The 57,671-nt window shown below is 34.8% G+C and carries 50 protein-coding genes (1 of these 50 running past the window's edge); 13 read left to right on the forward strand and 37 right to left on the reverse strand.

The features are described from left to right. Positions 1-1,670, reverse strand: a 1,670-nt coding sequence (locus B0A65_RS01945; RefSeq protein WP_207556399.1) for a PA14 domain-containing protein, incomplete at its 3' end; no start/stop codon positions are given. 285 nt (positions 1,671-1,955) lie between these two features. Here B0A65_RS01945 and B0A65_RS01950 point away from each other — a divergent pair. Together B0A65_RS01950 and B0A65_RS01955 are read left to right on the forward strand one after the other, a co-directional pair. Continuing rightward, positions 1,956-2,426 (forward strand): regulatory protein RecX, encoded by a 471-nt coding sequence (locus B0A65_RS01950; protein WP_074660285.1) that lies wholly within the window; start codon positions 1,956-1,958, stop codon positions 2,424-2,426. Positions 2,427-2,893: 467 nt separating this feature from the next. After that, positions 2,894-8,053 carry a T9SS sorting signal type C domain-containing protein gene (locus B0A65_RS01955; RefSeq protein ID WP_123890262.1) on the forward strand — a complete coding sequence of 1,720 codons (5,160 nt, stop codon included), beginning with the start codon at positions 2,894-2,896 and terminating at the stop codon, positions 8,051-8,053. A gap of 93 nt (positions 8,054-8,146) precedes the next feature. Here B0A65_RS01955 and B0A65_RS01960 read toward each other — a convergent pair whose 3' ends face one another. The 16 genes from B0A65_RS01960 to B0A65_RS02035 all read right to left on the reverse strand — a co-directional run bounded on the left by B0A65_RS01960 (position 8,147) and on the right by B0A65_RS02035 (position 27,502). Next, on the reverse strand, positions 8,147-9,316 hold the full coding sequence (locus B0A65_RS01960; RefSeq protein WP_074660283.1) for a beta-ketoacyl synthase N-terminal-like domain-containing protein: 1,170 nt from the start codon (positions 9,314-9,316) through the stop codon (positions 8,147-8,149). 228 nt (positions 9,317-9,544) lie between these two features. Beyond that, entirely contained in the window at positions 9,545-10,816 is a 1,272-nt protein-coding gene (gene bioA, locus B0A65_RS01965; protein ID WP_074660282.1) for an adenosylmethionine--8-amino-7-oxononanoate transaminase, read from the reverse strand. 235 nt (positions 10,817-11,051) lie between these two features. Then, on the reverse strand, positions 11,052-11,669 hold the full coding sequence (gene bioD / locus B0A65_RS01970; RefSeq protein WP_074660281.1) for a dethiobiotin synthase: 618 nt from the start codon (positions 11,667-11,669) through the stop codon (positions 11,052-11,054). 156 nt (positions 11,670-11,825) lie between these two features. After that, positions 11,826-12,443 carry a hypothetical protein gene (locus B0A65_RS01975; RefSeq protein ID WP_074660280.1) on the reverse strand — a complete coding sequence of 206 codons (618 nt, stop codon included), beginning with the start codon at positions 12,441-12,443 and terminating at the stop codon, positions 11,826-11,828. Continuing rightward, the gene (locus B0A65_RS01980) at positions 12,433-12,936 is read right to left on the reverse strand and encodes an RNA polymerase sigma factor (protein WP_074660279.1); all 504 of its coding nucleotides are present in this window, start codon (positions 12,934-12,936) and stop codon (positions 12,433-12,435) included. The genes B0A65_RS01975 and B0A65_RS01980 overlap by 11 nt, the downstream gene beginning before the upstream one ends. A gap of 7 nt (positions 12,937-12,943) precedes the next feature. Then, positions 12,944-13,804 (reverse strand): TraB/GumN family protein, encoded by an 861-nt coding sequence (locus B0A65_RS01985; RefSeq protein WP_074660278.1) that lies wholly within the window; start codon positions 13,802-13,804, stop codon positions 12,944-12,946. Between the two features lie 81 nt (positions 13,805-13,885). Continuing rightward, entirely contained in the window at positions 13,886-14,080 is a 195-nt protein-coding gene (locus B0A65_RS23095) for a hypothetical protein (protein ID WP_123890264.1), read from the reverse strand. A gap of 199 nt (positions 14,081-14,279) precedes the next feature. After that, on the reverse strand, positions 14,280-15,440 hold the full coding sequence (locus B0A65_RS01995) for an aminotransferase class I/II-fold pyridoxal phosphate-dependent enzyme (protein WP_074660276.1): 1,161 nt from the start codon (positions 15,438-15,440) through the stop codon (positions 14,280-14,282). Positions 15,441-15,517: 77 nt separating this feature from the next. Beyond that, on the reverse strand, positions 15,518-16,156 hold the full coding sequence (locus B0A65_RS02000; protein ID WP_074660275.1) for an NAD(P)-dependent oxidoreductase: 639 nt from the start codon (positions 16,154-16,156) through the stop codon (positions 15,518-15,520). Between the two features lie 192 nt (positions 16,157-16,348). Then, positions 16,349-16,630, reverse strand: coding sequence for a F0F1 ATP synthase subunit epsilon (locus B0A65_RS02005; RefSeq protein WP_074660274.1), 282 nt, complete (start codon positions 16,628-16,630; stop codon positions 16,349-16,351). Positions 16,631-16,701: 71 nt separating this feature from the next. After that, positions 16,702-18,213, reverse strand: a complete 1,512-nt coding sequence (gene atpD / locus B0A65_RS02010) for a F0F1 ATP synthase subunit beta (protein ID WP_047777068.1) — start codon at positions 18,211-18,213, stop codon at positions 16,702-16,704. A gap of 234 nt (positions 18,214-18,447) precedes the next feature. After that, positions 18,448-20,016: an SGNH/GDSL hydrolase family protein gene (locus B0A65_RS02015; protein WP_074660273.1), complete on the reverse strand. Its 1,569-nt coding sequence runs from the start codon at positions 20,014-20,016 to the stop codon at positions 18,448-18,450. Between the two features lie 83 nt (positions 20,017-20,099). After that, positions 20,100-22,931 carry a TonB-dependent receptor domain-containing protein gene (locus B0A65_RS02020; RefSeq protein ID WP_074660272.1) on the reverse strand — a complete coding sequence of 944 codons (2,832 nt, stop codon included), beginning with the start codon at positions 22,929-22,931 and terminating at the stop codon, positions 20,100-20,102. Between the two features lie 302 nt (positions 22,932-23,233). Next, positions 23,234-25,081 carry a glutamine--fructose-6-phosphate transaminase (isomerizing) gene (gene glmS, locus B0A65_RS02025; protein WP_074660271.1) on the reverse strand — a complete coding sequence of 616 codons (1,848 nt, stop codon included), beginning with the start codon at positions 25,079-25,081 and terminating at the stop codon, positions 23,234-23,236. A 9-nt stretch (positions 25,082-25,090) separates the two neighbouring features. Beyond that, the gene (locus tag B0A65_RS02030) at positions 25,091-26,674 is read right to left on the reverse strand and encodes a DUF4270 domain-containing protein (RefSeq protein WP_074660270.1); all 1,584 of its coding nucleotides are present in this window, start codon (positions 26,672-26,674) and stop codon (positions 25,091-25,093) included. Between the two features lie 21 nt (positions 26,675-26,695). Beyond that, complete coding sequence (locus B0A65_RS02035; protein WP_074660269.1) at positions 26,696-27,502, reverse strand: glycogen/starch synthase; 807 nt, start codon at positions 27,500-27,502, stop codon at positions 26,696-26,698. 78 nt (positions 27,503-27,580) lie between these two features. Here B0A65_RS02035 and panC point away from each other — a divergent pair, with 78 nt between their 5' ends. The 5 genes from panC (at position 27,581) to B0A65_RS02060 (ending at position 33,527) form a co-directional block, all read left to right on the forward strand. After that, positions 27,581-28,459, forward strand: a complete 879-nt coding sequence (gene panC, locus B0A65_RS02040) for a pantoate--beta-alanine ligase (RefSeq protein WP_074660268.1) — start codon at positions 27,581-27,583, stop codon at positions 28,457-28,459. 14 nt (positions 28,460-28,473) lie between these two features. Then, positions 28,474-28,824: an aspartate 1-decarboxylase gene (gene panD / locus B0A65_RS02045; RefSeq protein WP_026984155.1), complete on the forward strand. Its 351-nt coding sequence runs from the start codon at positions 28,474-28,476 to the stop codon at positions 28,822-28,824. Between the two features lie 203 nt (positions 28,825-29,027). Then, positions 29,028-30,182, forward strand: a complete 1,155-nt coding sequence (locus tag B0A65_RS02050) for an alpha/beta hydrolase (RefSeq protein ID WP_074660267.1) — start codon at positions 29,028-29,030, stop codon at positions 30,180-30,182. Continuing rightward, the gene (gene radA / locus B0A65_RS02055; protein ID WP_026984157.1) at positions 30,182-31,543 is read left to right on the forward strand and encodes a DNA repair protein RadA; all 1,362 of its coding nucleotides are present in this window, start codon (positions 30,182-30,184) and stop codon (positions 31,541-31,543) included. The genes B0A65_RS02050 and radA overlap by 1 nt, the downstream gene beginning before the upstream one ends. Before the next feature lie 19 nt (positions 31,544-31,562). Then, positions 31,563-33,527, forward strand: a complete 1,965-nt coding sequence (locus tag B0A65_RS02060) for a transglycosylase domain-containing protein (RefSeq protein WP_074660266.1) — start codon at positions 31,563-31,565, stop codon at positions 33,525-33,527. 126 nt (positions 33,528-33,653) lie between these two features. Here B0A65_RS02060 and B0A65_RS02065 read toward each other — a convergent pair whose 3' ends face one another. The 3 genes from B0A65_RS02065 to B0A65_RS02075 form a co-directional block, all read right to left on the reverse strand. Continuing rightward, positions 33,654-34,691, reverse strand: coding sequence for an aldo/keto reductase (locus B0A65_RS02065; RefSeq protein WP_074660265.1), 1,038 nt, complete (start codon positions 34,689-34,691; stop codon positions 33,654-33,656). Between the two features lie 287 nt (positions 34,692-34,978). Then, the gene (locus tag B0A65_RS02070; protein WP_072969886.1) at positions 34,979-35,923 is read right to left on the reverse strand and encodes an OmpA/MotB family protein; all 945 of its coding nucleotides are present in this window, start codon (positions 35,921-35,923) and stop codon (positions 34,979-34,981) included. A 114-nt stretch (positions 35,924-36,037) separates the two neighbouring features. Beyond that, a complete protein-coding gene (locus tag B0A65_RS02075) occupies positions 36,038-36,799 on the reverse strand; it encodes an exodeoxyribonuclease III (RefSeq protein ID WP_074660264.1) in 762 nt (253 codons plus the stop codon). Between the two features lie 120 nt (positions 36,800-36,919). On the opposite strand from B0A65_RS02075, the gene B0A65_RS02080 reads away from it, so the two are divergent. After that, positions 36,920-38,722, forward strand: a complete 1,803-nt coding sequence (locus tag B0A65_RS02080) for a GNAT family N-acyltransferase (protein ID WP_074660263.1) — start codon at positions 36,920-36,922, stop codon at positions 38,720-38,722. 75 nt (positions 38,723-38,797) lie between these two features. Here B0A65_RS02080 and B0A65_RS02085 read toward each other — a convergent pair whose 3' ends face one another. The 5 genes from B0A65_RS02085 to B0A65_RS02105 form a co-directional block, all read right to left on the reverse strand. Further along, the gene (locus B0A65_RS02085) at positions 38,798-39,208 is read right to left on the reverse strand and encodes a DUF805 domain-containing protein (protein WP_074660262.1); all 411 of its coding nucleotides are present in this window, start codon (positions 39,206-39,208) and stop codon (positions 38,798-38,800) included. Positions 39,209-39,251: 43 nt separating this feature from the next. After that, positions 39,252-39,515, reverse strand: a complete 264-nt coding sequence (locus B0A65_RS02090; RefSeq protein WP_074660261.1) for a TM2 domain-containing protein — start codon at positions 39,513-39,515, stop codon at positions 39,252-39,254. An 83-nt stretch (positions 39,516-39,598) separates the two neighbouring features. Continuing rightward, complete coding sequence (locus tag B0A65_RS02095; protein ID WP_074660260.1) at positions 39,599-39,880, reverse strand: TM2 domain-containing protein; 282 nt, start codon at positions 39,878-39,880, stop codon at positions 39,599-39,601. 34 nt (positions 39,881-39,914) lie between these two features. Further along, positions 39,915-40,340 (reverse strand): DUF805 domain-containing protein, encoded by a 426-nt coding sequence (locus B0A65_RS02100; protein ID WP_074660259.1) that lies wholly within the window; start codon positions 40,338-40,340, stop codon positions 39,915-39,917. A 218-nt stretch (positions 40,341-40,558) separates the two neighbouring features. Further along, positions 40,559-41,503, reverse strand: coding sequence for a 2-hydroxyacid dehydrogenase (locus B0A65_RS02105; RefSeq protein WP_074660258.1), 945 nt, complete (start codon positions 41,501-41,503; stop codon positions 40,559-40,561). A 182-nt stretch (positions 41,504-41,685) separates the two neighbouring features. Between B0A65_RS02105 and nhaA the strand changes: the two genes are divergently transcribed. Genes nhaA through B0A65_RS02120 form a run of 3 tightly spaced genes read left to right on the forward strand, consistent with a single transcriptional unit; the run spans position 41,686 to position 43,614 of the window. After that, complete coding sequence (gene nhaA / locus B0A65_RS02110; protein ID WP_074660257.1) at positions 41,686-42,822, forward strand: Na+/H+ antiporter NhaA; 1,137 nt, start codon at positions 41,686-41,688, stop codon at positions 42,820-42,822. A gap of 55 nt (positions 42,823-42,877) precedes the next feature. Beyond that, positions 42,878-43,177 (forward strand): antibiotic biosynthesis monooxygenase, encoded by a 300-nt coding sequence (locus B0A65_RS02115; protein ID WP_207556400.1) that lies wholly within the window; start codon positions 42,878-42,880, stop codon positions 43,175-43,177. A gap of 35 nt (positions 43,178-43,212) precedes the next feature. Beyond that, positions 43,213-43,614 carry a cytochrome c gene (locus tag B0A65_RS02120; protein ID WP_074660255.1) on the forward strand — a complete coding sequence of 134 codons (402 nt, stop codon included), beginning with the start codon at positions 43,213-43,215 and terminating at the stop codon, positions 43,612-43,614. Positions 43,615-43,748: 134 nt separating this feature from the next. Here the strand turns inward: B0A65_RS02120 and proC are convergent, their stop codons facing one another. From proC to serS, 7 genes are all read right to left on the reverse strand, one after another. Continuing rightward, a complete protein-coding gene (gene proC / locus B0A65_RS02125; RefSeq protein ID WP_074660254.1) occupies positions 43,749-44,525 on the reverse strand; it encodes a pyrroline-5-carboxylate reductase in 777 nt (258 codons plus the stop codon). A 100-nt stretch (positions 44,526-44,625) separates the two neighbouring features. Then, the gene (gene mgtE, locus B0A65_RS02130; protein ID WP_074660253.1) at positions 44,626-45,975 is read right to left on the reverse strand and encodes a magnesium transporter; all 1,350 of its coding nucleotides are present in this window, start codon (positions 45,973-45,975) and stop codon (positions 44,626-44,628) included. Continuing rightward, positions 45,959-46,744: a 16S rRNA (adenine(1518)-N(6)/adenine(1519)-N(6))-dimethyltransferase RsmA gene (gene rsmA / locus B0A65_RS02135; protein WP_026984171.1), complete on the reverse strand. Its 786-nt coding sequence runs from the start codon at positions 46,742-46,744 to the stop codon at positions 45,959-45,961. The genes mgtE and rsmA overlap by 17 nt, the downstream gene beginning before the upstream one ends. Positions 46,745-46,841: 97 nt before the next feature. Next, a complete protein-coding gene (locus B0A65_RS02140) occupies positions 46,842-47,153 on the reverse strand; it encodes a DUF4286 family protein (protein WP_074660252.1) in 312 nt (103 codons plus the stop codon). 76 nt (positions 47,154-47,229) lie between these two features. Then, a complete protein-coding gene (locus B0A65_RS02145) occupies positions 47,230-49,011 on the reverse strand; it encodes a tetratricopeptide repeat protein (protein ID WP_074660251.1) in 1,782 nt (593 codons plus the stop codon). Between the two features lie 92 nt (positions 49,012-49,103). After that, positions 49,104-49,928: a prolipoprotein diacylglyceryl transferase gene (lgt, locus tag B0A65_RS02150; protein WP_074660250.1), complete on the reverse strand. Its 825-nt coding sequence runs from the start codon at positions 49,926-49,928 to the stop codon at positions 49,104-49,106. Positions 49,929-50,020: 92 nt separating this feature from the next. Further along, on the reverse strand, positions 50,021-51,292 hold the full coding sequence (serS, locus tag B0A65_RS02155) for a serine--tRNA ligase (RefSeq protein ID WP_074660249.1): 1,272 nt from the start codon (positions 51,290-51,292) through the stop codon (positions 50,021-50,023). 275 nt (positions 51,293-51,567) lie between these two features. Here serS and B0A65_RS02160 point away from each other — a divergent pair, with 275 nt between their 5' ends. Together B0A65_RS02160 and B0A65_RS02165 are read left to right on the forward strand one after the other, a co-directional pair. Further along, positions 51,568-52,848 carry an MFS transporter gene (locus tag B0A65_RS02160; RefSeq protein WP_074660248.1) on the forward strand — a complete coding sequence of 427 codons (1,281 nt, stop codon included), beginning with the start codon at positions 51,568-51,570 and terminating at the stop codon, positions 52,846-52,848. A gap of 2 nt (positions 52,849-52,850) precedes the next feature. Continuing rightward, positions 52,851-53,405, forward strand: a complete 555-nt coding sequence (locus B0A65_RS02165; RefSeq protein ID WP_074660247.1) for an isochorismatase family cysteine hydrolase — start codon at positions 52,851-52,853, stop codon at positions 53,403-53,405. A gap of 105 nt (positions 53,406-53,510) precedes the next feature. Here the strand turns inward: B0A65_RS02165 and B0A65_RS02170 are convergent, their stop codons facing one another. From B0A65_RS02170 to B0A65_RS02190, 5 genes are all read right to left on the reverse strand, one after another. Beyond that, entirely contained in the window at positions 53,511-53,930 is a 420-nt protein-coding gene (locus B0A65_RS02170; RefSeq protein ID WP_074660246.1) for a lipocalin family protein, read from the reverse strand. 208 nt (positions 53,931-54,138) lie between these two features. Continuing rightward, positions 54,139-55,683, reverse strand: coding sequence for a patatin-like phospholipase family protein (locus tag B0A65_RS02175; protein ID WP_074660245.1), 1,545 nt, complete (start codon positions 55,681-55,683; stop codon positions 54,139-54,141). 122 nt (positions 55,684-55,805) lie between these two features. Beyond that, a complete protein-coding gene (locus B0A65_RS02180) occupies positions 55,806-56,165 on the reverse strand; it encodes a PKD domain-containing protein (RefSeq protein WP_074660244.1) in 360 nt (119 codons plus the stop codon). A gap of 96 nt (positions 56,166-56,261) precedes the next feature. Then, positions 56,262-56,828, reverse strand: a complete 567-nt coding sequence (locus B0A65_RS02185) for a hypothetical protein (protein WP_074660243.1) — start codon at positions 56,826-56,828, stop codon at positions 56,262-56,264. A 366-nt stretch (positions 56,829-57,194) separates the two neighbouring features. Further along, a protein-coding gene (locus B0A65_RS02190; protein WP_074660242.1) for a DMP19 family protein crosses the window boundary here: on the reverse strand, positions 57,195-57,671 show its 3' portion. Its footprint extends 66 nt past the window's final position; only the last 477 of its 543 coding nucleotides appear in the window; its start codon lies off the right edge, out of view — the gene reads right to left on this strand; it ends in the stop codon at positions 57,195-57,197.

Consider the following 57,671-nt stretch of genomic DNA (forward strand, 5'->3'; position numbering starts at 1 on the left):
ATAGTTCCTGTATTCCCTGTTAATGTGATGTTAGCTGGAGAGTTGTTAGCACAAATAACTTGATTCCCAGAAATTGTACCTAAGACCGTAACTGGACTAACACTTAAATTTGTTGAAATTCCTGTAAAAGTTGCCGAACACGTTGGTGTGGTACTCGTGGTAGTAATACTAGTAATCAACAATACTTGATTATTGTTTGCAACTGTCAAGTTTGGCGTTGTAAAGGTTGCTACTCCTGAAGCATCTGCAACCACTCCGGTTTTAGCAGGCTGTGCCGTTCCAGCTATCGAATAATTAATAGTAAAAGTTTTTCCAGGCAAAAGACCTGTTAAACGGATCGTGGCTGCTGAACCTGTACAAGCTGAGCTAGGTTGTGAAACACCAGTAAGAGTTGGTGTTGAAACATTCACAACAACTGACGCACTGGTAACCGAACAAGATCCAGCAACTGCCTTTACTATTCTTCGGTAATACGTAGTAGTCGTTGGGCTTACATTATAATCTTCAGTTGTAACTCCTGTATTTGTCCATGTTGAATTATCTGGAGAAGATTCCCACTGAAATGTTAAGTATGTATTTGCAGCACCGTTTATCAAATAGTCTGAACCATTTAATGCTATAGAAGTACCGCGACAGATAGTGCTTGTTGCCGGCGTGATTGTATTTGTTGATATATCAAATGGTTTTATCCCGAAAATGACTGTATTATTGGTTTGATTCTCATAATAATCTAATACCAACTCATCATTTGGATTCAAATTAACTAATACATTAGGATAATTAGTTATAGCCTGTTCTTTCCATCTGTCTATAACCAATGCTCCATTAAGATACAATCTAACTCCATCATCGCCTGAAATTGTAACTAAATAACAACCACTCTTTGATGTTATCATTCGATATCTAACCGCAAAAAGTTCTGTATTAATTTTTGTTCGTACAGAGCCATTTGAATAAACATTAAAGCAATTAGCAGTACCTCCAAAACTTTCATTTAAAGCCTCAAAGTTGAAATCATAATAACCTACGTATTGAGCACTTGCAAAAGGATCTGTATTTGCTATAGAAGGAGGAGAAGGTGTACCACCTGGAGGAGCTCCACCAGTCCAATTATAAACATGGCCTCTCCATGTATCGTTTCCTGCGGTTGTTTGATTATCGTAATTATTACCTATTCCCGTTTGCTGAAGTCTTAAAGTAATAGCAGAAGTACTTCCTGAATTACAATTAGTACCACGTAATACTAAAACCTTAATTTTTCCTGAAAATGTTGCGACATAATCAACTGTCGCTCCGCTATCACTATAGTCACGAGTTATGTAATTATTATTAGCATCATCAAACAAACCTAAATATTCAATATTGTTTCCCCCACTCCATGAGTTTGGAATTGAAAATTCATAGGTAAAGCCGGATATTACATTTACTGTAACATAGCTTTGTGATTGAGTGGCTACTGAAATATCTGTTGAACTATCAACACAAAAAGTGATATCATTTCCAGTTTTTGTGGCTGATGGAAATGCATTACACTGTGCGTAATTTACTGCAGTAATAAAACAAAAAGCAATTACAAACATCCATTTTCTGCTGTTTTTTGATAAATTTTCTGAAAACATAAAATCTTCAATAAATAAAGAACGAACGAAACAAAGTAATTTTTTAATCATATAAGGCGTGGTATTAAATTTGTTTTTGGCGTTAAAAGAAACAAAACCGCATTGCATTTCTTGGGCAATACTTTAATTTTGGCTTTTAAAACTTGAAATCGGCAGCTAAAACTCTGTTTTTCAAAGAGTCTTAACTTGTGAAATTATCGTACAAAAATATTATAATTACGCACATACACAATATTTTAGCCAGCTATTTTTTAAGAAATGATAAAAAATTATCATAAATTTTAACATCAAAATGACTATTTTTAGCAATAACCGTTAAAAAGAAGGAAAAAACACATGAATTCAATTTACACAATAAAGGAAGCCTTACTGAAATTAGAACACTTTTGTGCGTATCAGGAACGTTGTCATGGCGAAGTGGTTTCTAAATTATACAGCCTGAAAATGACTGCTGACGAAATCGATACTATTGTAGTTCAGCTAATTGAGCATAATTTTTTAAATGAAACCCGTTTTGCCTGTAGCTTTGCAAGAGGAAAACACCGAATGAAATCGTGGGGCAAAATCAGGATTACAAACGAACTTAAAGCCAGACAAATTTCTTCGACTAATATTACACTAGCACTTAAAGAAATTTCAATAGAAGAGTACGAATCTACTTTCGAAAATCTGGCGGAAAGATGCTGGGACAGTATTCCCGAAAAGAATATATTGAAAAAACGAAAAAAGTTCTGCGACTATCTCCTTCGTCGTGGTTATGAAAGTCATTTTGTTTATGATAAAGCAAAAGAACTGGAACAAAAATAACTTCTATTTTTCTCACATAATACTTCTTCTTAATTCCCTGAAAAACAACCAATTTATCAGAAAATACTTTCCTATACAAATGTCGTTTTGTTGCGAATTATGGATAATGTTAGACGTTTTTTAGTTTAAAATTACAAAAACATAACAGTTTTATCTATTATGTTGCGACTTTTCTTATAATTAATTTTACTGATTTATAAGAATTTCCACAAATAGAGCATTTTCAATATGCATTTCAACGATTAATCTAAACACTTCATCGATTAATTGGCTATTACAAAACCTTGCTTATATCAAACTCGTAGATGTCTATATCTTTGTCAGGTTAAATGCTATGCCAGCATAACATCCTGATTGAAACCACTTAACATGACTACTTGGTTTCTTTTTGATGTAGCTTTTTCAATTCATCCATGGCATGTAAACATTAAACAAAACAAGATAAAAAAACCGTTTTTAAAAATTAAATGCCACGATTTAATATGATTCGAAAATTACTTTTACCTTTTTTATTTTTATTATTGCCTTTTTTTGGATTTGCCCAAGCTTTAACCGGTCGTGATTACACCGTTGGTGGTTCAGGCTCTGATTTTCCCACTTTAGCGGATGCAATAAGCCGCATCAACAGAGACGGAATAAGTGGCGCAGTAACTTTACTTTTAAATGAAAATCAACCACTAGCATCACAAATTGTTATTGATCAAATTGTAGGCTCTAGTGCAACCAACACTCTTACTATTAAACCGAATGTAGGCAAAACCATTACAATTTCTGGAGGTCAAGTTTGGACAAATACTTCGCTAATTAAACTAAACGGAGCTGATTATGTCATTATTGATGGTAGTAATACAATCAATGGCACAACTAAAAACCTGACAATAAAAAGTACTGTTGCTGCCGACAATAACAGCGAAAGCGTAATTTGGATTGGTAGTGCTTCAAACTCTAATGGAGCAACTTATAATACTATTAAAAACACTATCATTCTTGGAAGCCTTAATACTCCAAGTAATGAGAACAGCACTTGCTTAAATGGTATTCTTTCATCAAGTGCTTCTGACATTACAAAGGAAGAAGACAGTCCAAACAGCTACAACACTATTACCAACAATACCATTTCGGCTGTGAGAAATGGTATAAATATTAAAGGAAATAAAAACTCCACTTCAAAAAACTTGACTATTTCAAGTAATGATTTTGGAGGTTCTGGAAAAGAGATCACGCTTAATGGAATTATAATTGATAATGCAGATTCTTTCAGCATCACCAAAAATACTTTAGATAATTTTTTAAGAAGTGACAACAGCACCTTTATCTACGGTATTACAATAAAAGGAAAATCATCAAACGGTTCTATACTTCAGAATAAAATTTCAAATATTAAATCTGTTCAGTCTGGTTCACGAGGAATTTATATTGATTTAGATAATTCTGTTACATCAAATTTAACGGTTGCAAATAACTTTATCAGTTCCGTCTATACTTCTCCTTATAACAATAAGGATGATTACAATAATGCAGGACATGGTATCTATATTAGCAACGGAAAAAAAATAAACATCTATTACAATACTGTATCATTAAATATGAATCAGAATGTTTTATCAGCTTGTTTATTTATTGCCGATGGAAGTGTTTTGGACATACGAAACAATATATTCTCTAATTCTCAAACTAGTGGTACTCGCTTTGCAATTTATACTAGTACAAATAAAAATGCTTTTTCATTCATAAGATATAATAATTACGTAACCAGCTCTGGTGGCAAGATCGGACACATGGGAAGCCCAAATTCTGATTCATCAACGATTACAGAATGGCAAACAAGTACAGGTCAGGATACAGGTTCGTTAAGTGCCGTGCCAACATTCTCATCTGAGTTGTTTTTAGCTGCAGGAAATATAATCAACGAAAGTTTAATTGGGGATTCTACATTATCAGCAATAACAAATGACATTCAAGGCGATAGCAGGACAAAACCTTACATGGGTGCAGATGAAATTTTTAGCTGCACATCACCTTCAATCACAACTCAGCCTGCAATTCCAGCTAGTACTTGTTCAGGAAACGGTACGCAGTCAATGACTGTTGCGGCTTCAGGAACAGGATTAACTTATCAATGGAGAAAAGGTGGCATTAACTTGTCAAACGGAACAGTCATTGGCGGGGCAACATCAGCCACGCTTACCTTAACTAATCCGACAACTTCTGACGCAGGAAGTTATGATATAGTTATAACTGGAACTTGTTCTCCAATCGTAACTTCTAATCCAGTTACTGTCACAATAAATTCCGCTCCTACAATAACAACACAGCCGACTGCTCCTGCAGCAACGTGCTCAGGAAGCGGTACCCAGTCAATGACTGTTGTGGCTTCAGGAACAGGGCCATTAACTTATCAATGGAAAAAAGACGGTACAAATGTAACAAACGGAGGAGTTGTAGCCGGGGCAACAACAGCAACGCTTATTTTAACTAACCCAACAACAGCAAACCAAGGAAGCTATACTGTACAAATCAGTGGTTCTTGCGCACCAGCTGTAACTTCAACTCCTGTTGCTGTTACAATAAATACAGCGACAGCAATAACAACACAACCAACTGCGCCTGCAGCAACTTGTTCAGGAAACGGTTCGCAGTCAATGACCGTTGTAGCTACAGGAACAGGATTAACTTATCAATGGCGAAAAGACTTAACTCCAATTACAAACGGAGGTGTTATAAGCGGGGCAACATCTGCCACGCTTACTCTAACTAATCCGACAACTTCTGACGCAGGAAGCTATGACGTAGTTGTAACTGGAACTTGTGCCTCAGCAGTAACATCAACTGCCAGAACAGTAACTGTATATACTCCAACAATTACTACAACACCAAAAGCAAAAACCTGTGCAAATAGGCATATAGCGTATGATACTCAAGGAGGAAAGTCTAATTATATATGGTCTGTTTCAGGAGTACTTAATACTGATTACAAACTTATTGATAAAGGAACTGCTACTGATAGCTATATTGTAATTGAATGGTTAACTACAGGATCAAAAACAGTAAGTGTTAATTATACCAATACCAATGGATGCACCACTTCTACTCCCGGCACATACACAACAGAAATCGTAATGCTGGACCAAGGTCAAGTTAATGGCGGAAAACATATTTGTCCTGGCGAAACATTACCACCATTAACATTTAATACTTACGCTAATCGCAATGTACCATATCCAGATACATCAGTAATTGAAAAATGGCAATATAGCGATGGAGGCAACGTAAACTATATTGACATTCCAGGTACTCGCGGAAAAACTACCTATACGCCAACATCAATTTCAGGATCAACTAGACAATACCGAGTTGTGGTTGATAATGGAACATGTTCTGACCAATCCATATACAGTGCAATAGATATTGATGTAACAACTGCAATTACAGCTGAATCATTAGCTGGGCAGTCAGTATGCAGCGGTACTGCATCTACACCTATATCTGTTACTGCAGTAGGAACTCCAAGAGCAGGGCAATCTTCTATTGAATATCAATGGTATAGTAGTGCTCAAAGCAATCTATCAAGTCCAACCTTAATAAATGGTGCAACTAGCAATGCTTACACACCACTTTCAACAACAGCTGGAACACTTTATTATTATTGTATTGTAAGAGGTCAATGTGGCACTGCGACAAGTAACGCTTCAGGCGCCTTTATTACTAATGCAAAACCAACAGCCCCAACTGCAACCGTAACAACCCAACCAACTTGCTCAGGGACAAAAGGAACTATTACTATTACAGCAACTACTGGTTACACTTATAGTATCAACGGAACAGATTATTACAATCAAACCGTATTCGACTCACTAGATCCAAATACGTATGTCGTAACTGCAAAAAATGCTTCGGGTTGTATTTCATCAACTGGTACATCACTAAAAGTTAACACGCCAGCATATAAAACATGGACAGGAGCAACAAGCACAGATTGGAATGTAGCAGGCAACTGGAGTCCGTCAGGAATTCCATCTGCAACAGACTGTGTTATTATACCTGCGGGCGTAGCAAAAAACCCAGTTATTTCAGATGAAAATCTGGACTCCTATGCCTATACCCTAACTATTAATGATCAAGCTTCACTGCTTGTTAAAAGCAGTACTACTTTGAGAGTTAACAGTGCTGTCAAAGTTTTATTCTCTGCCTCAACATCAGGCTCATTATTTTTCGAGAACAAAGCAAGCTTAATTCAAACAGATAACACACTAAACATAAACAGTGGTAAAATTTCATATCAGCGTACAACACCCGGAATTCGTCAAGCTGACTATACTTATTGGTCAACACCTGTACAAGGGCAAACACCTGCTGGAATCTCTCCTTTAACTGATCCAACCAAAATCTATTATCATAGTGGTTCCGGATGGGTCGCAATGTCCAGAACAAGTGTTATGACTCCTGGCAAAGGTTATATTATTCGTGGTCCAGAAAATTATTCGAATACGGACAGAGCTACTTACACGGCAACTTTTTCAGGAACACCAAATAACGGTACTATTAATACCGAAAACCTGAATGCTGACAAATTCTATCTTGTTGGAAATCCTTATCCATCAGCTTTAGATGCTGAAAAATTTATACTTGCAAATCGTGATATGTTAAAGGGAACTCTTTATTTCTGGACACATAACACACCTGTAGTATTAGGAGGTGCATATCAATACGGGTCAGATGATTATGCTACTTATAATCTTACTGGTAGCGTAAAAGTTGCAGAACCGGCAGGATCGGCAAATAATGCAAACAACTATGCAAGACCTAGTGGTCAGATTGGTGCAGGACAAGCTTTCTTTGCGGGTACAAAAACTCCTGGATCACTTGTTTTTACAAACACTATGCGATCAGGAGGAAAGGATAATGGCCAATTCTACAAGCCAGGAAAAGATTCTAAAACAACTGGATTAGAAAAACATCGTGTATGGTTAAATATGACCAATACAGAAGGAGCTTTTAAGCAGTTAATGGTAGGTTATATTGAAGGAGCGACGGATGCGTATGAAAGCCTTTTTGACGGCACCACTATTGATGCAAATAAGTACCTGGACTTTTACAGCATCAATCAAAGTGACAAATTAGTAATTCAAGGACGTGCGCTTCCTTTTAAAGAAGCAGATAGTATACCATTAGGATACCGTACGACAATTAATGGCGATTTCACCATTTCTATTGACGAAGTCGACGGAAACATGACTACTCAGAAGATTTATTTAGAAGATAAAACCACATCTGTAATTCATGACCTTACTGCAAGCAATTACACTTTTACAACTGTCGCAGGAACTTTTACAGATCGCTTCGTTTTACGCTACACCAATAAAACATTGGGAACCGGCGATTTCGAAAATATCGAAAACGGATTTTTGGTTGCTGTAAAAGATAAAACGATAAAAGTTTCATCGGTAAAAGAAAACATCAAAGAAATCACCATTTTTGACATTAACGGAAAACAACTTTATAATAAAAAGAAAGTTGGATCTACTGAATTATCAATATCAAACCTGCAGGCAGCCAATCAGGTTTTATTGGTGAAAGTGACTTTAGAAAACGATTATGTCGTAACGAAGAAAATCATATTTCAATAAATAAAAAGAAACGACAAAAAAACTCCATTCGCCGCAGCGAATGGAGTTTTTTTTGTAAAATCTAAAATCTAAAATCTAAAATCTAAAATCTAATTATCTTTTTTCAATCAAAATACTAACAGCATTTCCCCCAAAACCAACCGCATTAATCATTACCTTTTTGATTGGTTTTACCTGGTTTTGTTTTTCTCCAAACGGCACTCCAATAAACCTGTCGTGCTCTATCATCAAAAGGGCTAATTCTAAACTTAATATTCCGGAAGCTCCAAACGTATGCCCAATTTTCCATTTATTCGTAGTTAACAAAGGTAATTTTGATCCGAATACTTTTTCGATGGCACGTAATTCCGTTAAATCACCTTTTATGGTTCCGGGAGCATGCATTACAATAACATCAATATCTTCTAAATTTTCATCTTTTAGTGCCATTTTCATAGACTTCTGAAAACAGTCCGCCTCGGCAGAAATAGAAATATTATGCTCTAAAATTTCAGTGGCATAACCAACACCAGTTATATAAGCAATCGCATTTTCTGCCTCACCTGCTTCTAAACAGCAAACGGCAGCGCCTTCGCCCAAAATCATGGTGTTTTGTGTTTTATCAAAATCAAAAGCCAGATTGGGCCAGCTTTCTTCCTCCGGATTAATACGCGAATATATTTTTAAAGCTCTCATTTGAGCAATCGTAAAATCGGTCAACGGTGCTTCACTTCCTCCTACTAAAAATTTATCTGCCATTCCGGATTTTAACCACGCAACACCATTTAATACCGCATGAAGTGCAGTCGAACAGGTAATAGAATGCGAAATCTCAGGACCGACACTTTGTAAATCGTGCGCGATCCAGGAAGAGATATTCCCTAAAGTGGTAGTTGGAGAAGCCAGAGTCTGTGCTTTTCCTGTGTCGATGTATGTTTTATAATGTTTTTCAAATAAATCGGTAGCACCACGAGAAGAACCAATGTTGATTCCGAAGATATCATCCAATTTCCAACCAGCTTGTTCAACTGCTTTTCTGGAAGCCGCCAATGCAAACAAAACGGAATCATCTAAAAATTTATATTTAGGATCTGATTCCCGAATCTCAGCAACGATTTGCTTTGATTCGGCACTTAAAGCAGCTACAGAAGTTTCCTGTTGATCTAAAAATTGTTGAGAAAAACAATGTTTATTATCGAGGTATTTTTCCCAAACTTCAGCGACATTATTTCCTAAAGGAGAAATGGAGGAAAAAGCAGTTATAGAGATTTTATTTGTATTCAAAATAGTGTTTTTATGCCTGTTGTGTTTTTAACCGCAAACGGCGAAAAGATTTACGCAAAGGTCGCAAAAGTTTATAAAAAGTCTTAACTAATTGTGTATTAAGTTCGCTAAGCTTTTCGAAAAAGGGTGCGTGATAGCACGCGGATGGCACGGGTGAAACGGATTTGCACTGATTTCAAATTATTAATTTGCGTAAATCTGTTTAATCCGTTAAATCTGTCGGCAAAATCACACCATTTCTATGGCTTCTTCAATTGTTTTATATACTTTCTGAAGTTGGTCATCCGTCATTATGTAAGGAGGAAGAATATAAACGATATTTCCAACAGGTCTCAAAATAACACCTTTATCGATAAAGAAATTATATAGTTTGGTTCGCATGGATCCGTAATAACTTTCTTCAGCATATGATTTAATTTCAACAGCAAAAATAACGCCCAAAGTTCTGGCTGTAATCACTTTTGAATGATTTTCAATCTTCTTTTGAAACTGTAAGTGACTTCTATTTATTCTTTCAATATTCGCCTGCATTTCACGCGTCTGCAATAAATCGATACTGGCCAAAGCAGCTGCACATCCCGTTGGATTTGCCGTAAAAGTATGTCCATGAAATAAAGCTTTATTGATATCATCATCATAAAAAGCATCAAAAACATCTTGCGTAAAAGTGGTAATTGCCATCGGAATTGTTCCTCCTGTTAATGCTTTCGACAGGCAAATCATATCCGGATCTTCTGAAACATAATCCATTGCAAAGGTTTTTCCGGTTTTACCAAAGCCCGTCATTACTTCGTCGGCTATTGTCAAGACCTTATTTTCTTTGCAAATCTGAATCAGCTTCCCTAAGGCTTCTGGTTCATACATCACCATGCCGGCCGCTCCCTGAACCAAAGGCTCAAAAATAAAACCAGCGCAATTGTGCGTTTGAATTACATTCTTTAGTGCTTCAAAACTTTCCTGCTCCTGCCCTTTTACCGGAACCGGAATTCGGACTACATCTATAAACATTCCCTGAAAAGCCTGGGTATAAAATGAGATTCCACTTGCCGCCATTGCCGCAAAAGTATCTCCGTGAAAAGCATTTTCGAAAGCTATTATAGTGGTGCGTTTTTCATTTTTATTAAAAAAATACTGTAAAGCTACTTTTATAGCCACTTCAACTGCTGTCGAACCATTATCAGAAAAGAAGATTTTTTGTTGATTCTTTGGAAGAATTTCCATCAGCTTCTCAGCTACTTTTATCGCTGGTTCATGTGTAAAACCACCAAATAAAACGTGTTCTAAAGTAGTGAGCTGTTTGTAAATCGCATCGGCAATAAATTTATTGCTGTGTCCAAACGGATTTACCCACCAGGACGCAATCGCATCAATATATTCTTTATTGTTTTCGTCCCAAAGCAATGCGCCTTCTCCTCTCGAAATGGCAATTGGCGTTTGCGAAGTTTTGTGCTGTGTATAAGGATGCCAAAGATATTGGCTGTCTTTTTCTGTTAATGTCATTTTTTAGAGAATAGATTATAGAGTCAAGAAGAAAGACTAAACTCTATAGTTTCCGCAAAGATAAGAAAGTCTATTTGCTAAGCTGCAATTCTTGTTTCTATTCTCTTATTTCAATACTGTATTTTCTCACCAGCAATTCCTATTTAATCCTCTTTCATCTTTCTTCTTGTTTCTTTCTTCTTGTTTCTTTCTTCTTGTTTCTTGTTTCTTGCTTCTATAATCTATTCTCGATATACTACAACCCAAGAAGATTGTCTCGAAACAAATCAGCGTATTCGCGAATCACATTTTGATCAAAATACGGTTCTTCATCAATTCTTCCGATACATTTTACTCCGGTTTTGTTCAGAATTAAACTTTCAGTCGATTTGTTTTCGCTTCCGCTGAAGATAATTCCCGCCACTTGAAAACCTCTGTTCTGAATAGCTTCTATAGTCAATAAAGTATGATTGATGCTTCCTAAATAATGTCTTGAAACTACAATTACTTTATAGTCTGGTTGAATTAAATCGATAATGGTATCATTTTCATTCAACGGAACAAATATTCCTCCTGCCCCTTCTACAACCAAATGATTTTCTGTTTTTGGCTCGTGAATCTGTTTTAAATCAATTGTTACTCCATCAATTTCTGCTGCCAGATGCGGACTTGCAGGCGTATTTAAGGCATAACTGTTCGGGAAGAATTGAGATTTGGAATTTGAAACATACGATTTCACTTTATGACTGTCAGAATTGTCCAAATCTCCAGCCTGAATAGGCTTCCAATAATCTGCTTCTAAAGCTTCTACTACTATTGCTGATGTTACCGTTTTACCCACATCAGTTGAAATTCCTGTTATAAATATTTTCATAGATTGCTATTTCGCAGAGATTCGCAAAGGAGACACAAGCAACACAAAGAATAAATAGTTTTGTGAATCTCTGCGTCTCCTTTGCGAATCTCCGTGTAATTCCCCACAAAAATACCAATAAAAACAACAAACCCATCAATTACGATGGGTTGAGTTTTATTCTTCTTTTAATTCGTCTATTACTTTTTTGATTTCTTTGGCATATTTTCCGTAAAATAATTTCACATGTCCTTCCGTCATAAGCCACATCAATGTCATAAATACAACTATTATCAATACAACTATTAGGGCAACATTTTCCTGATTTGCATCTAAAATACGATTTAACAGTTTACCTGATTTTTTACCTAAGGGCAATAAAAACATATAAAACAGTCCAAAAGGAATAAAAGTGTAAGTAGCAGATTTGTACGTCTCCATAAACAACTTTATATTGTAATAGATCTCATACAAATTGTCTTTGGTTGTTGTTGCGACATCTGTAAAATTTTTATAGTACACATATAATCTTATTGTAAAACTAATTAAGATTACTATTGATAGTGCATACAATAAATAATAGGCAAGAAAAAAACTATATTTCAGTTCAATAATTAACGGAACGATCCCGACGAAAACCACTGAAACTATTTGAGCAATCAGATCTTTTTTTAAATTTTTTCTAATTTTATCCAAAGGCATATTCACCGATTGTATTTTTTCTAAATTATTTGGAAGAACAACATTTTTAGTTTCTTCATTCTTCCATGCGTTTTGTATATCGTCAAAATCCATATCCTTGATTTTTAATAATTTCTTTTAATTTTTCTTTTGCTCTGTTTAACTTCACTCTGGCGTTCCCTTCAGAAATTCCAAGATTATCGCCTATTTCTTTATGTGAAAAACCTTCTAGTTGATAAAAAATAATCGCTTTGTCAATTTTTTCCAGTTTCTGAACGGCTTTATAAAAATGATCCAACTGACTTTCTTTGATGTGTGAGTCTCCTTCATCGTCCTTTATATTTTCTGAAGCAATTTCATATTTATCAACTTTCCTTTTTTCCTTTCTCAGAAAAACGATTGCAGTATTAACCGCTACACGATACATCCAGGTCGAAAACTGACTTTCATTTCTGAACGAATCATATGATTTCCAAAGCTGACAAACAATCTCCTGAAACAAATCCTGTTGATCATCATGATTGTCCATATACATCTTGGAAACTTTGTACAAAATTCCTTTGTGATTTTCTATCCGACTTAAAAACTCTTGTTCTTTTTCTTTCAAAACAGTTTTAGTTCATTATTGGTTTTACGATATATCCTGCTTTTCTCAATAAATTAATCACTCCAAATTCTCCCCCTAAATGCGCCGCACCTACTCCCACAAATAAACTTTCTTTTTTCATCAGTTCAGGTAAAACTTCAACCCACTTACTATTTCTTTCGTCCAGCATGTACTTTTTAGCCTTAGCAGTCATAATATCTGCTGCAGTTGAAGCTTTGTATAGTTCTTCTATATTTTCTTTCTTATAATTTGCAACTGACAAATCTGTATCATCATCCGCTTCTTCTGACATTGCTATCGTTTCATCATCTGAATAAGCATTTCCATAACTTTCAATTTGAAATTTAACAGTTTCAAGTCCAACTACTTCAATATTTCGTTTTTTAGCCATGGCTGCAAATTCCATTTCATAAAATTTCATATCTGTGCAGCCAAAATTTTTCATCGAAATTAAACCCGATACTGTCATCAAAGTAAAAGCATCTACCTGTTTAATAGTCATTCCTGTTGATTTTTTTAATATCGCATCTAATTTAGCCAATTGTTCCGGATTTAATTTTTTGCTCAAAGGCTCTTTTCCCATTGCACTTTTTTGCATAAATTCCATTTCATTCGGGTCTGCATAATTCATTTCTAAAACTAATTTACCCGAAGCTTCAAATGCTTTCTTTGTCTTTTCAGAAAGAAAATAATCTTCTCCACAAATCACATGAATGGTTCCGTATAAATAAGATGGCTTTTCTAAACCGTTTCCTGAGACTTCCCATAAAAGAGAATTCTCAAGTTTTGGAGATTTTGTTTGTGCCTGATTTGACAAACTAAAAATAATTGCGATTACTGTAACTACTGATTTGAATAAATTTTTCATTTGATTGATTGATTAAGTTGATAATTGATTGATGATTGTGATCTGATGATTGATTGATTTGATGATTGAAACCCGCTATTATTATTTCATGAATTTTTTTCGTTGCCAGGAAGCGATTGAAATCACAAATAAACAAATCATTACAACGAGTGTTTCTGTTCTTGGTTTATCGAATATAAAATGGTTTACTAAAGTGTACCCTAATCCGAGAGAAGTTAAAAATATAAATATAAAGTTAGAAGTTCTCTCGCTTTTTGAAGTTGATTCTTTTTTCATAATTATTTTGGTTTATTTGATTACGACTCGTAAGTAATCGAATAATCAAAACGTTACAAAAAAAAATAAACTTTTTTATAAAAAATTTAAAAAAGTGAGGAAATACGGCTATTTCACAGAGATTCACAAAGCAAAAAAAAGAGATTCACAAAAATCTCTGTGAATCTCCCTATTACTTTGTGTATCTCTGTGAAATAATTTAAACTATAAAGACAAAATTTCTTAGAAGTTCTAAAACCTGATTTATTTCTTCTTGAGAATTATAACTGTGAATACAAAAACGCAAGCGTTCCTGGCCTTCCGGAACGGTTGGTGAGAGAATTGGTTTTACATCAAAACCTTTATCCTGTAGTTGTTGTGCTAATTGTTTCACTTTTTCGTTGCCGGGAACAATCGCAGACTGAATAGCCGATTTACTTCTAACAAACATCGGCTTTAAGCCTAATAAATTTTTCTGTTGATTGAAAAACACAATATTTTGACGCAGTTTTTCAATGTTTTCCTTTTCAATCTCTAAATGCTGATACGCTACTAAAACAGTAGCAACAGAATGTGGAGACAATCCTGTTGTATAAATAAAACTTCTGGCGAAGTTTACTAAGTATTTTTTTAGTTCCTGACTTCCTAGAACAACCGCTCCATGGCATCCTAAACCTTTTCCGAAAGTCATGATACGGGCAAAAATTCTATGGTGTAAGTTCAGATATTGAATCAAGCCTTCACCTTTTTCACCAAAAACGCCAAGAGTATGCGCTTCATCCACAACTAAATAACAATTGTATTTCTCTGAAAGCGCTACCAGTTCGTCTAAATTTGGAGTGTCACCATCCATAGAAAAAACAGTTTCAGTAACGATGTAGATATTGCCTGGAGTCTGGACTTTAGAAGATTGGAATTTTATAATAAGTCTTTCTAAATCTTCAAAATCATTGTGATTGAATTTGTATGATTTCGCATTCGACATTGTAATTCCATCACGAATTGAAGCATGACTTAACTCATCATACAAAATAACATCATTTCGTTGCGGTACAGCGCTAAAAAAACCAACATTGACATCGTAGCCCGAATTAAAAATTAGAGCTGATTCAGCTTCATGAAATGCAGCAATAAAAGTTTCTGCTATTTGATACAAAGAATGGTTTCCGGAAATTAATCGCGAACCTGTCGCACCATTCTGAATAATCTCATTTTCGACCAGATAATGATGTGCCACTTTGAAAATAGCTTCAGATCGTGAAAATCCGATATAGTCGTTTGAAGAAAAATCGACAAGATTATTAAAACTTGGCAATTGTCTTAACGCGTTATTTTGCTTTCGGGTTTCAAGCTTTTGAATAAGATTTTCAGGTAATTTCATAAAAGCAAAGTTATGAAATTGAACTCAAATTAAACAAACAGCAGGCGTGATGTCGCCCGCTGTCTTCAATTTGATTTTTATATCGCACTTATAAACGGCGATTTTCTACTGTATTTAGATTCCAGCATTTCAGTTATCATAAATCCAGCAATATCATTTGCACTTATTTTTTCTCCTAAACAGTCTTCTAAACTTACTGAGATTTCAGAGTTTTTATCAATAAATTCAATAAACGGCACCCGAACCTGCGTCCAATTCACATTACTTGCAACCAACAAATCATAGGCTTTTTGTCTGTCTTCCTGAATAATCGGAAAATTAGTTTTCATCCAATCTGTAGCCATACTAGTTTTTGGACTTTTTTTGTCAAATGGAGTATCGATATTAAGTCCAGCCAGCAAAATATATCTTTGTATTTCATAGTCCTTAATTACTTTCAAAATGTGGCTCGTGGCTACGCTTGCTACAAGTGGCTCATCTTTTCGCTGTCCAACCGTACTCAAAACAGCCTGACAATCTTTTAGCAATAGTGTAATGGAATACGAATCAAGAGCATCGCCTTTGATAACTTCAATGTCTGAATGTTGAAGCGTAAAATTTTCAGGATTTCTAAGTAAGAGTTTTATACTAAATCCTTGTTTCAATAACTGGTTTACAAGATATTTTCCAGTTCTGCCGCCACCGCCTAAAACGGCTACTTTATGTATATTTTTCATGTGTTTTCTTTATAAAATTTGACATAACTCATTTTTGCTTTATCTATTAGATAAAGCAAAAAACAATAAAAACTTACTGAGCTTTTATTTTAAAAATCAATATTTTATAAAGAGATTCTAATAGTACAAAATTATAGAAATAAAAAAAGCCAAACAATACTGTTTGGCTTTTTAATCTATTTTCAAATTGTTTTAGTCAACTAAAACAATAATTTTATTGTCTTTCATTTCGATAGTACCTGACGTAATCTCTAATGTATAGGTTTGGTCATTTACTTTCGTGAATTTACCTGCTACTTCTTTAGAAAAATTGAAACTTGGCGCTGCAATTTTAATAGTTCCTTTTTCTAGAATAGAAACGATAGGAGCATGGTGATTCAATATTTGAAAGCTTCCATCAACCCCAGGCAATGTAACTGAAGTTACTTCTCCTGAAAATAATTTTGCTTCTGGTGATACTATTTCTAAAATCATACTTTTTTAGTTTACAGTCTCAGTTAAAAGTCTCAGTACTGAATACTGGGACTGAATACTGAAAACTAGATTTATGCTTCAGCTAACATTTTTTCTCCAGCTTCGATCGCATCCTGGATAGAACCTTTCAAGTTGAAAGCTGCTTCAGGAAGATGATCTAATTCACCGTCGATAATCATGTTGAATCCTTTGATAGTATCTTTAATATCAACCAAAACTCCAGGAATACCTGTAAATTGCTCCGCTACGTGGAAAGGTTGAGATAAGAAACGTTGAACACGACGTGCTCTTGATACAGATAATTTATCTTCTTCAGATAATTCTTCCATACCTAAAATCGCGATAATATCTTGCAATTGTTTGTATTTCTGAAGAATTTCTTTTACTCTTTGTGCACAGTCGTAGTGCTCATTTCCTAAAATTTGAGGAGTCAAAATTCTTGAAGTAGAATCTAACGGGTCAACCGCTGGATAAATACCTAACTCAGCAATTTTACGAGACAATACAGTTGTAGCATCTAAGTGAGCAAACGTTGTTGCCGGTGCCGGGTCAGTTAAATCATCCGCAGGAACGTAAACCGCTTGTACAGATGTAATAGATCCTTTGTTTGTAGATGTAATACGCTCTTGCATCGCTCCCATCTCTGTTGCCAAAGTTGGTTGGTATCCTACTGCAGAAGGCATACGACCTAAAAGTGCTGATACCTCAGAACCTGCTTGTGTAAAACGGAAGATGTTATCAACGAAAAACAATACGTCTTTCCCTTGATCAGTTCCGGCTCCATCACGGAAATATTCAGCGATAGATAATCCTGAAAGTGCTACACGAGCACGAGCTCCAGGAGGCTCATTCATTTGTCCGAAAACGAAAGTAGCTTTAGACTCTCTCATTCCTGGCATATCTACTTTAGATAAATCCCATCCTCCATTTTCCATAGAGTGCATGAAATCATCACCGTATTTAATAATTCCTGACTCTAACATCTCACGAAGCAAGTCATTTCCTTCACGTGTTCTTTCACCTACTCCTGCGAATACTGAAAGTCCACCGTGACCTTTTGCGATATTGTTGATCAACTCCTGAATCAATACTGTTTTACCAACACCAGCACCACCAAACAATCCAATTTTACCTCCTTTTGCATAAGGCTCAATCAAATCGATTACTTTAATACCTGTGAATAAAACTTCTGATGAAGTTGATAAATCTTCGAATTTAGGTGCTTGTCTGTGAATAGACAAACCGTTTTCTCCTGTTTTTGGCAAGTTTCCTAAACCATCAATTGCATCTCCAATTACATTGAATAATCTTCCGTATACATCCGGACCGATTGGCATTTGGATTGGATTACCAGTTCCAACTACTTCATATCCTCTAGACAAACCGTCTGTAGAGTCCATAGAGATTGTACGAACAGTGTTTTCACCAATGTGAGATTGTACTTCTAGAACTAACAATGTTCCGTCTTTTTTAGTGATTTCTAGTGAATCATAAATTTTTGGAAGTTCAACATCCTTACCGTTGAAAACTACGTCAACTACTGGTCCAATGATTTGAGCAACTTTTCCTATTACTTTTGACATTACTTATGTATTTATTAAATAGCTATTTAGGTTTATCGAAAATACCTCTTTTTTCAGAGCGCAAAGATAATTTTTTAAAATATAAAATCAATTTTTTTTTCATAAAAAATACTATGATTTTGTTTGATTCCTAAAAGACAGGCCTAAAAAATCTAAAATAGCAATTTTCATTGAAATAAAAAAAAGCCACTACATTTTAGAAATGAGTGACTTTCTTACTAAAAAAAATGGGCTTTACGGTAATACTGCAGGATATAGAATTGGATAATTCCCCACATCTACACCCTTTAGGTTTGATCCATATTTAGCATTTATAGCCTCAATAAACTTATTTGCAATAAAGGCATATCCTCTTGGCGAAGGATGCACACCATCTAAAGAGAAAGTTCCTCCGGTTACAAATGTTGATGCCATTGTAAAATTATTGGCTACAATTCCGCCTTTGTCAATTTGATCCATAATTGCATTTGCATCTACAAAAGCTAAGCCTTTAGAATCTGCAAGTGATTTTATTATTGCATTAAAAGCTTTTGTTGCTGTTGCTAATTCTGCAATTTCTGTTGGAATTAGAACATACTTATCCTGTAAAGGGTACGTAATTCCGAATTTATCCAAAGGCGCAGGAGGCGCGACTCCTAATCCTGAATTTGCAGCTGTTGGCGCTGCACCAATAGCTGACTGTGTTGTTAAAAGAACTAAATCAGCGGCAGTTGCCTGACGCGCCTGTCCAAAAACGGCACCATAAAAAGCCGCTGTCTGAGCGCCTAAAGTAGGCGTAAAAGCCGCTGTAAGCTGTGCTGATAAGTTTGTCAGAGATTCATCTTTTATCAATAATGGATTTGAACCTGTTGTAGACAACAAGTTAATTCTTGTTCCCGCACTAAAAGCAGTTAAAGCTTGTTTTAAAGGCCCATACAACTGTGCATTTAATGCATTTATCGTAGCCACACCAACTGCAGTATTTCCACTTCCTAATACGGAAGCAGTAAGTGGATTATAAGGAACCGTCTTAAAAAACGGAATAGAAGTTACATACGGAATATTGGCTACCACACCTTTTGCTCCTGCCGATGTCAAAGTAGTGATAAGAGCGGCATATGTTCCATCAAAACCAACACCTGCAGCGCCACTAACTGGTGTAATAGGATTTGTGCCATCACCTCCGGAAGTTGCATATCCCAGAACGTCATTATTTCCAATCCATAAGGAAAAGAATGTCGGCGCTTGACTCATTGCATAAGTCAATACCGATGTTGTTCCATTTGGAGCAAAACGTACATAATACGGATTTGCTGTTCCATTTGCCAGACCGGCCGGGCTTCCATAAGTTGGCGATAATAAATGAAAACTTTTCGCTCCGGGAACACCTGTATTATTATAAGGACCTGCAGCTACAACTGCAGGATTTATAACTTCTGTAGTAGGAGTTCCGGCAACAGGAACTGGTGCAGAACCGTTAAAATACAATCTTGGTCCGAAAGCCGGATTTACTTGTCCACTAAAAAGCAAACCTCCAATATTATCATTTGTGTAAGGAATTTTGAATTCTCCTCCTCCAACAAGTTTGAATTGTTCTGCTAAAATAGTAGTATAAGCACCTTCTTGCCCTTTTTTAAATAAAGCACCATCACTAAAACCCGACGTTAAGGAATTCCCTAAAGCAACATATTTTGAAAAATTAGCAGTACCAGAAGTCAAAGGCAAACCATCAGAAGAATCTACGATCGTTGCCACATCATCATCACTATTACAAGCCACAAAGGTTAACGAAACCAATAATAGCCATTTGAAATTTTTTATCATAATTTATATATTTTAAAATTACCTCTTTCAAACTTTTAGATAAGAAAGCAATAACCTATTTATTTTTGTTTGAAAATTTCTAATTACGGATTGAATGTCCATGAAGCAAAATACTGCTGACCAATTAATCCCGCACCAATTACCTGAGTATATTCTTTTCCACCAATATTAGCAGCCCCCAATTTAAATGTAGACTTCATTTTTGGCACAGCATAATTAATTTGTGCATCAATTACAGTAGCCGATTCAATTATACCATCAGCAAAACCTGCTTGCCACTCGTATTCACTATTCCATCTTGCGCTAACATTAAATCCGAAGTTTTCGAACACTTTTTCATTTCCAATAGAAGCTTTAATTCTATGTTTAGGCGTATTAAATCCTGCTTCGAAACTTGGATCTTTTTCCTTGTCAAAATCAAATTGAGCGTAATTATAGCTTACACCTAACTCATAACCCGCAATAATTTTTTTAGAAAATCCTGCTCCAAATCCAAGCGAATGAATCTCTACATCAGAATTGGTATACAATTGATACGCTCTATATTCTCCATTTTGAATTGCACGAACCGATTGAAAACCAGGATCTGTAGCTCCTCCTGCAAGATTTGGATTGTCCTGAGCCTGACCATAATAAGTAGAAATCACATTTAGGTTACCAATAAAATCATTGTAGATATTATAATACCCGTTAAGATCTATTGAAAAGCCTTCAAAAACAGAACGATATCCTAACTCAAAAGCTTTTACTTTCTCAGGCTTAACGTAATTAGCATTCGATTTTTTCAATAATGCTGCCGCCGCAACCGGATTTGATCCCGCCATTGCAGCAAAAGCACTTACAGAACTTGCTATGTACGAATTTCCATACGCATCATAACCTGTCATGTCTTTAGTTGTATTTCCGCCACTATAAGCCTGACCTTCTGGACTAAGATTAAATGTTTCACTAAATCTTCCTAAGTTGTCAGGTGCAGATCCAATCAACACTGCATTGCCAATATTAAATCCTATATATTGATCTTGTGTAGATGGATTTCTGAAACCTGTTTGAAAAGATCCTCTGAAATTATGATTTTTCTTTTCTCCGCCTGAATAAACAAGAGATAGTCTTGGCGAAAAGTTTCCGTCGAAATTTTTAGATTTATCATAACGAATTGATCCTGTAAACTTCAATCTATCGTCCATGAATTTTTTCATCAATTGAGTGTAAGCCCCATATTCATTATAATTAATTGGACCGTCAGCGTCTGTATAAATTCTACCATGAGAATTCAATTCATATAATCTAAATGAACCTCCAACCTGAATCTCTGCAAATTTGATTAAATCTCTAAAATTATAATTTGCATCAGAGTGATAAATCCTTGAATTGTCAACCAATTTTGAACCAGTCAAGACACTTTCGTCTTTAATTACTTCATTAAACGCTTTTTGAAACTCTGGAGATCCCGGCAAAAAACGGCCTGTATCAGCAGTAGCTCTTGCCGCCTTATCTGCATTCGCAGGTGTCATACCAGCTAAAGTAGACTGAATATAAGCTCCGGCATATTGACCAAACCAAGTTTTATCGTCTTTCCATTTTCTATCAACATTTATACCTGTAAATACCATATCATAAGAATTTCCTCCATCTTCTGATGTTGTATATCCTCTAACGAAAAAATTCTTTCCTTTAAGCTCAAGTTTATGTTGCTGCATGAAAAAATTATTCAAATAATAACGATTTGCACCTTGGTAAACGGCATTACCAAAACCAAATTTACTTTGCCAGATAATTTCTAATCTCTCATCTCCAAAAGGTCTTGCGTGCAAAGAAAAATCAATTTTTAAATTGGATGCCTTATTATCAGTAAGATCAATCTCATTGTATCCCGTTCTACTAACATTGCTATTAGGCAACAAATTTACAGCTCCTGCAGGAATCAATCCTAAACTGGCCAAAGACTGTCCAACACCTTTTATATTTGTTGATACTTCGTCTCCATATACATTTATTCCATCATAATTTGGATTACTTCTATCAATACCAGCAACTGTTTTATCTGCATAATTGGTTGCATACCAATCCGTAGCCTGCATGTAAGTGAAATTTGCTTTAGCCGCAAAATATTTATTAAAAGTTTTTGCTGCTCTGATTCCAAAATCTACAGAAGCATTTGTACCTGCAGCATGCTGAGAAGTCTGACCCAATTTTAAATAAACATCAATTCCCTGATCTGTAAAAGGGCTTTTACTGTTCATAAATAAAATACCATTAAAAGCGTTCGCACCATATAAAGCAGAAGATGCACCTGGCAACAATTCAACACTTTGAACGTCAATCTCAGAAACACCAATCATATTTCCCAATACAAAATTCAGCAAAGGTGATGAGTTATCCATTCCATCTACTAACTGCATAAAACGTGTATTGGCAACAGTAGCAAAACCCCTTGTGTTTATAGATTTAAAGGACATACTACTAGTATTCATCTGTACTTCCTTTAAATTTTCTAATCCATCGTAAAATGATGGCGAAGCTGTCTTTTTAATATCCTGAATACCCATTCTTTCAATGGTAACAGGAGACTCCAAAACACGCTCAGGAGTTCTTGAAGCAGAAACTACGATCTCATCCAGTTTATTTTCTTCATCTTTTAGAATCACATTTACCTTTTGATTAGCCGATGTGATCGAAACTGTTTTAGCTCCGAATCCCACTGCTGAAATTTTAATTGTAAAAGGTAACTTAGCGGAAGTGGTCAGTTTAAATGTACCATCAAAATCAGCAGAAGCTCCACTACGCTCTCCTACTACAACAACATTGGCACCGGGAATAGATTGTTTGTTACTATCGGTAACAGAACCAGTAATTGTATTCTGCGCAAAGGACGCGCCGCAGAAAAACAACATAATTAGCAAATACACTCTCATGTGGGTTAGTTTTTGGTTAGTTTATCTAGCCAAAATACAAATATTTTTGATATTAATAATAAAACGTTAAAAAAAATTAATATAACGCATATTTTTTGCTAGTATTTTAACTTTTTCACATTAGCTTTTCTTAAATTAACAGCAACAACAATGCATTTCAAATCTTAAATAGTATGCATACATATAAAATTTAAGATAAAAAATGAGGATATAATAAAAATAGAGGGGTCAGAAAAAAAATATGATAATAAAAAAAGCGAGACCTAAATCTCGCTTTTTTAACATATAATGAATTGTAATCTTTATTCTACTGTAACCGATTTAGCCAAATTACGTGGCTGATCGACATTACAACCTCTCATAACAGCAATATGGTACGAAAGTAATTGTAATGGTATTGTGGTAATTAGCGGAGACAATGCATCAGAAGTTTCCGGAATCTCGATTACATAATCGGCCAATTCGCGAACCTGGGTATCACCTTTAGTAACAACGGCAATAATTTTTCCACTTCTTGATTTAATTTCCTGAATATTACTTACAATCTTATCGTAATGTCCTTGTTTAGGTGCAATAACAATAACCGGCATATGCTCATCAATCAAAGCAATTGGTCCGTGTTTCATTTCAGCAGCAGGATATCCTTCAGCATGAATATAGGAAATCTCTTTTAGCTTCAACGCTCCTTCTAGTGCAACAGGGAAATTATATCCACGGCCTAAATACAGGCAATTTGGCGCATCTTTAAAAGCAGCGGCAATTTCTTTTGCTCTGTCATTTGTTTCTAAAGCTTCCGCAACTTTTTCAGGAATTAATTCCAATTCTTGTAAATAAGCATGGAAATCAGGATTTGACAATGTTCCTTTAGCTTTTCCTAATCTCAGAGCAATCATAGTCAAAACTGTGATTTGAGTAGTAAAAGCTTTAGTTGATGCTACTCCAATTTCAGGACCTGCATGTGTATAAGCACCTGCATGACTTTCTCTTGAAATAGAAGAACCTACAACATTACAAACTCCAAAAACAAAAGCTCCATTTTCTTTAGCCAGTTTAATAGCTGCCATTGTATCAGCAGTTTCTCCAGATTGAGAGATTGCAATAACAACATCATCTTTATTTATAATTGGATTTCTGTATCTAAATTCAGAAGCGTATTCCACTTCTACAGGAATACGGGTAAATTCTTCAAAAATATACTCAGCTACTAAACCTGCATGCCATGATGTACCACAAGCAACAATCAGAATTCGTTTGGCATTTAAGAATTTTTCAAGATTATCTTCAACACCAGCCAGTTGAACAATTCCCTCATTTGCATGAAGTCTTCCTCTGTAAGTATCTTTTATAACATTTGGTTGCTCATAGATTTCCTTAAGCATAAAATGATCATAACCACCTTTTTCAATTTGCTCCAAATTCATTTGAAGCTCCTGAATATAAGGATCTACTAAAGAGTCATCTTTTATTTTTCTAACTTTAAGCGGCTTATGCAATCTAATGTTTGCCATTTCACCATCTTCAAGATAAATTGCATTTGAAGTATATTCAATAAAAGGAGAAGCATCAGAAGCAATAAAATATTCTCCTTCGCCAACTCCAATTGCCAATGGACTACCCAATCTTGCAGCAACAATTTCATCAGGATTTTTTTTATCAAATACAGCAATAGCATAAGCTCCTACCACTTGATTCAAAGCAATTTGCACTGCCTTTCCTAATTTGATACCTTCCTTTTTTTGAACTTCTTCAATTAAGTTCACTAAAACTTCAGTATCTGTATCTGATTTAAAAGTATAACCTCTTTTTATTAATTCTTCTTTAAGAGGTGCATAATTTTCTATAATTCCGTTGTGAATTATCACTAATTCACCAGAATTAGAAAGGTGCGGATGCGAATTTACATCATTTGGAACTCCATGAGTTGCCCAACGGGTATGCCCAATTCCAATAGTTCCATTAGTAGTAAAACCGTCTTTTGCTTTAGCTTCAAGATCCGAAACCTTACCTTTTGTTTTACAAAGTTTAATACCTGAGTTGTCATACAACATAACACCTGCGCTATCATAACCTCTGTATTCGAGCCGCTTTAATCCTTTTATAACAATAGGATACGCCTCTCGATGGCCGATATACCCAACAATTCCACACATATATATTTATTAATTTGGTTTCGTGTAGTAAACTTCAAGTCTCAATCTTTGCGCTTCCGGAACAGATGCTTTACTTCCATACAAAATTGTTCCTACCGGGCTCATAACTGATCCTCTTGGCGCTTCTGAAATAACGCTGTTTTTTAATTTCAATTTATTTGAAGTTGCAATATCAATACTTTCTGTTACAACCAAACCTAATTTTACATTTACAGCTGTAGCGTCTTTTATAAGATTTCTGATATGATTAGTAATCCTAACCTTGTACGATTTTCCACGTTTAGTGGTAGCATCTACTTCTAATAGTCCCCCAAAAATATATCTGGTTGCTTTCGGATCTGTACCCGCAAACCCGCTCGTACCATCTGAATAATCTATTAGCGGAACATTGTTAGTCAAATCATATAAGTAAACTCTTTTTGGCTCATAATCTGCATCTTTCATTTTATCAGAATCGATGTAAAATACCAAATTTGCTTCGTTCACCATCCATTTATTAGCTCTTATTTCAGCCAATTTAGTTGCAAAATTAGAAAGATCAATTACAGCAAGCGATCCCTGACCCCCTTTTAAATAAAGATTAGCATCACCATTGACATTATCAGGATTCTTTATTGCAGTATCATAAGTGCTGTTTTTAGTGTCATTTAACAAACTGGCAGTAGCAGAACCTAAAGTTAAATCAAGAGTTTTATTCTCTTTTACCGTTTCGGCATCTGTTGTGATAGCTGTTTTAGCCTTATAATAAATTGTTATTTTACCTTTAGAAAAGTCCAACAAGGCCATATTGGTAGGGCCAGTATCGGGTCTTTCTACTTTAAAATACAATCCTCTGAAATATTCCTGAAAAGCATCAGCACTAGCAAGCTTAGTAGCAGGAGCTTTTAAAATTTTATCATCAAAGAAACCCGTATTTAATTTCAGATGCATTTCAGGTGCAAGTCTGCTAAGTGTTTTTTTACCAGTTGTTGCATCTGTTGTTAATTGATTAATTTCTGCAGAACTAAAAAAGAACTGATCATTTTGCAATACACTTGGATCGTCATTTAATCGTGGTTCTTTTTTAAAATTATCAAAATCAGTATTTTGATCCGTATAATATAATTGAGCCATTTGAGATCCGCTATCAAAATAAGAAGTACGCATTTGAACGCCTGACTCATAAACACTCAATTTAAGCTTACCCGCTGTTGCTCCATAAATAGAATCCAACTCATAAGTTGTGCTACCATCTGCATTTGAGCTTTTTACATGCTTAAAATAAGGAACACTCAACACTACACTATCAGCAACAGGTTCGTCACCAATAGTTGGTGCATATGAAGCCATTATAAGCTGAGTCACATAATTTCCTTTAGTAGTTCCTAAAACAGGATTATCATAAATACCTAAACCATTAACTGCCAATGCGTTTGATTGAATAGGAGTTATTTCCTGGTTATAAGCCAAAACGTCATATTTTTCACCCTGAAGATCAAAATGATTATCTCCAATCAAATTATCACCAATCGCATTAAAATCTTTATCGCAAGAATATAAAAGAACAACCGTTGCAACTAATAGAATTTTCTTAATAAAAGAAGTATTATACATGTTTAATAATAAAGTTAAAATTTAAAGACCCATACTTTTATAGAAATTTGTATACGCTTCAGCGAATGCATCTTTCGTGGCGAAAGGTAAAAAAGGTTTTCCTGAAGATTCTATAAATTTTGTTAAACTTGGGGATACATTTTCGGATGCAATAATCACAGCATCAGAATGCAATATGCTGGCCTTTAAGATATTTTCGTAATTTGGTGTTTCTAAATCGGCAACCGATTCATGTGGTACACCATCAAATTTCACCTTGTTGATCATTTCTAAATCTAAATTTTCGTCAAAAGACTGCCCGTAAACAGACGTTACGATTTTAGTTTCAGAAAATAAAGCTTCATTTTTATAATAATGTTTCATGTAAATTGGCAACATAGCAGCCAACCAACCATGAACGTGAATAATATCCGGAACCCAATTTAATTTTTTTACCGTTTCGACAACTCCTTTTGCAAAAAATATTGCTCTTTCGTCATTGTCAGGATACAACACTCCCTCTTCGTCAGCAAAAGTTGCTTTACGCTTAAAATATTCATCATTATCGATAAAATAAACCTGAATTCTTTCTTTCGGAATAGAAGCTACTTTAATAATCAATGGCATATCTAAGTCATTCACTACCAAATTCATTCCTGAAAGTCTAATTACTTCGTGTAACTGGTGTCTTCTTTCGTTAATATTTCCATATCTGGGCATGAAAATTCTTATCTGACCTCCTTGATCATTAATCATTTTTGGAACGTCATAAGACATTAAAGAAACCTCATTTTCAGCCAAATAAGGCACGACTTCAGATGATACATATAATATCCTCTTATCTTTCATAATAGTATTTTACTTAATTTTTGGTAATAAAAACGTTGCAAAATTACAAAAATTTATGCAGTTTATAACTAATATATTATGTTTGCACTAAATTTTAATAATACCGCCATGCATATTTTCTACGGTAAAGTAGCTTTGATAGCTTATTTAAAAACTATCAAAACCACAAATTCAACTATCGGATTTGTACCAACAATGGGCGCTTTACATCAAGGGCATCTGGCTTTAATGCAACGATCTCTTAAAGAAAACGATGATACTGTTGTTAGTATTTTCGTAAACCCTACGCAATTTAACAACCCTGAAGATCTTGCAAAATACCCAAGAACACTTGAAGAGGATGTAAAAAAAATGAGAGGTTTAAGTGACAAAATCATTTTATACGCTCCTTCTGTAGAAGATATTTATGAAGGAAAGACAATATCTCAGGATTTTGATTTTGACGGATTGGAAAATCAAATGGAAGGAAAATTCAGACCCGGACATTTTAACGGAGTCGGAACCATTGTAAAACGATTATTTGAAATTGTTACTCCAACCAATGCTTATTTTGGGGAGAAAGATTTTCAGCAATTGCAGATCGTTAAAAAGATGGTTGAGAAAAATCATTTACCGGTAAATGTTGTGGGCTGTCCTATTTTTAGAGAAGAAAATCAGTTGGCAATGAGTTCCCGAAATGAGCGCTTAACTACTGAAGAACGAAAAGAAGCGGCTATTATTTATAAAATTTTAACGGAAGCCAAAGAAATATTCAAAACAAAAAGTCCGGAAGAAACGATAGAATTTGTTAAAAATTCTTTTGAAGGCAACCCAAGATTTGAGCTTGAATATTTTGTTATTGCTGACGAATCCACATTATTACCTATAGAAAACAAAATTAAAGACAAAAACTATCGTGCCTTTATAGCAGTATTTGTTAATTCTATAAGACTGATTGACACCATTTCATTAAATTAATTTACCTTTGCAGCATGCAAATTCAAGTTATAAAATCTAAAATTCATCGTGTAAAAGTAACTGGTGCTGATTTAAATTACATCGGCAGTATTACTATTGACGAAACATTACTGGAAGCCTCCAATATTATTGAAGGTGAAAAAGTATCTATTGTAAATATCAATAATGGCGAACGTTTTGAAACTTATGCTATTAAAGGAGAGAAAAATTCAGGAGATATTACACTGAATGGTCCTGCTGCAAGAAAAGTTCAAAAAGACGACATTATCATCATTATATCTTATGCTACCCTGGATTTTGAAGAAGCAAAAACCTTCAAACCATGGATCATTTTCCCTAATGAAAACGATAATTCGTTAACCTAAGTATTTCTTTTTACACTTTATCTTCCCAATAATTTGACAAAATTTATTTTTGTTCAAACACTATTTCTTTGGCCTAAATTCAAAACAGATTCAGACTCAAAAGTTCATCGCTTTTTAAAATCCTACTGTAAGAAAAAAGCAAATAAAGTATTATATTGCTACATTATTTCAATACTTTTTAATTTACTGAAATGCCACAAATCATGAAAAAAGCTTACCTACTGTTTATTTTAGTGTCAATTTCTTCTTTTGCCCAGAAAAAATTCGACAATATTAAATCTGAAAAATTGGGAGAAGAACGAAGAATAACCATCGGACTTCCTGCTTCTTACGAAGCTAATCCTGAAAAAAAATATCCTGTCCTCTATTTACTGGATGGCGATTATTTATTTGATCCTTTTTCCGGAGCTATAAGTTACGGCAATTACTGGGGAGATATACCAGAAATGATTATCATTGGTGTGCATCAAAATAAAAATGATGAGCGTGAAGATGATACAACAATTGATCAGAATACCGGTCTTCCTTTTGAAAAAGGAGCCGATTTTTATGAATTTATAGGAGCCGAATTACTGCCTTACATTGAAAAAAAATACCGAACAGCACCTTTTAGAATTATTGCCGGACATGATGTAACTGCAAGTTTCATTAATTTCTATTTATATAAGGAACAACCTCTTTTTAACGCCTACATTTCTTTCAGTCCTGAACTTGCAAATAAAATGGAAGTTAGGGTTCCTGAAAAATTTGCTAAAGTGACCGAGCCTTTGTTTTACTATTTGTCTGTAGCTGACGGAGACAATAAAAAAATTAAAGAACCTATTGAAAAATTAGACAGCAATATTAAAATTGCAAATAATCCGTTAGTAAATTATAAATATGATGTATTCAAAGGAACTACACATTACACTCAGGTATTACATGCCATACCAAGCGCTTTATATCAAATTTTTGAAGTTTACCGACCTATAAATTCTGCAGAATACAATGAAAAAATCGCTGTTCTTGAATCAGGTTATGCTGATTACCTGGAGAATAAATATAGTGTCATGTCTAAAGTTTTGGGAGTTCAAATTCCGGTAAGAATTAGTGATTTCAAAATTATAGAAACTCTTATATTAAAAAAGAACGCTTACGATGAATTAGGAAAAATGGCCGAAATTGGAAATGTAAATTATCCAAAAGCCATGTTGGGAGAATATGAATTAGGCTTGATGTATGAAAAAATGGGAGATCCGAAACATGCTTCAAAAAAATATCAAAATGCTTCGCAAATGGAACCGATCGGTGATTTGAACAAGGATTTGATGTACGAGAAAATTGATGAAATGAATACACTTGCCAAAAAAACCAAATAATGTCAAAAGTTAAAACTTCCTTTTTTTGCCAGAATTGCGGAACCCAATATGCCAAATGGCAGGGGCAATGCAATGCCTGCAAAGAATGGAATACTATTGCTGAGGAAATCATTCAGAAGCAGGAAAAAGTGGCCTGGAAAAGCGAACCTACCTCCAGCACCAAAGCACCACGCCCTTTAAAAATCAACGAAATCGATTCGGCTCAGGAAATCAGAATGGATACAACTGATGGTGAATTGAATCGTGTTTTAGGTGGCGGAATTGTCCCTGGCTCGTTAACACTTTTAGGTGGTGAACCAGGAATAGGAAAAAGTACACTTTTGCTCCAAATTTCATTAAAACTACCATATAAAACTTTATACGTTTCTGGTGAAGAAAGTCAGAAGCAAATAAAGATGCGTGCCGAGAGAATCACACCAAATAGCGATAATTGCTATATTTTGACAGAAACAAAAACGCAGAATATCTTCAAACAAATTGAAGCCATTCAACCTGAAATTGTCATTATTGATTCCATTCAGACTTTACATACCGATTATATTGAATCTACTGCCGGAAGTATTTCTCAAATCAGAGAAACTACGGCTGAACTTATAAAATTCGCAAAAGAAACCAATATTCCGGTTATTTTAATCGGACATATTACAAAAGACGGAAATATCGCCGGACCAAAAATCCTGGAGCACATGGTTGATACCGTTTTGCAATTTGAAGGCGACCGAAATCACGTGTACCGAATTTTACGTTCCTTAAAAAACCGTTTTGGCTCAACCGCCGAATTGGGAATTTACGAAATGTTAGGAAGCGGTTTGCGTGAAGTAAGTAATCCTTCAGAAATATTGATTTCGCACAAAGACGAAGAAATGTCCGGAACTGCGATTGCTACTACGATGGAAGGCATGCGTCCGTTGATGATTGAAATACAATCGCTCGTTAGTACAGCGGTTTACGGAACTCCTCAACGAAGCACAACTGGCTACAATGCCAAAAGATTAAACATGATCCTGGCTGTTTTAGAAAAAAGAGCCGGATTTCGTTTAGGCGCTAAAGACGTTTTCCTGAACGTGACAGGCGGAATTTCTGTTGATGATCCTGCAATTGACCTGGCTGTTGTTGCCGCTATTTTATCTTCCAACGAAGATATTCCGGTAACCAAAGGCTTTTGTTTTGCCGGTGAAGTTGGCCTTTCAGGCGAAATTAGACCTGTCAATCGCGTAGATCAACGCATTCAGGAAGCTGAAAAATTAGGATTCAATACTATCTTTGTATCTAAGTACAATAAAATCGCCTTAAAAAATACCGGAATCAAAATTGAGCTTGTAGCGAAAATTGAAGATGTAGCCAGTATTTTATTTGGTTGATTTTTTATAAAACTACTTTATGAATTTTCCAAAACAAAAAATATACAAAGCACTTTTAATACTTTCCCTGGTATTAGCAGTGCTTTTTTCGGGACTTTACTTTTTTCGCAACTCGCTTTTAAAACAAGCCATTGCTAAAGTACAGCATAAAATGACCGTTGATTATAACAGTACTTTTTCAGTAAAATCAGCATCATTTGATGGTTTGTCCACGATTAAATTATCAGATGTTACCCTGGTTCCAAAAAATGCCGATACCCTTTTTCATATCCACAAAATAGAAACCAGCATCAGCTTATCTAGTTTATTGATTGGCGATGTTCAGGTTGGAACTTTGAAAATCAATAATGGCTATGTTCAGTTTGTAAAAAAGGGAAAAGTACGCAACTTTGACGCTTTCCTTAAAAGAGACAAATCAGAGTCAGATACTAACGAAAAACGCAAATACGCCACTTTTGCGTATAGAATTATTTCAAAATTATTGAATTTGGTTCCAACCGACATGAATTTAGAAAATCTGACTTTCCGAATTGATGACAACGGAAAAAAAGCTTCTATAGCGATTAGCAAGCTTGTTTTAGACAATAAACAGCTTGAAACCAATCTTCATGTTCAAAGCAAAGATTTTGATCAGCGTTGGAACATAAAAGGTTTTGCTGATCCTAGAAACAAAAAAGCAGATATTCGATTTTTCAATCTGGATACCGGCGCCATTCGTGTTCCGTATTTGGATGAACGATATAATTTGAAAGCAAGCTTCGATTCTATTCGATTGAACGTTGAAAATATAGATAAAGACGGAAGTGAATTACATATTGACGGTTATACTTCGATTACCAATCTAAAAATCAATCATCCAAAAATTGCCAGCAAAGATGTTGTAATCAAAAACGCCCGTTTTGATTATCGCTTTTTATTGGGAGATGATTTTATTTCGATTGACAGCACTTCGACCATGCAATTGAATAAAATAAAAGTAAAACCATATGTTTCTTATAATACTGAAAAAGATACGGTTTATACTTTGAAAGTTAACATTCCGAAAATGAAAGCGCAAGATTTTATTGTTTCGTTGCCTGACGGATTATTTACTCATTTTCAGGGAATGGAAGCAACTGGAAATTTCGATTATAAACTGGATTTCAAATTCAATAAAAACAAACCGAATACGCTGGTTTTTGACAGCAAAATGAATAAGGAAGACTTAAGAATCACGAAATACGGAGAAGCAAATCTGAACAAACTAAATGGAGAATTTGTTTATCGTGCCATAATTCAGAATGTTTTGCAACGTCCAATTTTGGTTGGAAATGCCAATCCAAATTACACACCATTAGATCAGATTTCACCTTATTTAAGAAAATGTGTTCTGACTACTGAAGATCCGTCGTTCTTCCAACATCGTGGTTTCATCAATGAAGCTTTCAAACAATCGATTCTGAAGAATATCCGAACTAAAAAGTTCTCACGCGGAGCCAGTACTATCAGCATGCAATTGATTAAAAACGTTTTTCTGACTCGTGAAAAAACGGTTTCGAGAAAACTGGAAGAGATTTTATTGGTTTATATTTTAGAAAACAACCGAATTGTCAGCAAAGAAAGAATGCTGGAAGTGTATTTCAATATTATAGAATGGGGACCAAACGTATACGGAATTGGAGAAGCAAGTCATTTTTATTTCCAAAAAAGTCCTTCAGCCTTAAATGTAGATGAATGTCTTTATTTAGCCACTATCATTCCAAAGCCTCGTAAGTTCATGTATCAGTTTAATGAACAAGGAAACTTGAAAGATTACGCATTAAAAAATCAGAAATTCTTAAAAAACTTAATGTTTAGAAGAGGACTTTTGGTTCCGGAAGATACCATTGGACAATTGCCAGTTTACATTTCTGGAAACGCCCGTTCTTTAATTAGAATCAAAGCTCCGGATTCAACAGCAGTACCAGTAGATTCTTTGTCTATTGGAGATGAATTTGATCTTTAAACACGAATTTCACAGATTTACATGAATTATTTTTCGATTAAATTTAAATAACTACAATAAAAAATTCCACAAATTAGCACAGATCAATCTCTGGCAATTTGTGAAATTCGTGTTTAATTTCTTTATTTAGGGCGCCGGATCAGGAATAATAGCCTGAACTTTCTCAATCTCGTTTAAGATTTCTTTTGAAAGCACAATATCAATAGTATCGATATTTTCTTTTAATTGTTCCAATGTTGTAGCACCAATAATGGCACTGGTTAGAAACGGCTGTTGCAATACAAAACCCATTGCCAATTCTGTCAATGTCAAGCCGTGTTTTTTAGCAATTTCCTGATACAATTTTGTTGCTTGTGTGCATTGCTCGCTGTTATAACGAGTATACTGCGGAAAAAGTTTGATTCTCGCATTTGAATGTTCTTCTCCGGTTAAGAATTTACCTGTCAAAGTTCCAAACCCTAATGGGGAATATCCTAGTAAACCAACATTTTCATGCAGAGCCACTTCGGCAGAACCAACTTCAAAAAGGCGGTTTAATAAGTTGTACGGATTTTGAATCGTTTTGATTCTTGGCAGGTTTTGATATTTGCTTTCTTCCAGAAAACGCATCATTCCCCAGGCATTTTCATTAGAAACACCAATATGTTTTATTTTTCCTTCTTTGATTAAGCCATTGAAAGTTTCTAAAACTTCTCTGAAATTATCTTCCCAAGGATCATTCTGCACTTTAAAAGCACGTTGTCCAAAAGTATTCGTTTTACGTTCTGGCCAATGCATTTGATATAAGTCGATATAATCGGTTTGAAGGCGTTTTAAGCTATTTTCTACGGCATATTTAATACTCGCAGGAGAGAAATCCAATTTTTCGCGCATATAGCCAAAATTGGCATTTGGACCGGCAATTTTAGAAGCTAAAATCACTTTTTCGCGGTTTCCTGATTTCTTAAACCAGGTTCCAACGATTTTCTCCGTACTTCCATAAGTTGCCTCACTTGCCGGAACGGAATACATCTCCGCGGTATCAAAAAAGTTTACGCCTCTTTCAAGTGCATAATCCATTTGAGCATGGCCTTCTGCTTCTGTATTTTGCTGCCCGAAAGTCATAGTTCCGAGACAGATTTTACTAACTTTTATATCGGTGTTGGGTAAAGTTGTGTAGATCATTTTTTTGAGTTTCTAAGGTTCTAAGGGACTAAGATTCTAAGTTTTTTTCTTTTGGGTAATAAGTTTCAAAGATACAACGGGATTCTTCAAATGAAAATGCTACAGAAGTTAAAAAGGACATAAAAAGTAAATTCCAAATTTAAAAATTTCAAATTCCAAACTTCCTAAGAATATTTTCAACTAAAATTTGGAATTTCATCATTGGAATTTCAATAAAAAAGGGTTCAAAGTAAAACTCTGAACCCTTTTAAAATCTTAGAATCTTAGTCCCTTAGAACCTTAGCATCTTAATTTATACTATTAAGCATCTCAGCGATTTCATCTAATCTTGGTGTTAAGATGATTTCGATTCTACGGTTTTTAGCTTTTCCCTCTGGTGTTGCGTTGCTTGCTAACGGAGAAAATTCGCTGCGACCTGCCGCTGTTAATTTTTGTTTGTTGATTTTAGTGTTTTCACTTAAAATATTTACAATTGCAGTTGCTCTTTTTGTTGACAAATCCCAGTTGTTTGCAATTGGTCCTGAACCTGCATATGGGTCGTCATCTGTATGTCCTTCGATAAGTACTGAAAGATCCGGATTGTCTCCTAATACTTTTCCTAATTCTACAACTGCTTTTCTTCCTTCAACACCAACAGCCCAGCTTCCTGAATTAAAAAGCAATTTATTTTCCATAGAAACATATACTTTTCCGTTTTTCTGCTCTACGGTCAAACCTTTTCCTTCAAAACCATTTAAGGCTTTAGATAAAGTTTCTTTCAGTTTTTTCATTGCTGCTTCTTTGGCAGCGATCATGGCTTCTAATTCGTTTAATCGGCTTGCTGTTTTGTCTAAACGTGCTTGTTCTTCGGCTAATTTTTTAGATTTTGCTTCTAATTGCGCTAACAATTCACGATTTTTAGCCATGTTGCTTTCTAATGCATCGTTACTGTTTTTCTCTAATGCGTTGTAAGAATCCTGCAAAACCTTAAATTTATTTTGAGCTGCAGCTAAATCTGCTTTTTGCTTAGCAAGATCATTCTTTGTGCTTTCTAAATCTTTGGTTAGTTTATCACGATCTAATTCTAACTGATTTTTTGATTTTTGCAATTCTGCATTTTCATCAGCAATGGAACGATTTTCTTTTTTAAGATCTGAATATTTGGATTCAAGATCGTTGTAAATTTTCTTGGATACACATGAAGTCATAGACATCGCTACAACTAGTAATCCGACTGAGGCCTTTTTAATCATTTTACTTCTGTTTTTATTTGGAGGGTATTAATAATCAAACAATATCAAAATTCAATACCAATGTCAATTTTGAATTTTAAACTGCTATTCCTTCAACAAGAACAATACCAAACTTTAGTCAATTTCTACTAAAACCGGACAGTGATCTGAGTGAACGGCATCTGGGAGAATAACGGCACGCTTTAATCTGTGCTCCAAAGAATCGCTTACCAAATTGTAATCGATACGCCATCCTTTGTTATTTCCGCGGGCTCCGGCGCGGTAGCTCCACCACGAATAATGATGCGGATCTTTGTTGAAATGACGGAAACTATCAATAAATCCAGATTTCATGAAAGCATCCAGCCAGGCACGTTCCTGAGGTAAAAATCCTGAAACCGTTTTATTTCGAACCGGGTCATGAATGTCGATTGCTTCATGGCAAATGTTGTAATCTCCACAAATGATCAGATTCGGAATCGTTACTTTTAATTCGTTGATGTAGTTTTGAAAGTCATCCATAAACATAAATTTATGATCTAATCTTTCAATATTAGTTCCTGACGGAAGATATAAACTCATAACGGAACAATCGTCAAAATCAGCACGAAGGTTACGACCTTCAAAATCCATATGATGAATTCCGGTTCCGAAAACGACATTGTTGGGTTTTATTTTAGAAAGTATAGCTACACCACTATATCCTTTTTTTGTTGCCGGATAATAATATTGAAACGGATAGCCGGCAGCCGTGATATCGTCGACCGGAATTTGTTCCTGAGTCGCTTTTATTTCCTGAAGGCAAATTACATCAGGGTTTGCCTGTTGTAGCCATTCGATAAAACCTTTAGTAATTGCGGCACGAATTCCGTTAACATTATAAGAAATAATTTTCATCAGTGTATTTTTTTTAGGATTCCAAATGTAATAAAAAAGTGGAAAGTTTGCGTTTGAATCAACGAAAAGTAGAGTTTTTTGTTATCTTTGTTCGCTGCTCTAATAAATTAAAAATAGTACATGGGTTTAGTTACCGCGAAAGAAGTTGCAAAGGCAATAAATGTTGATAAGTACGGGGTTTTCGGTACTTTTTCTGGCTGGATTCTTATGAAGGTTCTTAAGATCTCTACCCTTAATAAAATTTACGATCACAATAAACACTTAGAGGATGTTGCGTTTTTGAACGGTATTTTGGATGAGATGGAGATTAAATTCGAAATTCCTGAAGAAGATTTGAAACGTTTACCTAAAGACGGTGCCTATATTACCATCTCAAATCATCCGCTTGGAGGGATTGATGGTATTTTGCTTTTGAAATTAATGTTGGAAAGAGAACCAAATTTCAAAATCATCGCCAACTTTTTATTACACCGAATTGTTCCGCTTAAAAAATATATCATGCCGGTTAATCCTTTTGAAAATCATAAGGATGCCAAATCGAGCGTGGTGGGAATTAAAGAAACTTTGCGTCATTTAAGCGATGGAAAACCGTTAGGGATTTTTCCTGCCGGGGAAGTTTCCACTTATAAAGATGGAAAATTAGTAGTTGACAAACCTTGGGAAGAAGGCGCTTTGAAGTTAATCAGAAAAGCAAAAGTTCCGGTTGTACCCATTTATTTTCATGCTAAAAACAGCAAATTATTCTACTGGCTTTCTAAAATCGACGATACTTTGCGTACTGCAAAATTGCCGTCTGAATTGTTAACTCAAAAAGATCGTGTCATTAAAGTTCGTATTGGTAAACCGATCTCGGTAAACGAACAAAATGAACTTCAATCATTTGAAGAGTATTCAGAATTCTTAAGAAAGAAAACCTATATGCTTGCGAATCCTTTTGAAAAGGACAGTAAATTAATTGATACTGCAAGTTTAAAGATACCAAAAGCACCTAAAAAGATCGTTACACCGGCTAGCGGATCAAAAATGATTGCTGAAGTTGATGCTTTAAGAAATAGTGATTGTCGCTTACTACAAAGTAAAAACTACGAAGTATTTTTTGCAAGAGCGAAATCTATCCCAAATATTTTACATGAAATTGGCCGTTTGCGTGAGATCACCTTCCGCGAAGTGGGAGAAGGAACTAACGAATCGATCGACTTAGATAAATTTGACCAATATTATCACCATATGTTTTTATGGGATGATGAAACCAAACAAATCGCTGGTGCCTACCGTATGGGATTGGGATCTGAAATTTACCCGAAATACGGAATTGAAGGTTTTTATCTGAATGACCTTTTTAGATTTGAACCAGAATTGCATGATATGATGCACAAATCGATCGAAATGGGTCGTGCATTTATCGTAAAAGAATACCAGCAAAAACCAATGCCTTTATTCTTATTGTGGAAAGGGATTATTCATACTACATTGCGTCATCCTGAACACAAATACTTGTTAGGTGGTGTAAGTATCAGTAATCAATTTTCTGATTTCTCTAAATCATTGATGATTGAGTTTATGAAATCGAATTATTACGATCCTTATATTGCGCAGTATATTCACCCAAAGAAAGCGTATAAAGTAAAATTGAAAGATGCTGATAAAGACTTTATTTTTGATGAAGCCGAATCAGACTTAAATAAATTTGATAAAATCATTGACGAATTAGAACCAGGAAATTTACGTTTACCTGTTTTAATTAAGAAATATATTAAGCAAAATGCACGTGTTGTAGCTTTCAACGTCGATCCTTTATTCAACAATGCAATTGACGGTTTAATGTACATCAGGATTGCTGATATTCCGGAGAGTACCATGAAACCCGTTATTGAAGAATTTCAAATAGAATTAGAGCGCAAATTATCTGAGAAAGAAGATTAAACTGCAAACTATATAAAAAGAAAAACCCGTTAGTAAAAATTACTAACGGGTTTTTTTATACTTTTTTATTTACAACTAATAAGGCTGTTCATTGCCAATTTCGCTAATTTCATCAAAGTCATCTTTTGGATCAACTCCCCATGGATTTGTTCCTGACTCCCCTTCTGTACATAACAGAACTAAAAGCCAAATGATTCCTGCTAGTGGTATAAATACAATAAAGAAAAACCAGCCACTTTTACCAACATCATGTAAACGTCTCACTAAGACAGCCAATCCAGGTATAAAAACTAATAAAGAATATACACCACGACATATTCCTAATTCACCTCTTCCAATAGTAAGACCTAGAAAAACATCAACTATCATTAAAAGAATCGAAATTATTATTGTCGCTAACGTATAAAACCAATATTCGCTTCTTCTGGCTCTGCCGCTAAAATTAGCATAGTTTTCAAAAACTACCTTTTTGTACCATTCAATCATAATTTTTTATTGTAAGCTATTTTTAATTAAAAGTATTTAAATATTAAAACCAGGGCTTTCTTCCAACCTGATAAGTCTCATAGAACTCTTCATCCGTTTTTGTCAGGTAAATTATGCCTTCTATAAGACCAATAAGTCCGCCAATTCCGCAAAGAAGCCCTAAAATCAGCTGAATAACACCTTCTTTAGTATATCCTAAATAAAATTTATGAACCCCTAAAACGCCAAGTAAGATTGCGAAAATTCCAGCTACAACCTTTTTGTTTTCTTGTTTGGGAGCTCCAAACTCTGCTTGTGTATTTTCCATATTCTTTAATTTTTAGATTTGAAATCAATTATTATTAAAAAGAAAATCGCATTCACTGTTGAAAATGAGATTATTACTATTTTTTAGAACCAGCCTTTTTTACCAACTTGGTATGTCTGGTAAAACTCTTCGTCGGTTTTTGTCAGGTAAATAATTCCTTCTATCAAACCAATTAATCCGCTAATTGCTCCACAAGAAACGATACCAATAACTAATTGAATAATTCCTTCCTGTGTATATCCCAATATAAATTTATGAATCCCTAATCCTCCTAGTAAAATAGCAAGAATACCTGCTACAACTTTTTTATTCTCTTGCCTTGGAGTTGATGGAGTATTCCAAGCTTCTGGTTTTGTATTTTCCATTATTATCTATTTTGATTATTATAATTTTGCTTAATTATTGTAATTCAACATTTCCAATTTCATTTATTTCTTCCACTTCACTTTTTGGATCTGCTCCATAATAGTTTTCGCCAGAATCTCCCTCAGTGAATAATAAAACTAGTATCCAGATAGGACCAACTAGTGGAATCATAGAAACAAGAATAGTCCAGCCACTTTTACCAATATCATGCATTCTTCGTACTGAAACCGATAAAGAAGGAATAAGAGTAAGCAGCGAATAAAGAACAAGTAATCCGCAAGCTAAACCGACAGCCAAAGGGCCATTAGAAGTAGTAGCATATACTACTACACCCAAAATTATAAACAATAAAAAAATAACTGTTGTGGCTAAACGAAAATACCAGTATTCACTTCTTCTGGCTCTTCCAGTGAAGTCAGCATAGTTCTCAAAAACTGCCTTTTTATACCATTCAATCATAATTAATAAAAAAATTAGTTAGTTAAATCCTACTCTATTTAGGATTTTCGGCTGCTCCTGTCTAAAAATTTTGTTAAAAATTTTCCGAACAATATTAGAAAAAAATAATCTTAAAAACTAATTCCGAATGTTACTTTTAAAGAAAAGACTTGTTATAAAAAACTAAATTGATTTTAGAGAAAAAACACAACTCTTTAAGTCTTAGCTATATTGCATTATTAAGCATAAACTGCCTTGATTTTGTCTACAATAACCTGCGCCAATCTTTCATGACTTTCAAAAGTCCAGCCTGCAATATGCGGCGTTAACAAAACATTTTTGGCTTGTAGTAAATATTGAAAAGCTTCCGGGGTATTTTTATCCTGAAAAAGTGTTTCAAAAGATAACTTCTCATACTCCAAAACATCAAGACCTGCCCCCAGAATCTTTTTAGACTTCATAGCTTCAACTAAATCTGCCGTAACGATATTTTTACCACGCGAAGTATTAATAATCCAAAATGGCTTCGCAAATGCGTTTATAAAGTCCCCATTTACCATTTTGTCTGTTTCTGGCGTCCATGGAAGATGTAAACTCAAAACATCCGTTCTTTTTTGCAATTCGACTAATGAAACTTGTTTGGCATTTTCATCGCCAACATTTTCTAAAATATCATGAAATAAAACATCAACATCAAAGCCACGAAGTTTTTTAGCGAAAGCTTTTCCCATGTTTCCATAACCGATAATCCCAACTGTTTTTCCATCCAGTTCATGACCGCGATTACTTTCACGATTCCAGTGCCCCGCTCTTATCTCGGCGTTAGCCTGATTCAAATTATTAAAAAGGGATAAAATTACACCAAGAGAATGTTCTGCAACAGCGTTGCGATTACCTTCTGGAGCCGCAATTAAGTGTATTGCTTTTGTCTCGGCATAATCACAATCGATACTTTCTAAGCCTGCGCCAACTCTGGCAATAAACTGTAAATTGGTAGCCTTATCCAAAAAAGTTTTATCGATTTTAAAACGGCTTCTGATTACGATTCCGTTATAATCGTGAATTTTAGCTTCAATTTCTTCCTTCGAAGATTTAAAATCGGCGTGGTTTTCAAATCCGGCATCTTCAAGTTGTTGCCAAAGGATTGGATTATTGCTGTCGATATGTAGAATTTTTATGCTCATAAAATTGATTTAATAAGCACAAAAATACAGCTTATTATTTATTCCTAAATACTGGAAAGTTTCAAGTTTCAGGTTTCAAGTTTTCTGATAATTTTTTATTGCCTATATTTTTTTTTAACTTTGAAAATAACTCCGCTGAGAATTCTACATGATTCAGCTTCAATCAGCAAAAATTCTCTCACATGAAATTGACAAAGACTTTTAAATCATTTTTTGAAAACGAAAAATCAGGCGGTCTTTTACTGCTTTTTGTGACATTGCTATCTCTTTATCTGGCGAATTCTTCTTTTCAGACCAATTATATCGCTTTTTGGGAGACAGATTTAGGCGGGCATTCTATCACGCATTGGATCAATGACGGATTGATGACGATTTTCTTTTTGTTAATTGGTTTGGAATTAGAACGCGAAATTTATCACGGAGAATTATCGAGTATAAAAAATGCTTCTTTGCCTTTAATGGCAGCCTTAGGAGGAATGTTAGTTCCTGCAGGAATATTTTTAGCCTTGAATTTTGGAACTGCAACCCAAAACGGAGCTGGAATTCCGATGGCAACAGACATTGCTTTTGCGATTGGAATTTTGTCATTGTTGGGAAATAAAGTTCCGCCTTCCTTAAAAGTATTTTTAACTGCACTTGCGGTTATTGATGATTTGGGCGCTATAATTGTTATTGCTATTTTTTACACCACTTCAATTTCATTTCTAAATCTTGGAATTGCACTAGCCATTTGGGGTTTCTTATTTATTTTAAACAGAAAAAAAGTCAACAATATTATTCCGTATTTAATTGGCGGTGTTTTTATGTGGTATTTTATGCTGAATTCTGGTGTTCATGCGACCATTACAGGTGTTATTCTTGCATTTGTGATTCCATTTGGAGATGGTGGAGAAAAATCAGTTTCCTATAAATTACAACACTTTTTACACAAACCCGTTGCTTTCTTTATTTTGCCATTGTTTGCAGTTGCCAATACTTGTATTGCAATAGATTCTGATTGGCATCAGGGTCTTGATCACCCCAATACTTTCGGAATTATTTTAGGCTTAACTGTTGGAAAGCCTTTAGGAATTCTACTTTTTTCTTTTTTGGGAGTAACCGCCGGCCTTTGTGCTCTTCCAAAGAGATTAAAATGGACACATATTTTAGGTGCCGGAATGTTAGGCGGAATTGGTTTTACAATGTCGATTTTCATTACCATTTTGGCTTTCAAAGATCCGGAAACCATTGTTTTTTCTAAAATTGCTATTTTGATTGCTTCTGTACTTTCCGGAATTTTTGGGTTTGTTTATTTGAAATATGTATTGAAAAAAATCTAAAAAAGAAAATCCAAATTCCAACATCACATGATAACTAACTTTAAAACTTATTATTATGATCGCAAGAATCTGGCACGGAAAAACAAGAGTAGAGGACTATGAAGTTTACACCGAGTTTCTACAGAAAACTGCTATTCCCGATTATTCAAAAACAGTTGGTTTTATAAAATTATCTTTTTTAAGAAACATCAAAAACAACGAAGGTCATTTTACTTTGATTACGTATTGGGAGAATCTCGAAGTCATTAAAAACTTTGCCGGTCAAGATTTTGAAAAAGCAAAATACTATCCGGAAGATGATGCTTTTCTTTTGGAATTTGAAGAGACCGTGGAGCATTTTGAGGTTTTTAGCTGATTAAAATTCCAATATAAGAAATTCCAAATTCCAAAATGAATAAAATCAAACAGATACTTATAATTTCAATGACATTAATTATTCTGCTTGTTGGAGTAATTTTATATCAAATAAAAATATATGTTCCTGAGAGTCCTGGATGTGCAATTCCAGTTCCTTGGTGTGGGACACCAAATTTTACTGAAAAGGAAACAAAAGGAAAAGAAATTTTTAATTCTAACTGTGCAGCTTGTCATAAAAAAAATGCGAGATCAACTGGACCGGCACTTGCTGAAACTGATTCTTTGGTATTTATAAAATGGCTAGCTAAAAATAAGCACAAAATTGATAGTACAAAAGTTGAAGAATGGGGAATCGATTATCATAGATTGGCATTCTCTAGAACATTGAATAAAAAAGAAATAGCCAATTTAATAGAATATTGTAAGAGCAAGTAAAACCTGGAAAAACCTACTATTCGCAATATTGTCATTCCCAAGGAACACTACTCATCTTTAAAAAACAAAAATTCCAAATCCCAAGCCTAAGCATTGGAATTTGGAATTTTCTATATTGGAATTTCTTTAAAAATCTAACCTTTGATTTGTTTCAAAGAAGTCTTAATCCCTTTTATCAAAGAAGAACTAAACCCATTATGTTCCATTTCATTCAAACCGACAATTGTACAACCCTGAGGCGTCGTTACACGGTCAATTAATTGTTCCGGATGTACTTTTTCCTCTAATAACATTTTTGCTGCTCCTTTTACTGTTTGTGCTGCAATTGCTAAAGCTGTCTGTGAATCAAAACCAATTTCGATTCCGGCCTGCATCGAGGCGCGTATATATCTTAAGGCATAGGCCGTTCCGCATGCTCCAAGAACTGTTGCTGCATCCATTAATTTTTCATCGATAACCGGAGCAGTTCCCAAATCTTGGAACAAATCTACAATTGGCATCGCTTCTTCACGATCTGTTTCAGGAAAAGAAATACAAGTTGCCGATTCTCCAAACTGCGCTGCAATATTCGGCATGATACGCACAACAGGATATTCGTTGTTTGTTTTTGACTGAAGCATATCCAAAGACAAACCGCTCACTGCAGAAGCAATCGTTTTCCCTTTTATTATCGGTAAGATTTCAGCAAAAACAGTATCAACCTGATACGGTTTAATAGTTAAAATCACTACATCAGCTTCCTGAATGTTGTGTTTATTATCGTTAGAAACCGTGATTCCGTATTCAGATAAATATTGAATACTGGCTGTGTTTCTTCTCGTTACGGTAACCTGATTGTTTTTTGAGAATTTGGCAATTCCCAAGGCAATAGAAACCCCAAGATTCCCTCCTCCAATTATATGTACTTTCATTGCTTATGTATTGGCTGGTTAATAGCATAATTTAGTTTCGCAAATTACATAGATTTTAAGGATCTTAAATCACTGTTATCTATTAATTTGTGGCAAAAATCTAAAACCCAAGAATCAATTTGGCTACTCCAAAGTAGAGCATAATTCCAAAAACGTCATTGGTTGTCGTGATAAACGGACCTGTAGCAATAGCGGGATCAATCTTATTTTTATGAAGGAAAAGCGGCACCAGAGTTCCCAAAGTCGCAGCGAACAAAATCACTACAATCATCGAAATCGAAATCGCAAAACCCACCAGATATTGTTGGTACATAATCGAATGATATCCTAATAATAGCAATGAAATAATAGTTCCTGAAATCATAGAAACGGTAATTTCTTTACTGAAATATCCTCGGCTAAATTCTTTTAAAGTTCCGTTCGCCAACCCTTGTACGACAATTGCCGAGGCCTGAACCCCAATATTTCCTGCTGTTGCCGAAAGCAATGGTACAAAAATGATTAGAGTAGAATGGATTTTGAATATATCTTCATTTCCTTTCAAAACAAAAGAAGCCACAATTTCGATCACCATTCCAATCAAAAGCCATGGTAAACGCGCTTTGGTTAACTCCAAAACACTATCGTTTGATTCAACGTCTTGTGTAATACCCGCCGCTAACTGGTAATCTTTATCGGCTTCGTCCTTGATTACATCTAATATATCATCAATGGTAATTCTTCCCACCAGGCGACCCAGTTCATCCACAACCGGAATAGCTTCTAAGTCGTATTTTTGCATGATCCGAGCTACCTCAACATCTTCGGTATCAACGTTTACAAAATTTAGTTTTCTGATATAGATATCACCAATCTGAGTTTTGGTAGAAGTCGTCAATAAATCTTTTAATGATAATCTTCCTTTTAATCGGTTTTCATCATCAACCACATAGATTGAATGCACTCTTGACACGTTTTCCGCCTGAATACGCATTTCTTTAACGCATGTTAGTACATTCCAGTTTTCATTGACTTTTACCAACTCTTTTCCCATCAAACCACCCGCCGAATTTTCATCGTAGCGTAATAATTCGACAATATCTTTCGCGTGTTCAACATCATTTAATTCCGAGATTACCTCTGCTTTAATTTCCTGCGAAAGTTCCCCGATAATATCTGCCGCGTCATTGGTTTCAAGCTCATCAAGCTCTTCGGCAATTTCTTTAGGTGAAAGTCGGCTTAAGATGTTTTCACGCAAATCATCTTCTAGTTCAAGAAGAATTTCTGCTGTTTTATCGCTATCTAAAACCCTGAAAATATAGGTTGCTTCGTCGAAATCCAGTTCATCTAGTATTTCGGCAATATCGGCGTGGTGCAAATCGTTTAATAAAACTTCAAGTTCCTTGTCGTTTTTATTAACAATGTGCTCTTCTAATTGGTGGATTAAATCTTTGCTAACTTTGAACTCCATCGGCTTCTATTTTTTGAGTCAGTTCAATAAATTCTTCTACACTAAGTTGCTCGGGACGTTTATCAAAGATAGTGTCTAATCGCAAATCATCAGTTAAATTTAATGTTTTCAAACTGTTACGTAATGTTTTTCGTCTTTGCTGAAAAGCAGTTTTCACTACCGTAAAGAACAACTTTTCACCACATGGAAGACTATAATCTTCCTTTCGGGTCATTTTCATCACACCCGATTTCACCTTGGGCGGAGGAATAAAAACATTTTCGTCAACAGTAAACAAGTACTCAGTAATATAGAAAGCCTGTGCTAATACGGATAAGATTCCGTAAGCTTTAGAGCCTTTTTTCTCGCAAATACGTTCGGCAACTTCCTTTTGAAACATTCCCGAAAACTCAGGAATCTGGTCTCTAAACTCTAAAGTCCTGAAAACGATCTGAGTCGAAATATTATAAGGGAAGTTCCCGATTATAGCGAATTGTTTGTCTTTGTAAACCTCATTAATATTGTATTTCAGAAAATCCTGAGAGATAATCTGATCTTTTAATTTCGGATAATTTTCACCCAAATACGTCACAGATTCGGTGTCAATTTCGATTACGTGCGTATTAATTGGTTTGTCAAGCAAATACTTAGTCAACACACCCATCCCCGGTCCTATTTCTAAAACCTCATCGTATCCCTTTAAGCTTAAGGTATCTGCGATTGCCTTTGCGATACTTTCATCTTTTAAGAAGTGTTGTCCTAAATGTTTTTTGGCTTTTACTTTTTCCATTTTCTTTTTTAGATTGCTAGATTATTAGACTTCTTAGATTGTTAGATTTTAAGTAAGTCTAAAAATCTAAGAAGTCTAATAATCTAAAAATCTTTTTTTAATGTTCCGAAATAACTTCTAATTCGGTTCTGAAAGAAAGCATTTTATCTGCGAATAACTCTAAAGCTTCTCTATCAAATTTCGGTTGTTCTTCCAAATAATACTTTTCTAAAGTTTCTTTGCTATCGGTAACATATTGAACAGAATACGTAATTCCGCCCATTTCTTCTTCAATTAAAACTCTCACAATTCTTGCAGACGAAAATTTTTCTGTTGCCAGAATTTCCGGTATGTGTTTTTCCTGCATCCACTTTAACCATTGGTCATGAACGCTTTCGTGTATATTGGTTGTAACGTTGTAAATAATCATTTTTCTTGATTTTAGATTTTAGATTTTAGATTTTAGATTCCAATAAAAATCTAAAATCTAAAGTCTGAAATCTGAATTATAAATTCTTGTCTCCTCTCAACTCGCGGTATTTTTTTCTCGCATCAACAAAGTAAATACTATCCTGATGGTTAAAAATTACCTTTTCATACAAAGGTTTTGCCTTTTCTGTATCTTTTAATTCGTCGTTGTAAATTTCTGCCGAAAAAAACAAAGCTTCATCAACATAAATTCCGTCGCTATGATGGTCAATGATCTGCTGGTATTGGCTTAAAGCCGAATTATAATCCTTCAGACTTTCATAAATTTTACCTAAACGCAACATTGTTACAGCTTCGATTTCCTGTCCTTTATAGGTTTTCAGAATGTTTTGAAACTGTGCAATCGCTTCTGGTTTTTTATTTTGATAAAGTAGAAAATCACCTTTTGCAAATTGCTTTAATGCCGTTTGTGTCGAATCGGCAACGGTGTTGTCATTTATCAATAAAAAATATTCCAGTGCATCATTTGCTATCAACTGTGTGTTGGCCGATTTTAATTCTTTAAATTGTTTTAAAGCCCATTCAAAATCAGTTTTAAAATAACTTGTTTTGGCTGCTTTCAAACTTGCTTCGTGCGCTACAACATCATTCTTTAAATCCAATTGAATCTGCGAATAATAAATCAACGCCTGATTGAACTTTTCCTGCAAAAGCAAAATATCCCCCAACTCCATCTTAGCATCCGCTTCCTGATAATCATTCAAATTAAGCTCTAAAGCTCGTTTAACAATTGCGATACCCTCTTCTGGCTTTTTTAAATTAAATGCCTTAAAATGCGCCTGAATTAATTGCAAAGATAAGGTAAAAGGAGTTATTTCATAGGTTGTAAGCAATTGTTGTAACTCAGCGTCAATTATTGGATAGTCTTTTTCCTGTGCTTTATCAATTTTAATTTCCATTAAATAGTAATTGGTCTGCACCAATAAATCTAAATCTTTGGTATTAAGAAGGATAAAGTTCAAAATCTCAGAAGCTGTTTCCGTGTCATCTTCATTTAATGCAAACTGACTCAAATTGACAATACTCGAAAGTGATTCGGGTTCGCGCTTGTAAATCGCTTTTTCCTGGATAAACGCTTTTCCAAATTCCTTTTGCTGTACATAAAACCAACTTAAATAGTGATTCCAGAATACATCCTGATCTTTTTGTGTTTTCAGGATTAAGGCTTTTCGCATCGCATCTTTAAAAGCCGTATTATCTGTCTCACCATTCATGAAACGGGATAGTTGCGTCTGAATTAAATTAGCATTCTGTGGATTATTATAGGATTCTGTTAACAAAAGATCAATCATTTGATCAGTCTTACCCAACTGTCCGTACAACATTCCGATTTGGAAATTAAAATTGTAATTCGGCTGCACCTGCATTGCCGTTTGATAGGCTTTCAAAGCATATTCTAACAATACTTTTTTCTCGAAAGAATTTCCGATTCCGTAAACATCATTAGCATTCGTTTTGATTTTCTCTATAGCCTGATCGTAATAATTTTTGGCTTTTGCATCATTTTTCTGAAGTTGGAAATTATATCCCAATTCTACTAAAAAAACACCCTGTTTGTATTTATTATAACGATCCTGAATCATTTTTTCAGCCAAAGCAAATTGCTGCAATTGCTGATAACAATCTACCGTTCTTAAAAAGTATTGGGTATTGGATGGTGCACTGTTTAAAAGCTCCTCATAACTGATTTTTGCTTTTTCGAAATCACCTTTATCGTAGTAATATTGCGCCAGTTGCTCATTTTGAGAAAAAAGGAGTGTCGACCAGAACAAAACGATATAGATAAAGATGTTTTTCATATTTCAGTTCTTTTAGTCAGTCTTAGTCTCAGTTTTCAGTATCAGTTTTCAGCGTAATATCTACTGTAAACTGAGACTGTGACTGCGAACTATTATTTAATTTCAACATTCGATTTCCAGACAATCAAAGTTAAGCCAATTAAAATAAAAGGAATACTTAAAATTTGTCCCATATTAATCAACATATTGTTCTCAAAACTTTCCTGGTTTTCCTTAAAAAATTCGATTAAAAAACGGGCCAAAAACAACAATGTCAGGAAAGTCCCAAATAATAATCCTTTGGCTTGTTTTATTTTTTCTGATTTATACATCCAAAATAAAAGGGCAAATATCAGCAAATACGAAAATGCTTCATACAATTGTGTCGGATGCCTCGGGATCATATCATCTCGTTGAAAAACAACTCCCCAATTGCCATTTGTCGGTTTTCCGTAGATTTCAGAATTCATAAAATTCCCAAATCTGATAAAAGCTCCTGTAACCGGAACTCCAATTGCCATTCTGTCCAGCAGTCCTAAAAAATTGACTTTGTATTTTTTGCAATATAAAACGATAGCAATTAAAACACCGATTGTACCACCATGACTGGCTAAACCCTGAAAACCAACAAACTTATAAACTCCGGCAATTTTCTGAATAGGCAAAAGTATTTCTATGGGATGTTTAAAAAAATAATCAGGTTCATAAAAAAAGCAATGTCCCAATCGGGCTCCTAAAATTGTACCCACAATTACATAAACCAGCAGGCTATCAAGGTTGTCTAATGACAGCTGCTCTTTTTTATAAATATTGCGAACAATATAATATCCAAGCAAGAGTCCAGAGGCAAAAAGAGCTCCGTAATATTTTAAAGGAAAACTATCCGTTATCATAACTATTACAGGATCCACATTCCAGTACAAAATTCCATTCGCCATAATTCCAGTTTTCAGTCGCAGTTTTCAGTCGCAGTCTCAGTTTTCAGCTTTGTGCTGAGGCTGTAAACTGAGACTGTAAACTGTAAACTAAATTAGTTTATAATATCAAATCCACAGTAAGGACGTAAAACTTCTGGAATTACGATTCCTTCCGGTGTTTGGTAATTTTCTAAAATTCCAGCCAACACTCTTGGCAAAGCCAATGAACTTCCGTTAAGCGTATGTGCCAATTGGTTTTTTCCATCTTTGTCTTTGAAACGTAATTTCAAACGATTGGCCTGGAAAGTCTCAAAATTAGAAACTGAACTAATTTCTAACCAACGATCCTGCGCTGTAGAAAACACTTCAAAATCATACGTCAAAGCCGATGTGAAACCCATATCGCCACCACACAAACGTAAAACGCGGTATGGTAATTTCAATTCTTTTAAGATATCTTTTACGTGTTCCACCATTCCGTCCAATGCTGCATAAGAATTATCCGGATGTTCGATACGTACAATTTCTACTTTATCAAATTGGTGCAAACGATTCAATCCGCGAACATGCGCTCCGTAAGAACCTGCTTCACGACGGAAACATGGTGTGTAAGCGGTGTTTAAAACTGGCAATTCGCTTTCGTTTAAAATAACATCGCGGTATAAATTCGTAACCGGAACCTCAGCCGTTGGAATCAAATATAAATCATCAACTGTTGAATGATACATTTGCCCTTCTTTGTCAGGCAATTGTCCTGTTCCGTAACCTGAAGCTTCGTTTACCAAATGCGGTACCTGAACTTCATTATATCCTGCAGCTGTATTTTTATCTAAGAAATAATTGATTAAGGCACGTTGCAAACGAGCACCTTTTCCTTTGTAAACCGGAAAACCTGCACCTGTAATTTTCACACCCAATTCAAAATCGATGATATCGTATTTTTTTACCAATTCCCAGTGAGGTTGTGCACCTTCATGCAAAACCGGAATATCACCTTCCTCGAAAACATTCAAATTGTCATCCGGAGTTTTTCCTTCAGGAACAATATCAGCCGGAAGGTTTGGTAATGTGTATAATTTATTCGTCAATTCGGTTGCCAAAGCTTCTGCTTTTTCGCCCAATTCTTTACTTTTTTCTTTTAAGGAAACAGTTTTTTCTTTTAAGATTGCGGCTTTAGATTTCTCTCCTGCTTTCATCAATTCCCCTATATCTTTGGATAATTTATTAGATTCAGCTAAAGTATTGTCTAACTCTACTTGTGTAGCACGACGATTTTCGTCTAATTGCACCACTTCTTCAACAACGCTTTTAGCATCGATATTTCGTTTTGCTAAAGCCTTGATTACTTTCTCCTGATTCTCTCTAATAAATGCGATTTGTAACATAGCTTTGTGTTTATAACTAGTATTTTTATATAAAGGAAGCAAATTTAAGGAAATGTTTGCTAAGAATACGACAAAGTTTAGCCTAAAAAGTTATTCCACAGAGATACACAAAAATTACGCAGAGAGGCACGAAGGTTTTTTTGATTTTCTTACGTTATGCAAAATTTTTCACAAAATTCAGAATCTCATGTTCTGGTTTCAGGATTTGTTTTTAATTTTAAAAGTGATTTCTATTCCAGAGAAAATATTTCCGGCCTAATTAAATACAAATTTTAATGATAAAGCTTCTAAACATCAGAACATTCAAAGCGTTTCAAAGTCGGAATTATGCATTGTTTTTTGGAGGACAACTGGTTTCAAGAATCGGAATGTGGATGCAGCGGACCGCAGTTGTCTGGATTGTCTACAGCATGACCCATTCGACATTTATGCTGGGAGTAACTGTTTTTGCAGAACAATTTCCGTCTTTTTTGTTTTCCGTTTTTGGAGGAGTTGTTGCAGACCGGTACAATCGCTATAAAGTTTTGATGATCACTCAAATTGTTTCTGCCGTACAAGCCATTTTATTAACTGTTTTAGTCTTTACCGGGCATCATCAAATTTGGCAAATATTATCATTAAGTGTTTTATTGGGCATTGTAAACGCCTTTGATATTCCGGCGCGCCAGCCTTTGGTTCATGATATCATCAATAAAAAAGAAGATCTCCCAAATGCCATTGCTTTGAACTCTACATTGAACAATTTGGCTCGGTTAATCGGACCTTCTTTATCCGGAATTATATTGACTCAATTTGGTGCTGCAAATTGTTTTTTACTTAATGCAATCAGTTTTGTAGCCGTAATTATTTCATTGATGCTAATGAAACTCCCGCCTTATCATCCCAATCCGGTAAAAAAGAAAGTAATGACCGACTTGAAAGAAGGGTTTTTATACATGAAAAACACGCCGAAAATTAGCGTGATCCTTTTGATATTATCCCTTTTAAGTTTGTTGGTAGTTCCTTACAACACCCTTTTACCCGTTTATGCCAAAGTAATTTTCCACGGAGATGCGGCAACTTTTGGTTACATCAACAGTTTTATTGGTTTGGGTGCAGTTACGGCTGCGATATATCTGGCTTCTTTAAAATCGGGAACTAGTCTCAAGAAAATACTATTTACAAATACGCTAATTCTTGGAGTGAGCTTAATTATTTTTTCGCACCTTAATGTTTTTCCAATCGCAATGGCTATAGCGGTTGTCTGCGGATTTGGAACTATGTCACTGATTCCGATTTGTAACACTATTTTGCAATTAGAAGCTGAGGAAGCCATGAGAGGAAGAGTTATAAGCTTTTTTGCAATGGCCGCATTCGGAATGATTCCGCTTGGGAGTTTGCTTATTGGATTCGTTTCCAAATATATTGGCGCACCCAATAGTATTTTACTACAGGGAATTATGGCGCTAATTATTGCATTTTCATTTTATGCGCTTCATAAGAAAAAGACAAAAAACAAAAAGAAATTATTGACTATCAATACTGAAGAAACAGACAACATTAATAATACTATTTAAAAATGAATCAAAATACAGCATTACTCGTAATGGACATTCAGCTTGGAATATTAGGAACTTTCCCAAATACTGAAGATGTCATCAAAAATATAACGAAAGCTATTGCAATTGCCCGGGACAAAAACATTCAAATTATTTTTGCGACACTTGGTTTTAAGAACGGAGCTGCAGAAATAAGTCCGAACAACAAAGTTTTTTCAGCAACGAGAGAACACATTGCCAATATTAATTTGGAAGAATTCTCTAAAGTTCATCCGGCATTAGCACAGCAAGAAAATGACATTCATGTTACTAAACGTCGCGTAAGTGCTTTTACAGGAAGTGAATTAGAAGTTATCTTAAGGTCAAAAGGAATTCAGCATTTAATACTAACGGGAGTTGCGACAAGCGGCATAGTGCTTTCGACAACAACCGAGGCCAGTGATAAAGACTTTAAAATAACCGTACTCTCAGACGGATGTGCCGATCGTGATGAAGAAGTACATCGCGTTTTGACAACAAAAATTTTGCTGCGTCATGCAAATGTTCTTACCATAGACGAGTGGAAAAACGCCTAATGGAAGAAAATTATAGTAGAAAATTATCCAAAAAAAAACGGAAACAGCCCCCAAGCTGTTTCCGTTAGCTATATCTCCAAAATGAGATTTAGCAAATAAGATAATTTATCTTGTATAAACTCTGATAACACCAGCTGCATCTTTCACTTTTAATTCTTTAAGTGTAAGATTCACGATATCCTGAGTTACAGTAACACCATTTATAACTGTAGTTATATTATTGTGTGATCTTGAATAAATTCCTGATTGAACTGTTAATGCACAAGCAGTTACTGCTGAATCATAATCTCCAACATTAATTGTGTTATCCAATTTAAGTTCGATATAGTCTTTTCTGCAATTATTTGCATTTTCGACTGGATCAATTAATGTTTCTGTACCATTTATAACAGTTCCAGTTTTGCTAAGATCCCATTTTCCTTCTAATGGAACTAATGTTTCCCCTTCATTATCATCATTGCTGCAAGATGTTGTAAATAAGCCAACGCTTAGGATTAAGGCGAGTAAAAAGCTTTTCGTTTTCATGTTTGATTTCTTTAAAATTAATAGTGCTAAATTAATTTTAAAGTTTTCCCGATGTGTTACACAAATTTCCCGACGATTTACATAATTTCTAGAAATTCGTAAGTTATTTCATAAAAATTATACGAAGATTTACATAGAGGTCCACAAAGTATTACAAACTATTTGTGAACCTCTATGCATTTTCTTTGTGTATCTCTGTGAAACAAAATCATTTACGCTCCACCAATAATTCCTTAAGTTCGTTTGTTTTCAAAAAGGTTGCCAGACGGCCGGAAAGCAATAAAACCTCTCTTTCTTCCGGGGCAATTCGAAGTTTGGTTTGCACATGAGAGGCAAATTCATATAAAATCAGAATTTCAGACGGTGTCAATTCACTGAATTTCTCTCTGGTTAAAGTAGCCAGAATAACTTCTCCATCTTTATCTTTTGTAAAGCTGAGTTCTCCAAACTGATCAATTAATTCTTTTTTGAAATTGCCATAAAATCGCAACCAGGTTGAATAATCATCGTCTGAATTTTTTAATTCGGTTACCAAATCTTCATACTTCTGATCTTTGTCCATCTTTAACAAATGATCCCGAAGCGTTGTAAAACCAATAACCTGATAATTAGAAACCGGAATTTTATAACGATCCATTAAATTTTCGACATCTCTGTCAAAAGTAATATAGCGCGTTTGAACTGTATATAAAGATGCCGTTTCGAAAAGTGAAATCAGTTTAATTTTTTCATCACTGATATAAGGTTCTTTTTTTCCCTGCCCCAGACAATCAATAAAAAGGGCGCGTTTGTTTTTATTATCTACTTTAGAATCATTGTTAAGCAATTCGACCAAAGTTTTATATCCCATATTATCCGAAGCCCCACCATCGATAATACATAATATTTTCTGCTGATTTTTTACACCGAATTTCACTTTGGGCAAAACACCCGGAAAAGCAGAACTGGCAGTAATGGCATACGTAACCGGAAAATCGAAACCGTCATTTACCTCATTATGATTTAAAGGAATTGTGGCTTTATTGGGTGCCAAAGACGAATTCAGATTCAAACCCCGAATAATGTGAGGCATAAACGGAATGCGTTCTCCGTTGTTATAAGCTGTTCCGTTGGCAACCATCATAGGTAAACTGGGGGTATTTTTACTTTCCTTCGGAACAAAAAAATCAGACATCAACATTTGGGTGGCAAACTTGTTCGGATTATCAGGATTGATGTTGTCGTATTGCAGAATTTCCGAATCGAGTCGTTGCGTCATCGAAATTTTATCTCCTTTTTCGTTTCGGCTGTTGTTTAAAAGTGACAAAATCGTAGCCGATTTATCTACATAATCTTTAAATGCATCGGCTTTGGAGAAATAAAACTCATTAAAGGTACAATTATCGTGATTGAGTTTATTTTTTAAAATTGTCAAATAATAACCAGCCGAATAGCAACCTCCCGAAACGGTTGAGAAATAATCGATTTCATTTAAGAAGTTACGTTGCTGGTTGTTTTCCTGAATTTCTTCTAAACCCAAAAGAACACCCATACTGAAAAACTGCGCTCTCGAACCACCGCCCGAAATGGCAATTCCTAAAGCAATATTGGGATTTTGAAATCTGATATTACGTTCCTGAACCGATTTGTACTCATTTAAAGAAACCGCTGGAATAGAACTATAATTGATCTCCGAAAAAAGATTAATTTTATTTTGAGAAAAGCCTATTTCAACAAGAAGAAAAAGCAATATCTGCACGCATTTATATCTCATTTTGAATCTATTTTAAATAACTAAAATCATTACGAGCGAAATTTCAGGACTCGGCAGAAAATAACCTATCAAAAACTGAACCCATTAAATGCAACCTTTACATTTAATGGGTTCAGAATATTTTAATTTACAGTAACACTTTTTACAGGAGAGGACGTACAAGTACCTTTTCCCTCCTCAACAGTTATATCCGCTTTTACCGAATAAGTTCCGGCAGCACTATAAGTATGAGAAACAGATACACCATCTACAGATGGACTTCCGTCTCCAAATGTCCATTTTACAGATTTTAATGTTTTACTTCCGGTGTATTCAACTGAAAAATTGATTTTTTTAGGATCGGTAGCATCTGCTGTATGTTTTACTTTTTCATAGATCGATTCAGCAACACAGTCAATTCCTTTTTCTATATCATCTTTCCCGCAAGAAAGATTTAAAGTTAATAATGCAACGAAAAACAAAATTGTCGCCGTTTTTTTCATGATTTTAGTTTTTAGGTATTTTTTAAAATGTTATTCATACAAATATAAACAATACTATCCTTACAATTATAAATTATTATCATCAAAAAGCCATTTCTACTCAATATTAAACAATCTTAATATATAAGAGAGCTCATAAACGATAAAAAGTATCGCTAACACAGTATGAAAAATTTTATTATGAATTTTTATTGCCACTAAACAAAGCGCAACATGTGACGCGATCCTTACATAATATTCTGTTTGATTGTACAAAAAGTAGTTTCCGCCTTTTATAGCTGTATCAATCATGTCGGCAATAAAACTCATGGCCAGAATCGCAAAGAACCAGTTTTTACGAGAATAAAAGTAATCTTCATAACCCGTATAATCCACAAGATCGTCAGGATACAAAATCGCGCAGAGCAGATAATAAATCAGAATATAACAGATGATAAAAAAGTAATCTACAAAATACCATTCCGTTATCAGCTTCAGATTAAACTCCCACCACCAAAAATGAATAATCAGCAAAAAAACATAAAACACCCAAAGCGAGTGTACAAAATAGATTTTCTTTCGCCCCGGATGCTGAATAAAAATAACCGATCCCTTAATAAGGTGTGTTAAACTCAACCCCAAAATAATCCCGATAATCGACTTGATGTGCGTTAGTTCTTCCATAAATATGAGCAAAATTTATACAGAACTAAAATTAAGCATTTTACCACAGAGATACACAAAGAATTTTCACAGAGTTACACAAAGGGAATTAAATTTGTGACTTTGCCAGATTAAATAAGAACTTTGTGATTCTCTGTGAAACCTTTGCGTTACTCTGTGGTAAAACTTTTTGCGGTTAAATTAATTAAGCACGTTTAATCTCACCTAAAAGTACCAAAAAAACAACTAATTGAGAGTAGAATTATTTCGCAGAGATTCACAAAAACAGCACAGAGATACACAAAGTTATTTTAAAAAACCTTTGTGTATCTCTGTGTAAAATCTTAGTGTATCTCGGTGGTAAAACCTTTTTTTTAACTAAAAACCTTAAGCGCGCTTAATCTCATGCCCCACATATTCCTCCAAAGTAGCAAACATATCATCTACCGAAAGCACTTCAAAGTCAGGGTGGTTTTTCAGGAAATTAGCGTTTAAGGTTACTAAATTTTCTTCTAATTCATAAAAAGTATCATTGTTCAAAGAATCGCGAACCGGATTCACGCCTTCAAATTTCCCGCTCACAAATTTATTCAGCTTAACGCTGCTCATCAATTTGACTCTCTTGCTTTGCTGTTGAAACAATTCCAGGTGTTTTTCGGCGCCAATCAAGGCCAGGCCTTCTTCGATTAATTCGTTTAATTCTTTATTCCAAGCCGATTTATAAACAAACTGGGCAAAATTTCCCTCGGCATATTGGGACCAATAATAATCAAGATAATAACTCATTAAAGCGTCAGCGTGAATAAATTCGTCGTCGACACCTTCTTCGCGCATTAAATTGATAACTGAAATATTAGAATGAAT

Source organism: Flavobacterium frigidimaris (assembly GCF_002217275.1).
Classification (GTDB): Bacteria; Bacteroidota; Bacteroidia; order Flavobacteriales; family Flavobacteriaceae; genus Flavobacterium; species Flavobacterium aquidurense.

What these genes read in the sequence shown, in the direction of transcription:
- B0A65_RS02165 (WP_074660247.1), top strand. Translation starts at nt 52,851, where the DNA reads ATGAATCAAAATACAGCATTACTCGTAATGGACATTCAGCTTGGAATA.
- B0A65_RS02005 (WP_074660274.1), bottom strand. Translation starts at nt 16,630, where the DNA reads ATGATTTTAGAAATAGTATCACCAGAAGCAAAATTATTTTCAGGAGAA.
- B0A65_RS02170 (WP_074660246.1), bottom strand. Translation starts at nt 53,930, where the DNA reads ATGAAAACGAAAAGCTTTTTACTCGCCTTAATCCTAAGCGTTGGCTTA.
- B0A65_RS02030 (WP_074660270.1), bottom strand. Translation starts at nt 26,674, where the DNA reads ATGTATAATACTTCTTTTATTAAGAAAATTCTATTAGTTGCAACGGTT.
- B0A65_RS02080 (WP_074660263.1), top strand. Translation starts at nt 36,920, where the DNA reads ATGGGTTTAGTTACCGCGAAAGAAGTTGCAAAGGCAATAAATGTTGAT.
- B0A65_RS02115 (WP_207556400.1), top strand. Translation starts at nt 42,878, where the DNA reads ATGATCGCAAGAATCTGGCACGGAAAAACAAGAGTAGAGGACTATGAA.
- glmS (WP_074660271.1), bottom strand. Translation starts at nt 25,081, where the DNA reads ATGTGTGGAATTGTTGGGTATATCGGCCATCGAGAGGCGTATCCTATT.
- B0A65_RS02050 (WP_074660267.1), top strand. Translation starts at nt 29,028, where the DNA reads ATGAAAAAAGCTTACCTACTGTTTATTTTAGTGTCAATTTCTTCTTTT.
- B0A65_RS01985 (WP_074660278.1), bottom strand. Translation starts at nt 13,804, where the DNA reads ATGAAAAATTTATTCAAATCAGTAGTTACAGTAATCGCAATTATTTTT.
- B0A65_RS02090 (WP_074660261.1), bottom strand. Translation starts at nt 39,515, where the DNA reads ATGGAAAATACACAAGCAGAGTTTGGAGCTCCCAAACAAGAAAACAAA.
- B0A65_RS02180 (WP_074660244.1), bottom strand. Translation starts at nt 56,165, where the DNA reads ATGAAAAAAACGGCGACAATTTTGTTTTTCGTTGCATTATTAACTTTA.
- B0A65_RS02085 (WP_074660262.1), bottom strand. Translation starts at nt 39,208, where the DNA reads ATGATTGAATGGTACAAAAAGGTAGTTTTTGAAAACTATGCTAATTTT.
- B0A65_RS23095 (WP_123890264.1), bottom strand. Translation starts at nt 14,080, where the DNA reads ATGAAAAAAGAATCAACTTCAAAAAGCGAGAGAACTTCTAACTTTATA.
- panD (WP_026984155.1), top strand. Translation starts at nt 28,474, where the DNA reads ATGCAAATTCAAGTTATAAAATCTAAAATTCATCGTGTAAAAGTAACT.
- B0A65_RS02140 (WP_074660252.1), bottom strand. Translation starts at nt 47,153, where the DNA reads ATGATTATTTACAACGTTACAACCAATATACACGAAAGCGTTCATGAC.
- B0A65_RS02075 (WP_074660264.1), bottom strand. Translation starts at nt 36,799, where the DNA reads ATGAAAATTATTTCTTATAATGTTAACGGAATTCGTGCCGCAATTACT.
- B0A65_RS01955 (WP_123890262.1), top strand. Translation starts at nt 2,894, where the DNA reads ATGCCACGATTTAATATGATTCGAAAATTACTTTTACCTTTTTTATTT.
- serS (WP_074660249.1), bottom strand. Translation starts at nt 51,292, where the DNA reads ATGTTACAAATCGCATTTATTAGAGAGAATCAGGAGAAAGTAATCAAG.
- mgtE (WP_074660253.1), bottom strand. Translation starts at nt 45,975, where the DNA reads ATGGAGTTCAAAGTTAGCAAAGATTTAATCCACCAATTAGAAGAGCAC.
- B0A65_RS02185 (WP_074660243.1), bottom strand. Translation starts at nt 56,828, where the DNA reads ATGGAAGAACTAACGCACATCAAGTCGATTATCGGGATTATTTTGGGG.
- B0A65_RS02000 (WP_074660275.1), bottom strand. Translation starts at nt 16,156, where the DNA reads ATGAAAAATATACATAAAGTAGCCGTTTTAGGCGGTGGCGGCAGAACT.
- B0A65_RS02035 (WP_074660269.1), bottom strand. Translation starts at nt 27,502, where the DNA reads ATGAAAGATAAGAGGATATTATATGTATCATCTGAAGTCGTGCCTTAT.
- B0A65_RS02070 (WP_072969886.1), bottom strand. Translation starts at nt 35,923, where the DNA reads ATGATTAAAAAGGCCTCAGTCGGATTACTAGTTGTAGCGATGTCTATG.
- B0A65_RS02065 (WP_074660265.1), bottom strand. Translation starts at nt 34,691, where the DNA reads ATGATCTACACAACTTTACCCAACACCGATATAAAAGTTAGTAAAATC.
- B0A65_RS02120 (WP_074660255.1), top strand. Translation starts at nt 43,213, where the DNA reads ATGAATAAAATCAAACAGATACTTATAATTTCAATGACATTAATTATT.
- panC (WP_074660268.1), top strand. Translation starts at nt 27,581, where the DNA reads ATGTTTGCACTAAATTTTAATAATACCGCCATGCATATTTTCTACGGT.
- lgt (WP_074660250.1), bottom strand. Translation starts at nt 49,928, where the DNA reads ATGGCGAATGGAATTTTGTACTGGAATGTGGATCCTGTAATAGTTATG.
- B0A65_RS01950 (WP_074660285.1), top strand. Translation starts at nt 1,956, where the DNA reads ATGAATTCAATTTACACAATAAAGGAAGCCTTACTGAAATTAGAACAC.
- proC (WP_074660254.1), bottom strand. Translation starts at nt 44,525, where the DNA reads ATGAAAGTACATATAATTGGAGGAGGGAATCTTGGGGTTTCTATTGCC.
- rsmA (WP_026984171.1), bottom strand. Translation starts at nt 46,744, where the DNA reads ATGGAAAAAGTAAAAGCCAAAAAACATTTAGGACAACACTTCTTAAAA.
- B0A65_RS02095 (WP_074660260.1), bottom strand. Translation starts at nt 39,880, where the DNA reads ATGGAAAATACAAAACCAGAAGCTTGGAATACTCCATCAACTCCAAGG.
- nhaA (WP_074660257.1), top strand. Translation starts at nt 41,686, where the DNA reads ATGAAATTGACAAAGACTTTTAAATCATTTTTTGAAAACGAAAAATCA.
- radA (WP_026984157.1), top strand. Translation starts at nt 30,182, where the DNA reads ATGTCAAAAGTTAAAACTTCCTTTTTTTGCCAGAATTGCGGAACCCAA.
- bioA (WP_074660282.1), bottom strand. Translation starts at nt 10,816, where the DNA reads ATGACATTAACAGAAAAAGACAGCCAATATCTTTGGCATCCTTATACA.
- B0A65_RS02060 (WP_074660266.1), top strand. Translation starts at nt 31,563, where the DNA reads ATGAATTTTCCAAAACAAAAAATATACAAAGCACTTTTAATACTTTCC.
- bioD (WP_074660281.1), bottom strand. Translation starts at nt 11,669, where the DNA reads ATGAAAATATTTATAACAGGAATTTCAACTGATGTGGGTAAAACGGTA.
- atpD (WP_047777068.1), bottom strand. Translation starts at nt 18,213, where the DNA reads ATGTCAAAAGTAATAGGAAAAGTTGCTCAAATCATTGGACCAGTAGTT.
- B0A65_RS01975 (WP_074660280.1), bottom strand. Translation starts at nt 12,443, where the DNA reads ATGGATTTTGACGATATACAAAACGCATGGAAGAATGAAGAAACTAAA.
- B0A65_RS01995 (WP_074660276.1), bottom strand. Translation starts at nt 15,440, where the DNA reads ATGAAATTACCTGAAAATCTTATTCAAAAGCTTGAAACCCGAAAGCAA.
- B0A65_RS02175 (WP_074660245.1), bottom strand. Translation starts at nt 55,683, where the DNA reads ATGAGATATAAATGCGTGCAGATATTGCTTTTTCTTCTTGTTGAAATA.
- B0A65_RS02160 (WP_074660248.1), top strand. Translation starts at nt 51,568, where the DNA reads ATGATAAAGCTTCTAAACATCAGAACATTCAAAGCGTTTCAAAGTCGG.
- B0A65_RS02020 (WP_074660272.1), bottom strand. Translation starts at nt 22,931, where the DNA reads ATGAGAGTGTATTTGCTAATTATGTTGTTTTTCTGCGGCGCGTCCTTT.
- B0A65_RS02100 (WP_074660259.1), bottom strand. Translation starts at nt 40,340, where the DNA reads ATGATTGAATGGTATAAAAAGGCAGTTTTTGAGAACTATGCTGACTTC.
- B0A65_RS02145 (WP_074660251.1), bottom strand. Translation starts at nt 49,011, where the DNA reads ATGAAAAACATCTTTATCTATATCGTTTTGTTCTGGTCGACACTCCTT.
- B0A65_RS02105 (WP_074660258.1), bottom strand. Translation starts at nt 41,503, where the DNA reads ATGAGCATAAAAATTCTACATATCGACAGCAATAATCCAATCCTTTGG.
- B0A65_RS02015 (WP_074660273.1), bottom strand. Translation starts at nt 20,016, where the DNA reads ATGATAAAAAATTTCAAATGGCTATTATTGGTTTCGTTAACCTTTGTG.